Below are 57,671 nucleotides of genomic sequence, written 5' to 3'. Positions count from 1 at the left end.
TGCTGGTCAAGATAAAGAAGCAACAGCTAAAATGCGTGAATACTTCGTTGGAATTGAACCTTCATCTCCATCAATGGCTATATTAAAAGGGAAAGAAGTCGTTCACTTTATTCCACGTCACGATATTGAGGGCAATTCATTAGAAGCCATTAAAGATAATTTGCTGATTGCATTTGATAATGTAAAATAAGTGTTTGGAAAAATGCCTTGTGTATGCAACAAGGCATTTTTTAAGTAGAAATAGGAGCTATCTATATGTTTATTACTACAGCAGGAAGAACAGACAAGCAGTCCATTGAGCTTGCTCAGCAAGTAGGACGTGAACTCGATATTCCGTATGTTGCGCGTTGTAAGCGTTCTGTGAAAGCGGTACAAGAAGCCGAAAATGGAGCAGATTGTATCGTATATGGCAAAAACCGTATTGAATTACATCGTTTTGGAGAGCAAGCCCCCTTCTTTTTTCATCCTAATGTAGCGATGATCCGTATTAAAAGGCTTTTACAAGGAGAAAGTGACCCTTATCTTGTAGCGGGAAACATTACAGCTGGCAGCACCGTGTTAGATTGTACGCTCGGTCTTGGAGCCGATGCGATTGTCGCAAGTTTTGCTGTAGGAGATTGCGGTCGAGTTGTGGCATTAGAGGATAATCGTTTTCTTGCTTTTCTTGTGGCTCATGGGTTACACACATGGGAAGACGGTGAGAATTCAATCATTCAAGCGATGCGCCGAGTAGAAGTGAAGTGCATGCATCATTTTGAAGCGCTTAAGCAAATGGCCGATAATAGCTTTGATGTGGTATATTTTGATCCAATGTTTGAAGAAAGCATTCTTGAATCAGATGGTATTCGAACACTTACACATTTTGCGGTGACACATTCTTTAACAGAAGCGATTATAGAAGAAGCGAAGCGTGTTGCTCGGAACCGGGTCGTACTGAAAGATCACTTTCGCAGTTTACGATTTGAGCAATTTGGTTTTCAAGCATTGAAGCGGAAAACAGCGAAATTTCATTATGGTTTTCTCCAAGTGAATCAAGAGCCTGGGACCTTAGAATAATGAATGAGGTGCCAGGCTTTTATTTAAATAAAGAATTAATTTTTTCTTATGCGCATTTGAATTTTTGTATCATATTTTTTAAAAGCATTGCTATTTGTGGTGTTTCGTTTTTGCAGGACTTGGTTAAATTGAAGAAGTTTTTGGTTGAGTTTTTGTTGGAGAACTAGCTTTTCTTCCGGGTCATGGCAGCAAGCAATTAAATCTTCTATTTGCATTAATTCTTTTCGGTAGTTTTGCTCATCTTCCAACATCTTAGCATTTTTTAATAGACTATATGCCATTCGAAGGTCTTGAGGGATAGCTGATAAATCTTCTATGACAAGAGGTTTTCCCTTTCCGGGTAAATGGTCGAATTCTCCATTATTCATGGCTTGTTTAATCTTTTCTTCCGCTATAATATGAACGAAATCCATTTCTTACTTTCTCCTCTCGTATACAATTCATCTTCAGCAAGTATATCATTTGTTTTTGGGGAGGAGTAAGCACTTATCATAAGCAAAATGAAACAACCTATGCTTTATGGATATAGGGCACAGGTCGCATAGTGGTTGATTAATCAGTGAATGATAAATAAATAAAGTAGCCTAACGTTAGAATACAAAGGATGATTGCTAAGAAACTCCATTCCATCTCTTTCTCCTCCTTATGAAAAGTATCCTCTACATAGTTTAATTCGATGCGAACCATCTAATTCCTTTAATTTACATATTTGTGTTTGGATAGTTGCCTCTGTTATAGAACGTTTTGGATTTTTTGCTCACTTTGTGTGAAATCGTGATTTGGTATGCTTTTTAACATATCGGAATAGTTACACAATATGGTTAATACAGTAATTTTCGCTACTATTTATTCGTCATCTGCTATTTTTAGGAGTATACTGAAAGGAAGAAAGGCAGTGTTATGGAAAGGGGGATTTTGTTGGCAGGAACAAAATGGCTTCGTAAAAGTCTTGTCGTTTTAATTTCTATATTAACATTTGGTCTTGTGACTCCATCGAATTTAACATGGCTAGCAGAAGCGAATACGATTAAAGATGTTAAAGATGGAGCACTTGAAGAGAAGGAACTACCGTATATACCGATTGCTGATATAGAAGAAGATAGCTTTAATAGAGAGCAGCGTATCGCTGAATTGATAGAGAAGGCAGAAGCAAATGCTTATCAAAAATTTGGAGAAAAGATTCAACCAAAAATTAATGATGAATTTCAAGCGGTGATTTTACCGAAAATAGAAGAAGCAATTGTTGAAATCGCTAATCAGTTCCCTGATGAACAATTGCAGCAATTAACGATTAGTAAAAATCCGACTGGTGGCAGAAGCGAAAAGATTTTTCATATTTTGAATACAGAAAGTGGAGAAGATCTTATTCGTTTTCATGTTCGCCAAGATCGTATCCCATTAGAGGGGTATTGGTTTAATTTTCATTATCATACATATCATGATTCATTTATGACGCACTACGAATTAGGGTCTATTTATTGGGATACGAATACACCGCCTAAATGGGGAAGTGCCAAGGTAGTATCTTGATTATTTTAGTGTATATAAATGTAAAAAGTGATATACTAGTATAGAAAAATGTAAGGAATGGTTATGTTAATGGAGATTGTTGATTGTGCGTGTGAAACTGTCGTTTTACACGCCTTTCAGCTTTTTTAAAAGTTCTTCACGAGTCGTATAGCCTAACGAATAAATACTTGCTTAATCTAACTATTCATCAGTGAACGAATACAATATTCTCTGGTGAAGGTTTCTTTTTGTTTAGAGTAAAAGGAGCGTTTAACATGTCGGAATTGTTTCATAACATCATGAGCACTTATGCTTTATTCTTTGATGGACAAATGTGGGTGGAGGTTTTAACAGATCCTGTTAGCTGGGGATTAATTGGTACACTTGTGTTAATGGAAGGGTTGTTGTCTGCAGATAATGCGTTAGTATTAGCTGTGATGGTGCGTCATTTACCTGAAAAACAACGAAGAAAAGCTTTGTTTTATGGACTTCTTGGTGCGTATCTCTTCCGTTTCGTTGCGATTGGCATCGGTGTATTCTTAATTAAATTGTGGTGGGTGAAAGTACTAGGAGCGGCTTACTTAGCTTGGTTATCTTATAAATATTTCCGTGATAAAAGAAGAGAAACGGGTGAAGAGGAAGAGCAGGGCTTAAATCAAAATAGTATCCTTATCCACCTATTTGGTCCATTATGGGGAACAGTTGTAGCAGTTGAATTAATGGATATTGCTTTTTCAGTGGACAGTGTCATCGCGGCTTTTGGTGTAAGTGATAAAGTGTGGGTGCTGTTAATTGGCGGCATGCTTGGTGTATTGATGATGCGAGGTGTGGCAAGTGTGTTCTTAAAGCTCATTGATCGCATTCCCGAGCTTGAATCTGCTGCTTATGTATTGATTGCTTTCATTGCTGTTAAAATGCTTTTAACGGTATTTAATATTCACATTTCTCATACGTTGTTCTTTGTGATTATTTTCCTTATTTTTGCTGGAACAATTCTTATTCATTTTCGAAAAAACCAAAAATATACTCATTCGTAATGTAAAAAGCTGACAACTAGGTCAGCTTTTTTTGTCGAAATGATTGAGGCGTTTTAAAAGAAGAAAAAAAGTTATAAAAAAGAGGAAAAGAATAAAGAATAGTAGCCAAAGTGATGGAACAAGAGGAAATAATAAAATGCCTAGAAAAAGAGTGAACAAGCAAAGGTCGAATAATAAAAAAATTTGTAGAGAATAAATATTGAAAATTTCCTCAACCAGTTCTCGTTCTTCTTGTGTTATTGGTCGTCTGCCATAACGTCTCATAATGGATCACCTATATTTAATATATGTATCGACAGAAGAAATGTGCGTCATTCTATTGAAAGTAGTTTCCAAAATTTAGTTCCATAAGCTATGATTCTCATTATGTTATAATAGAATAATAACTTGTTTTTTGTAATCTATTATACATAGTGGGGAAGGAGTATAGTCTATGCGATTTAAATATTGGATTATGCTAATTATGATATGTATTGGATTGTTTTCTTTTTATACATTATCTCAGGCTAAAGAAGACGGGGTGAGCTGGGATGAATTATCGGAAAAACACCCTTTGAAGCAAGAAAAAATCTTCACAAATCATCAGAATTTGCAGCAGTTATTTTTATTTCCAGAAGGTTCATTTGATACAGGAGAGGCGCTCTCAATCGTTAAGTCAATTTATAGATTACCCCCCTCACTGTTAGATAAATTGGTAGATGAAGAAGTGAAAGTGAAATTGTTTAATGGCCGCTTAACGGAGAATCCTAGTGCAGCCTATTTAAAAGGAGTTCAACCAAGAGGATATAAGAATGAAGAGACAACGTGGGATGATGTGCCAGGAATGGGCGGTTCACATACGGTGTTTGTCAAAATTGGAGCAAGTGATCAAGGAAATGGACATGGCTCCGTGAATTTAGAGCTTCATGAGTTAGCGCATTCCATTGATAAAATTGTTTATAATGGTATTCGAGATGATATTGAATTTTTAGGTATTTGGAAAAAAGAAGTAGGTACACTATTTCCAAATCAAACGTATTTCAATGACTATCCCGAGGAATACTTTGCTGAAGCATTTGCCATGTATTATGTAAATTCGGAGCAACGTCATCGTTTGGAAGGATCAGCTCCACAAACTTATATGTATATTAAGCAATTAGATTAGTTTTTTGTTGAACAGCTTGTCAAAAGAATCTTATAATCGTGATGATTAGAAAGACAGATAACTATGAATAGCGCTTTAAATGAACAAGTATCTACTTTAAGAGAGAAAATAAAAAACTACCGTAGATTCTACAAAAGTTGAATTTTTTAGATATAATGTATAAGGTGAAAACATACTGAGGTGAAGTAAATTGACGAATGAGTTAGAAAAAACATACTTGGATTTTTTACAGTATATTTTAAATAACGGTGTGAAAAAAGAAGACCGTACAGGAACAGGAACAATTAGTGTATTTGGTTATCAAATGCGCTTTGACTTATCAAAAGGCTTTCCTTTATTTACAACGAAGCGTACCCCATTTCGTTTAATTGCAAGTGAGTTATTATGGTTTATTAAAGGGGATACAAATATCCGCTATTTGCTTCAAAATAATAATCATATTTGGGACGAGTGGGCATTTAAAAAATGGGTTGAATCAGACGAATATACAGGCCCAGATATGACAGACTTCGGCAATCGTTGTTTAGTGGATGAAGAATTTAATAAAGTATACCAAGAGGAAATGAACGCTTTTTGTGAACGTGTACTTGAAGATGATGCTTTTGCTGAAAAATATGGTGATCTTGGTAACGTGTACGGTAAGCAATGGCGTCGCTGGACAGACTCCGAAGGAAATAAAATTGATCAGTTACAAGATGTCATTAACCAAATTAAAAATAATCCCGATTCCCGTCGTATTATCGTAAATGCATGGAATCCAGAAGATGTCGTAAATGCAGGTGCAAAGGGAAGTAAAGCTGCTTTACCTCCATGTCACGCAATGTTTCAATTCTATGTAGCGAATGGAAAACTCTCTTGCCAGTTGTATCAGCGTAGCGGAGATTCTTTCCTAGGAATAAATTTTAATATACCGTCTTATGCTTTACTTACTCATTTGATTGCACATGAATGCGATTTAGAAGTAGGAGATTTTGTACACACAATTGGTGATGCTCATATTTACTTAAATCATATTGAACAAGTCAAAGAACAACTATCACGTGAATTGCGTGATTTACCAACATTAAAAATCAATTCAGAAAAGAAATCGATTTTTGATATTGAATTAGAAGATTTAACGATTGAAGGATATAATCCACATCCTTCTATTAAGGCACCAATTGCAGTCTAATATAAATGGAAACCTACATTATATTAAAGGAGAAGTAAGCGTATGATTTCATTAATTGTTGCGATGGATCAAAATTGGGTCATCGGAAAGGACAATCAATTGCCATGGTATTTGCCGGCTGATCTTCAATATTTTAAAAAAGTGACGATGGGAAAGCCGATTATTATGGGGCGTAAAACGTTTGAATCAATCGGCCGGGTGCTGCCTGGTCGTGAAAATATTATCGTTACACGTAATCAATCTTATACGAATTCGGATTGTACGATATTGCATACTATTGATGAGATTAAGCAATATGCTGATCAAAGTGAGCAAGAGGTTTTTGTTATTGGTGGAGCAGAGATTTTTAAAGAGATTTTACCTGTTACCGATCGAATATATATTACCGAAATTGAGGCGAGCTTTGAAGGGGATACGTATTTTCCGAGTTTAGATGAAAATGAGTGGACTACACGTTCATCTACACCAGGAATCGTTGACGAGAAAAATGTATACGCTCATCGCTTTGTTGTACTAGAAAGAAAATAAAACTGGAATAAAACTGGTGATTGTTGTTCGATCATCAGTTTTATTAAATTAACTATGTTATAGACTGCTGTTGACTGTCTGTTTATCTCATGTTAGATAGAGGTTTAATCCAATTACTAAATAAAGAATTTTTCGAAAAGTCAGTTACATCCTTTGGTGAAAGTGTTATAATTATTAGATTAAATATTGGATTATTAAAAGGGAAAGGATATGAGGAATTGTTATGAGTCAGACAGCATCTATGAAAAGGGGAATTCAATTGGAAGATATTCTAATTGCTTATCGAGATTTGAAAGAAATCGTTGCTCACACTCCTTTACAAAAAAATGCACGGTTATCTGAGAAATATAATTGTAATGTGTATTTAAAAAGAGAAGATTTACAGCATGTACGTTCCTTCAAATTACGCGGGGCTTACTATAAGATGAGTACATTAACAGAGGAAGAAACGCAAAATGGAGTCGTATGTGCAAGTGCTGGGAATCACGCACAAGGTGTAGCGTTTGCATGTAACCATTTAGGCATCAATGGAAAAATCTTCATGCCTGCTACTACTCCGAGACAAAAGGTCGATCAAGTTCAATTATTTGGGAGAGATAACATTGAAATTGTGTTAGTTGGAGATACGTTTGATGACTCGTTTGCTAATGCGATGATTTGTGCGAAGGATGAGGGGCGGACTTTTATCCATCCATTTGATGATGAACTGGTGATTGCAGGACAAGGGACAGCGGCCGTGGAAATTCTTAATGACTGTGATGAGAAAATTGATTATGTGTTTGCTGCAATTGGCGGCGGCGGATTAATGGCTGGTTTATCCACCTATTTCAAATCCGTTTCTCCAGAGACGAAATGTATTGGAGTTGAGCCATTAGGAGCCGCTTCGATGAAATATTCCTTTGAAAAGGAAGAGGTTACAGAGCTCGAGACGATTGATACGTTTGTTGATGGAGCTGCTGTGAAATGTGTTGGGCAAAAGACGTATGAAATTTGTCATGAGAATTTAGAAGACATTATTCCTGTACCAGAAGGGAAAATTTGTACGACCATTCTTGATTTATATAACGAGCATGCGATTGTTGCTGAGCCGGCCGGAGCGATTTCTGTAGCAGCGCTCGATTTATATAAAGATCAAATTAAAGGGAAAACAGTCGTTTGTATGATTAGCGGTGGAAATAATGATATCGGCAGAATGCAGGAAATTAAAGAGAAATCACTGTTATATGAAGGATTGTTATATTACTTCATCGTTAACTTCCCACAACGTGCTGGAGCTTTAAGAGAGTTTCTAGATGAAGTATTAGGGCCAAACGATGATATTAGCCGTTTTGAATATACGAAGAAGAATAATAAAGAAAGCGGCCCGGCATTAGTTGGTATCGAATTAAAATATAAAAACGACTATGCTGGATTGATTGATCGTATGAATAAAAAAGGCTTTACATTTGTGGAAGTGAATAAAGATAGCAATTTATTCCACCTTTTAATTTAGAAGCTGTTAACTAGTATTTATTAAACGGTTTTTAGCTCGTTTCATATGATTATCATTCACGTGAAATGGGCTGAAAAATAGATTTAATACAAGTTATTTTGAATAGTTATCATTTTTAAATGGAAATGGAGATTGCTTTTCTTTAAAACTAAAAAGTATTATAATGGCTATAAGTTGATGTCAACATTAAAGGGGATGTATCCATGCCGAATATTGGAGTACCTGGTTTAATCTTAATCATACTGTTAGCGTTAATAGTTTTTGGTCCTAAGAAGCTTCCTGAAATTGGGCGTGCGTTTGGACAAACGTTACGGGAATTTAAAAAATCAACGCGCGAATTAACGAGTGACGACTTCGAAGATCACGAGAAGAAAACGACTAAATAAACAGATGGATGAAGGCGTAAGATAGAGTTGTCTTGCGCCTTTTTGTTGACGAAACATTATTGGATTTTTCAAAAAAAGGCGTGATGGATGTTGGAAGATAAAGAACTCAATGTCATTGAACATCTTGATGAGTTGCGGAAACGATTAATTATTGTTGTCGTTAGTTTTTTTCTTTTTTTTATTATTGGCTTTATATTTGTTGAAGATGTTTATAAGTGGTTTGTGAAGGGGTTAGATGTTACCTTAATGGTGTTAGGACCGAGTGAGATTATTTGGATTTACTTCATGCTCGCATCAGTGATTGCTGTAGCAGCGACGATTCCAATTCTAGCATTGCAAATATGGCTCTTTGTTAAACCAGCTTTACGACCGCATGAAATAAAGGCAACATTAGCGTACATACCAGCTTTATTTATATTGTTTGTAGCGGGACTTGCCTTCGGATACTTTATTATTTTTCCGATGATTTATCAGTTCTTACTTGATTTAGGTGGAGACATGTTTTTAACGAACTTCACGGCTGAGAAGTATTTTAAGTTTGTTTTTCACATGACCATTCCTTTTGCTGTATTATTCGAGCTCCCTGTTGTCATTATGTTTTTAACCTCTATCGGAATTTTAAATCCTTATGTGCTTCATAAAATTAGAAAATATGCTTATTTTGTTCTTGTAGTCATTGCTGTTTGTATAACCCCTCCAGATTTTATGTCAGACTTCGTTGTGATTGTACCGTTGTTACTTCTATATGAAATTAGTATATCGCTGTCTAAAATTGTCTTTAAGCGGCGTCAAAAAAGGGAAGCAGCGGCTGAAGCAGAATATAGTCAGGGAGAAGATATGCAATAAAGTGAAACTTCCATCAGTGGGGGTTTTTCTTTATCCCCCACTGATGGTTAGTCACGTTCTACGGTCACTAAGATCTCCGCTTCGCTTCAATCAAGTGACCGTACGAACCTGATTGGTGAAAGCTTACCTTTGAAAATCGCAAAGGTAAGTTTCACTATATCTCACCAATCGGACCTTTACTACAAAAGTGAGGCGACTGTTCAGCCCCGACAAGCATAAGATGAAATGCGGCGTGGCGCAGTTTGCCACAGAGCATGACAGCTTATGACCTCGAGGGGCTAGGAGCCGCAACTAGATGAGGGCAGTTGTCCCCCACCTATCTTCTTTGTTTTCTCATAAGCTTGAGGTGGGGGTCTTACTGCCCGTTAAGTATGTCTATCAATTGATTGCCCCCCTAGATTTATAAGCGAGGAGACTGCCCTAATCAATCTTCCAACATTTTTAGTATCTTGGGGTGTACGGATTTAGAAGTGCTAAATTGATTTCTTCTACGTTTAAATACACAATATTTTATCCTTTTATTTATTTTGTGTATAATGAAGACAATCGGATAAAAAAGAGGATTGATAGTTTGTTGCTTAAATCCCTAGAGTTCAAAAATTATCTTGGACAAAAGGTGATGATTACGGATATATCAGTTTTATTACCTGACGATCCTAATTATTTTATGGTACATATCAGGTTAAAGGTTTTCACAGAGCAAGTTTTTAAGAAGAATGAAAGTATAGTAATATATTCCTTCAAACAGTATTTAGCAACCGTTCTTAAGTGGCCGGTTTATCGTAAGCTTTTCGCTGAGGATTTGATTAATAATGCTTAAACAAGGACTGTCTATTCACAGTCAGTGGTTTAGAAGAGCCTAAGTAAAGGTTCTTTTATAACTGGGGATGGACAGTCTTTACATGTGTTTTGTAATCGTTATCATAGAAAAAATGAATAGGCTTAATAGATAGAATCTACATGCTAGTGATTGATTTGAATGGTCTAGACAGAAATGTGAACTAGGATGTGTTTTAATGAAAAAAGTAAAAATAGTAACAGATTCAACAACAGATATGACATTAGAAGAATTAGAGAAGTATGATATTACAATGGTCCCGCTATCTATTTCTATTGATGGAGAAACGTTTTTAGATAAAGTGGAAATAGGATCCAATGAATTTCTAGCCCGGATGAGAAAATCAAAAGAATTACCAAAGAGTTCTCAGCCAGCTGTTGGTACATTTGCTCAAATATATGATGAATTAGGAGCAGATGGGAGTGAAATTATTTCGATCCATATGACTGGTGGTATGAGCGGGACAGTGCGTTCAGCGGAAAGTGCTGCAAGTATGACAGATGCGAAGGTAACGGTTATTGATTCGAAATTTATTTCAAAAGCGTTAAGTTTTCAGGTAATTGAAGCAGCAAAAATGGCTAAAGAGGGTAAATCAGTAGCAGAAATTATCGAACGTTTGGAGACGATTCGCAGTAATACGAGATTAACGATTAGTATTGATACGCTGGAAAACTTAATTAAAGGCGGACGAATTGGCAAGATGACAGGCTTAATTGGTTCTTTGTTAAATATTAAACCGATTGCTGTTTTAGAAGACGGTGTACTTCATCCGGTTTCAAAGGCAAGAAGTCATTCACAAATTGTTAAGTACGTTGTGAATCAATTTAAACAAGATATGGAAGGGAAACAACTAACAGGAATTGGGATTGCCCACGCAAATAATAGGGAGCTTGGCGATAAAATTGGAAAAGCAATTATGGAATTGACTGGGCTTCAGACTATTACGATGGACGACACAACTCCGGTCATTAGTACCCATGCTGGGGAAGGTGCATTAGCCATTATGTATTATTGGGATTGATTAGACAAGCTGAAAGGGCGGAGAAAAGATGGGGAGACAGCAACTATTTATTATGCTGGTCATAGTTTTGTTGACGTTATCAGCCTGTAGCTCTAATGAAATACCAAATGAACAGAACCGAGATATTCAGGATTTCAGTTTTACAACTCAAGAAGGAAAGAGTCTGGAGAAAAGTGATTTAAAAGGGAAAGTATGGATGGCTGATTTTATTTTTACATCGTGTGAGACGGTTTGTTTTCCGATGACATCCAATATGGTCAAGCTGCAGAAGATGCTCAAGGATGAGGGTATAAAGGATGTTGAATTCGTTTCTTTTTCCGTTGACCCAGAAGTAGATAAGCCAGATGTGTTAAAAAAGTACGCTGATCAATTCGGTGTAGATTATTCAAATTGGCATTTCTTGACGGGGTATCAACAAGATGAGATTATTCAATTTGCGAAGACAGGCTTTGGGACGTTAGCAGTAAAGCCAAAAGGTGAAGATCAAGTTATTCATGGCACCTCTTTTTATTTACTGAATCAAGAGGGGAAAATTGTTCAAGAGTATACAGGTCTTGAGGACATTCCGTTTGAAGATATTATACAGCATATTAAAATACTACAAAGTCGTTAAACAGGTCCACATGCGGACCTGTTTTTTTTTATGTTTAGAAGCATGTTTTGAAAAAGCCTAGTAAAAGCTAAAGTTATACAAAAATTTTCATTTTGAAACAAGGTTTTTTCTTTATAAAATCCCGTTTTTTTCATGATATAATATTTTAAAGGAAGGTGAGAGCGATGAAATATATCATCACCTGTCTTCTTATATGTCTATTCTTAATCAGTGGATGCAGTCAAAGTCAAACGGTCTCAACGCAACCTTTGGAACAGTACCAGCATCTGACGGAATTAAGTAAGAAGCAAGAGATTCCTTCACGGTTTTTCCCTGATCCGATTCAAATTGTGTCGGTAGGTGATTCATTAACACAAGGGGTTGGAGATAGCAAAGATAATGGAGGCTACTTACCCTATCTAAAAAAGAAGTTAGAAAAAGAGCCGACTATTACAGCTGTAGAGATGATCAATTATGGTGTACGAGGTAACCGAACGGATCAATTGTTGAAGCGATTGGATAAAAAAGAGATTCGTGAACATATTGAGCAGGCTGATTCCATTGTCGTAACGATTGGTGGGAATGATATTATGAAGGTATTTAAACAAAATTTCACCAATTTAGAAATGGAGCAGTTTGAAACCGCTAAAATCGGTTATGAAGATCGTTTGAGGAAAATTTTTGATAAAATACGGACGTATAATAAGTCAGCACAAATATATTTAGTTGGAGTGTATAACCCATATACGAAGATATTTGCAGATTTATATGAGCTTGATATGATTATTGCCGATTGGAATAATAGCGGTGAAAAAATTGTATCTAAGTATGATTCGGCTTACTTTATTTCGATAGAAGACATTTTTCAAAATACAACAGAAGATTTGCTCTATACGGAGGATTACTTTCATCCAAACGACCGCGGTTATGAATTAATTGCGACGAGAATATATAACAATATGGAAGTTGCCACATTGGGAAGAGAGACCCTAGAAGCAGCAAGCATTAGAGGGGATGAACCACAATAATGACAGGTGAGAAATGGAAAAAGTTATTTATTGTTTTATTAGCCTGTAATATCCTTGTCATTAGCTTTATGTTGATTTTAATTAATTGGCCCATTAAAGGTGAAGAGATTAGCAATAAGTCAAGTAAGGAAGAGGATATTCAATTTCAAGTACACACAACACGAGATGATTTGAATCAATTAATCAATCAATATTTAGATAAGGAAGGGCTAACTGGAGGATTTCATTATGAAGTATATTTAACCGATGAAGTTGAATTGTATGGAAAGATGCCTTTCTTTAATCGTGAAGTAGATTTGAAATTAACGTTTAAGCCGATTGCTCAAGAAAATGGCGATTTGGTTCTCAAGCAAGAGTCAATTTCTGTTGGTGAGATGAACCTTCCTGTATCCTATGTAATGAACTTTATTAATAAGCGTTATAAAACGCCTGATTGGGTTACCATTCAGCCGAAGGAGCAAAGGATTTATGTCTCGCTACAAGAAATGAAATTGAAAAGCGATGTACGTGTAAAGGCCAAAAAATTTGATTTAGAACACAATGACATTTCATTTTTATTGACAGTGCCTTCTGTTCAGCCATAACAAAAAACCGGGATATCCCGGTTTTTTGTTATGGTGAAACGATAGGTAGCTTGGAGTTTGCGGATAAAGAGAGTGTTGCTATGTTTCGTTTTCTAAGGTGTAAGAGAGAGGACTGCTAATTCAGTCGTTTCATTATTTGTATTTGTACTGACAATATAGAAAGATGTGGCTTGATTGACTAGAAAGTGAGTCTTTGGCAAGGAACGAATGAGCTCTTTTGTTCCAGTTGGTCGAATTTCAAGATTGACTTTGATAGGATAGACAGGTAAGTATGAGCTTGCGTGTTCGGGTGTAAGTTGATCGAAAACAATATCACCGTTTTTCACAGCAATATCTACTGCTTCGATATCAGAGGCTAGATGAACAAAGCGAAACGCTGCTTCACCATTAGGGACAGCTGGGGAATCTTTTAGCGTAACAAGTTTTACTTCTTTTGGTCTTTTAGCAATTGCCCCGGTATAATATTGATTGGCTTCTAGTTTTAGCTTTTGGCTAGCAATGGTGGAGGTTGTTGTTCCCTCAGGATATATATCAATTTGATACGTTCCGGCTGGCAAGGACAAATAGTCACTCGCGTTTTTGTAAGTGAAGTTTTGTAGAATCCGCATTTCATTTACATATACATCAACAGCAGGTATATTGGGAGAGACATGGAACAGTCGAAGGTGTGCAAACTTTTTCGTTTGTCTAACATGTATGAGTGATATTGCTTTTGTAATACTTTGCAAATGCTTATGATAATAATAATCATGAAGCGTTGGGTTGCTATATTTATAAAAGTGGGATAAGAGATCGTATTTCGTAGCTTTTTGTAAGTAATGATTGTGGGATTCATAGCTCATGCCAATCACCTCTTAGTTTTGCTCATCATGCTATTAGCATATGGCAAGATGCTCGGGCAGGTGTCTAGTTTCGAACTATAGGGGAATGTTTAAAGGATGGAGGACAATGAAATGGAAGAAAATTTGGAGAAGGCGGCGTTTGCAGGCGGCTGTTTTTGGTGTATGGTGAAGCCATTTGATGAGCAGCCAGGGATTGTTTCTGTCTTATCTGGGTATACCGGGGGCATAACGGAAAGTCCAACCTATCAAGAAGTATGTAGTGAAACGACAGGACATTATGAAGCTGTACAAATTACATATGATCCATCTGTTTTTCCGTATGAAAGACTAGTGGAACTGTTTTGGCAGCAAATTGATCCAACGGATGCAGGCGGTCAATTTTATGATCGTGGTTCATCATATCAGACAGCTATTTTTTATCATACTGAGGAACAACGGCGTATTGCACAAGCTTCAAAAGAGCGCTTGAATGAAAGCGGACGTTTCCCATTGCCGATTGTTACACCGATTTTGCCAGCAAAAGAATTTTATCCAGCGGAAGAATATCATCAGCATTATTATAAAAAGGAACCGCAAAGATATCAGGCTTATCAAATCGGATCTGGTCGTAAAGCATTTCAAGAGCGATATTGGAGGGATAAAAAATGAATCAAGAAGATTTGAAGAAAAGATTAACACCAATGCAGTATGAAGTGACACAAAATAATGGCACAGAACCGGCTTTTCATAATGAATATTGGAATGTAAAAGAAGAAGGATTGTATGTTGATATTGTCTCCGGAAAGCCATTGTTTACGTCAAAAGATAAATACGATTCTGGTTGCGGCTGGCCAAGCTTTACAAAACCAATTGAGGAAGAAGAAGTTGAGGAGAGGTTGGATACAAGCTACGGAATGCGCCGCGTAGAAGTACGTTCGAAAACGGCTGATTCTCATCTTGGACATGTGTTTCCTGATGGACCTGGACCAAGAGGTTTGAGATATTGTATTAATTCAGCAGCACTTAAATTTATTCCCGTTGCTGATTTAGAGAAAGAAGGGTACGGCTCTTATAAAAAGTATTTTGAGTGAGATAAAAGAGGGCATCGGTAAGGAAATTGACTATATTGCATAAAGAAAAGAAGGTCATCGTTCATGATCTTCTTTTCTTTATGCAGCGGACATGTTCAGCTATATTTTTAAACCAGTTTTGGTATCAGATTTGTAAAGAAAGTGTATCTGGAAGCTTAGTCGTTCTGTTACTTAAAGGGCGTTTTTTATTCGTTTTGTACAGGGGACTTTTTCAATCAGCGCAGGAAAATAAAAAAAATGGGCGTTTGCACAGACCGAGGCGGGCGATATTACATATTGTAAGGTGTACAGTGAATTCGAAAAAAGGATAGGAGTGAAATGTTTATGTACGGAGGATATGGATATGGTGGACACGGCGGCTGCGGTGGATACGGTTATGGTGGTGTTGGTTGTGGTTTTGGCGGCGGATTCGCGTTAATCGTCGTTTTATTTATTCTATTAATTATCATCGGAGCTTCATTTACTTGCTGCTAAGGTAAAACTAAAACCAGTCTTCACACGAAGGCTGGTTTTCTACTGTTTTTTTATTTTCCTATATGATTTGTTCAGATAAGCGCTTTCTGCTACAATAACGTAATGATGTGATTTACTAGGGAGGAAAAAGAAATGAAACCTTCACGTTTACAAGCTGGGGATGAAATTCGTGTGATAGCCCCTTCTCGCAGTCTAGCGATTGTGAAAGGAGATCAACGAAAGCTGGCTGAGGAACGATTAACAGAACTTGGATTTCGAGTTACATATGGAGATACAGCGCTCGTGCATGATGATTTTTTCTCCAATTCTATCGAAGACCGTGTGGCAGATTTACATGCGGCCTTTAAAGACCCGAATGTAAAAGGGATTTTTGCAGGAATCGGTGGCTATAATGCAAATCAATTGCTTAGGTATTTAGATTATGATTTAATTAAATCTAATCCAAAAGTGATTTGTGGGTATAGTGATATTACAGCAATCTTGCTTGCTATTTATGAGAAGACAGGTCTAACGACTTACGTGGGCCCTTATTTCTCTTCATTTGGCATGCGAGTGGGTCTTGATTATACGATGGATTATTTTAAAAAGGCAGTCATGGAAGACGGTGATTTCGAGTTAAAGCAAAGTGAAACATGGAGCGATGATTCTTGGCATCTCGAACAAGAAGATCGTAATTTTTATCCAAATCACGGCTACATGATCATTCAAGAAGGAGAAGCAGAAGGCTCCATAATCGGTGGGAACTTATGTACAATCAATCTTCTGCAAGGTACGGAATATATGCCATCATTAGAAAATCGTATTCTCTTTATTGAAGATGATGAGGAAAGCCATCCATTTAGCTTTGATCGCCATTTACAGTCCTTGCTGCATCAACCGGGCGCAGCAGGAATCAAAGGGATTATTATTGGGCGTTTTCAAAAAGAATCCGGTATGACGGATTATGCGCTTCATGAAATCATTGCAACGAAACAAGAATTAAAGGGTATTCCGGTAATTGCTAATGCGAACTTTGGACATACTACTCCGTTTGCTACGATTCCAATCGGGGCTAAAGTCTCATTATCTGTTAAAAATGGTTCTGCAATTGTAAAAGTATTTGCTTAAATAGTAGGAATAATTAGGTAATGAAAAGCTTACTGTCCTATTGTTAGGTTTTTCTGCTATAATACAAAGAGATTTTAAATTAGAAAAGGTGATTATGTGTTATTAACAGTTCCTGCGTCGAAACGTTTAGAAAAAGCTTTGGCGGAATACAATAAAAAAGGTCGAGTGACTCATACTTGTTTCGTATGTCAACAAGATACTTCTAATGGTGATGAAACAAATATGAATTATTACAAATTAGGTACGAAAAACGTTTGCTTATCATGCCTTCCAAAAGTGTTGCGTCATTCATCTTTAAAAGAGTATGAATATGTACATACAGCTGTCATTGATCAACCTACTTTTTATAAAAAAGTATTGGCTGTTTTAAAAGATGAGCAGTTTTTAAGTACTGTTCGTGAAAACAAATTGACTGAAGAATAATTGCTATATAAAGACTGTTTTAAACTTTATAATGGTGAACCTACTTCATGAATATGCAAAGCGGCTTGTAGCTTGCTTATTTCATTATTGTCGATAATGAAATAAGATGGGCTACAAGCCGTTTTTTGTTTGCAAGAACAACTCTGTGTTCCAAGCAAGTTTATTACATTCATAAGCAAACTGATATTTTTCTGTAAAAATTCTCATAAAGTGGAATTTACCATTCTGAATTTATATTATATAGCAAGTTATAACGGTTTATAAAAACCTATTAAAATTATTTTGAAATTATGGAAAACCGCCTTTCAATGTTATAATATTACAATAATTAACAAAAAGGTGGTTTTTATTTTGGACAGACAACTATGTTTAGGTGAAGTTGCTAAATATTTAGGCATTGCTCAAACAACCGTAATCAAATGTCATACACTTCCATCTAGTCATAGATATTTTGATGAAGAGAATCTATTAGATTTTTTTAAATAGGTTTTGTTAAACAACGTCGTATAACAGAGCCTAATCATTAAAACAGAAAGGAGAGAGCGGGGATTAGAAATTACGTATTGAACATAGTCATTCTTTGTTTATTAGTTATTTTTTTGCCAGGGGTAGGTAGTATCTCATCAGGATTTGCAGAAGAGAAAGTGTATAAAATTGCAGCGGAACCAAAACTGCCTCCTTTCTCATATATCAATGAAGATGGAGTACTAACGGGAATGAGCATTGATTTAATGGGGGAAATAGCGGAACAGCATGGGCTTTCTTTTGAATATATTCCTATGAATATAGAAGATGCTGAAAAAGCTCTAGAGGAAGGCAAGGTTGATGCGATTGCAGGTATGGTGTACAGGCCTGATAAAGATTGGAAATTTGATTTTTCTACTTCCTATTTTACAATGTCTGACTCTATTGTAATTTCGAAAGAAAGGAAAAATCAAATTAAAGGGATTGAAGATTTAGGAAATCGTCAAGTTGTAGTAGAGGGTCATACATCTATGTATGAAAACATTCTAAATATGAGAACCACTAATGTATTATTGGAGGACAATCAGTATACAGCTCTTCAGAGTTTGATTGAGGGAAGAGCTGATATTTTTATAGGAAATAAGTGGACAGCAACTGCTTATTTGAAGGAATTAGGAAAAGAAGAGTCCTTTATTATTCTGGATGATGTCATGAATAGTTCAGATTATGCTGTAGTTGTACAAGAGGGAAATGATTCTTTGTTACTTGCCTTTAACCAAAGTATTACTATGCTAGAGGCAAAAGGAGAGCTTAATAAGCTTATTAATAAATGGACGGTGCCAAAGGATTTAACGGAAATTGCTAGGCTAGAAACCTTTATTTATTTGTTAATGAGCGTGTTGATTATTGTAGCTCTTGTTCTATTCATCATTTATATGTGGAATCAGAGATTGAAAGCAGCTGTACATATACAAACGAGTAAGCTTCGTCAACTCAATGAACACTTACAAGAAACACAACAAATTATAGCTGATAGTAACGCCTTTAAAGACTTAATTTTAAATAATATTGATACAGGTATTGTGACCTTTAATGTTGACTTAACGATTACGAGTTGTAATGCAAGCGCTTTACATATGTTAAACCTATCGCATGATACACCTTTTGGTCTTCAAAACCCACCGCTTCTAAAACAGTTATTTGATCATTATCATTCAAAAGAATCAGGTGTTCAGGTATTTGAATGGAATGAGCAAGGTCAAAAAAAAGTGATCTATTATCGCATACTGCAAATATATAATTCTCAGGAACAACAGACAGGTTATTTATTGTCCATGAATGATGAAACGGAAAAGAAGAATCTAGAACAAAAATTGTTCACACAAGAAAAACTGCATGCACTTGGTCAGCTTGTTGCTGGAGTTGCTCATGAAATTCGCAACCCTTTAACGTCGATTAAAATGTTTATTGATATGCTTCCAAGTAAATATCACCTCCCTGAATTTAGAAGGTTAATAACGGAACATGTACCTTCTGAAGTAAATCGATTAAATACAATCGTAACGGATCTGGTTGAATACGCACGTCCACGGCCTTCTAATAAACAGAAGTATACGCTAAAGGAAATGGCTTCTTTATTATCATTTATTCAAGTTACGATGGATAAAAATCAAATTAGTCTTGAGAAAAAGGTGGAAGATAATTTAGTTTTTTATATCGATCCACAACAAATTCGTCAAGTCATGATTAATTTACTATTAAATGCAGTGGATGCTGTAGCAGAGAAAGAGGAAAAGAAGATTACGATTACCGTGAAAAAGATAAATGAGGAAATCGGCAGCGTGATGATTTCCGATACAGGAAAAGGAATGAGCTCAGAAGAATTACATCATATTTTAGAACCTTTTTATACGAGCAAAGAAAAGGGCGTAGGCTTAGGATTAACTTTAACTTACAATCTTATAAAAGAGAATAAAGGAGAACTGCATATCGCGAGCCAGCCGAATAAAGGATCGACATTTACTATATTGTTACCGCTGTATCAAAAGGAGGCCTCCTAAATGAAACCTACTGTACTTATTATTGATGATGAATTGGCTATATGCGATTCACTTCGATTTGCATTAGAAGATGATTATTATATTCAAACGACAACGAATCCACAAGAAGGCTTAGCGAAAGTTCAACAAGATATGATTGATATTGTTCTATTAGATCTTCGGATAGGCAGTATAAATGGGTTGGACATTTTGAAAGAAATTAAGCAACAAGCACCGTCTACTACAGTGATTATGATGACTGCCTATGCTTCGATTGAATCTTCGATTGAGGCGATTAAACAAGGAGCCTATTACTATATCGAAAAGCCTATTAATATAGAGGAACTTTATTTATTACTGAGCAGGGCTGTTGAATATAAGCAGCTATCTAATAAGGTAGAAACGTTGCATGAAGAGTTGGAACAGCGGCGCGGTTATAATCAATTTTTGGGTAAGAGTAAAGCGATGCAACATGTTTTTTCAATCATTGATCGTATAAAAGATATTGATTCGAGCGTACTTATTTTAGGAGAAAGCGGCACAGGAAAAGAGCTTGTTGCTAGAAGTATTCATAATACAGGGAAGCGTAAAAACGGTCCACTTGAAATTGTCAATTGTGGTGCGATTCCTGAAGCGCTGCTTGAATCAGAATTGTTTGGATATGAAAAAGGCGCATTTACGGGAGCTACACAACGAAAAGAAGGAAAATGGGTAGCGGCAAATGGAGGAACGCTTTTTTTAGATGAAATTAGTGAGATGCCGCTTCCGCTTCAAGTGAAATTATTACGTGTTCTTCAAGAGCGCGAACTGACCCCCTTAGGTTCTAATAAAAAAATTGCATTGGATGTACGAATTGTAAGTGCAGCTAATAAAAATTTAGAACAGATGGTGCAGGAAGGAAAATTTCGTGAAGATTTATATTTTCGTCTTAATGTTATTCCTTTATCTATTCCACCTTTACGTGAAAGAAAGGAAGACCTATCATTACTGATTGAGCACTTTTTGGAAAAATATTGTCTGGAAATGAATCGTGCAAAGAAAACATTTTCTAGAGCGGCTTATCAATTATTGCTAGAGTATGGGTATCCCGGAAATGTACGAGAGCTTGGAAATATTATCGAATATTCGGTTGCTTTATCGATAAATGATGAAATCACGGAAATGGAGCTACCGCTTTCTGTTCAAACACAACGTTCTGCGTTTGCTACACCGTCTAATCGTGACAATCAATTACAACTTCCCATTGGTATGACGATGAAGGAAGTAGAGAAAGAAGTGATTGCTGCAACGCTTCAGCATTGTGGAGGGCATCGACAAAAAACAGCGCAAGTTCTTCAAATTTCCGAAAGAAGCTTACGAGATAAAATTAATGCTTATAATCTTAAGGAGAAAAAGTAGCTAACAGGAAAAATTTGCCTATAAATCGGCAAATTTTTCCTGTTTTTATTTTGGTATATGCTTAATTATGTTGAAAACGTATACAATGGCGTTATTTTAAAGTTGGCACAAGTCTTGCATTAATAATAGTTAAACAAAAGCTGTTATTTTAAAAAGGAGGTACAGTTTATGCAGGCCACCCAAAATGATGTACAAATTAAAGGAGCTTTTAAACAGTTCGGATCAAGTGTTGTGCTAAATGGAATCGATTTAGAGGTAAAACAGGGTGAATTACTGACACTTTTAGGACCTTCTGGTTGTGGAAAAACAACGACTTTAAATTTAATCGCAGGATTTCTTGAAGCCGATGCCGGTGAGGTGTTTATTAAAGGAAAAAATGTAACAAAAGTGCCGCCTTACAAACGTGATTTAGGAATGGTTTTTCAAACGTATTCTCTTTTTCCTCATATGACTGTTTATGAAAATCTTAGCTTCGGTTTAAAGCTGCGTAAAGTTCCAAAGGCAGATCAAGAAGCAAAGATTTCTCGTGCGCTGAAGCTTGTGAAAATGTTGGGGTTAGAACATCGTTATCCGCGTGAATTATCAGGTGGACAACGTCAACGTGTAGCTATTGCCCGTGCACTGGTGGTTGAGCCTGAATTGTTATTGTTAGATGAGCCTCTGTCTAACTTAGATGCGAAATTACGCCACGAATTACGTGTAGAGATAAAGCGTTTACAAAAAGAAATCGGTGTCACGACCATCTTTGTTACACATGATCAAGAGGAAGCGCTTTCGATGTCTGATCGAGTAGTTGTAATGAATGGCGGGAAAATAGAGCAAATTAGCTCTCCAACCGATATTTATAATCATCCAAATACAGAGTTTGTCTTCAATTTTATTGGAAAAGCAAATTCTTTTGAAGGGAAAGTGACAGACGTAGATCGTCAACGAATCACTGTACAGATGGGTCAAGATATTACACATGTTGATGTGAAAAATATAATGGGTATCGATCGTGCATGTGCTGTTGGGGATGAAGTAAAATTATATATTCGACCAGAAAAGATTCATATCGTTTCAAAAGAAGAAGTGGGACAAGCCTTCATCGAACTTCATAAAGCGAAAGTAACACAAATTAACTACTTGGGCACGTCGTGGGAAGTTGATGTGAATATGTTGGGAAAATCAATTCAAATTTTGACATCTGATTACAATTCTACATGGCAAGTAGGAAGTGAGGTGTATGTTGGATGGAACCCATCAGAAATTATGTTAATGAAGAAGTAAAAAATCAGCCACCTATTGCGGATGTACCAAAAAGAGTGAAAAAGAGAAAGAAAAAGAAAACTTGGATGCCAGGTCTTCTTCTTCTTACCCCTATCCTATTGTTTGTCTTTGGTTTCTTTATTGTTCCAATGCTGTATATTTTATATTTGAGTTTTATTGTAACGGATGATATGGGAGCTACAGACGCTGTGTATAGTTTTCAAAATTATATTCAATTCTTTACGGATAGCTATTATTTATCTTCTTTATGGATAACGGTGAAAATCAGTTTATATACAGTAGGACTTTGTTTATTCCTTGCTTATCCAGTAGCATTAACAATGGCGAAAAGTTCACCGCGTGTGCGTGGTTATATTGCTTTATTAATAGCTTCTCCTTTGTTAGTAAGTATTGTTGTACGTAATTTTGGTTGGTATTTGTTATTACTGCCAAATGGAACGATTAATCAATTACTGATTGACCTTGGACTCATTACTGCGCCGCTTGAGCTCCTGTTTTCTGAGATAGGTGTTATCATTGGTTTATCTAATGCGTATTTACCATTTATGATTTTAGCCATTGCGACAAGTTTATATAATATTGATCCATCTTTAGAGAAGGCGAGTGCCATTCTTGGAGCAAGCCCATTACGTAACTTCTTTTCTGTTACACTTCCATTAAGCTTGCCGGGAATCGTTTCCGGTTGTGTATTAGTATTTAGCTTGTCAATGAGTTCTTATGTGACGCCGGCTCTTATGGGAGGCGCTAATGTTCCAATGATGCCAGTTGTTGCCTATGATCAAATTAATAATTTACTTCGATGGACGTTTGGTTCAGCCATTTCGTATGTGTTATTAGCAACAACATTGATTACGGTTATTGCAGTTACACGTGGTTTTGAATTAAGTAAGTTTAAGGAGGTATTCCGATAATGAAGTATTTAGGGAAAATTCGTTTAGGAGTGGCTGTCATCAGTATTATTTATATACTTATTCCACTCATTGTTATTATCCCAGCCTCCTTTACAAGTGCGAACTATCCAAGCTTTCCAGCACAAGGATTTTCGTTTCAGTGGTACACGATGCTTTTAGATCGTCCAGAGTTTATCGAAGCATTATGGAATAGTGTGAAATTTGCCGTATTAGCTGCTTTTTTCTCTGTTTTATTCGGAACATTGGGTGCACTAGCTCTTGCGAAGTATGATATTCCAGGAAAATCGTATATTACATCCATTTTGACTGCACCACTAAGTGTGCCGCAGTTAGTGTTAGGGATTGCTTTGCTGATTTACTTTACACCGATGATGTTATCTGGTACATCAACAGGCTTTCTAATCGCCCATACTGTCATTTGTATTCCGTATGTGATTCGCCTTGTTCTAACAGGATTGAGCGGGTTTGATTACAATCTTGAACGGGCGGCTGCCATTCTAGGGGCGGGCCCTGCTACGGTATTTTGGAAAGTAACGCTGCCATTAATTCGCCCAGCTATTATCTCAGGTGGACTATTTGCTTTTTTAACATCATTTGATAATGTAACAATCTCTCTATTTATGGTTTCATCTGATATGCGTACACTTCCGATTGAAATTTTCTCTCAGATGCAAGATTCCTATAATCCATTGGTGGCATCAGTTTCTAGTGTCGTTATCTTTATCTCTGTGATTTTGATTGTGATTTTAGAAAAATTACAAGGAGTAGGAAAAGCATTTGGCGGTTCTCATTAATTTTGTGATGAGAAGGCATGTATTAGTTTAGGTGAAAATGGCGAATGAACAGCGCTGTTTCATATAGCTCCAATCATAAAAAAGACAGGATGTTCAAAATGAATATGAAAATCAGGAGGATTATTAAACATGAAAAAAATAATGAGCTTATGTATTGTTCTGCTGCTACTTGCAATGACTGCTTGTTCACCTAGTGCACCGAAATCTAATCAAGCAAGTACATCTAGCAAGGAGAGCAATAAACAGATCACGATAGCAGGAAATGGCGGGAAAATTGAAAAAGTCATTCGTGAGGAAATTGCTCCTAAGTTTGAAGCAGAAACAGGGATTAAAGTGAATTATCTGGCAGGTTTATCAGGTGAAATTTTATCTAAACTAGAATTACAGAAAAACGCTCCAAAGATTGATATTGCGTTATTTGTGCCACTTGATGTATACCGTGCTAATGAAAAAGGTTTGATTGATTCAGTTGATGAAACAAGTGTTCCTAATCTGAAAAATTTAGATTCTAAATATGTAGCATTTGAGAATCTGACTACTCCGGTATTTGGACTTGTTATTGCTCCTGCTTATAATACGAAGACGTTTGAACAGAATGGAATCAAACCAATTGAATCATGGAATGATTTAGCTCGAGCTGATTATAAAGGAAAAACAGCTTTTGCTGATATTTCAAATGACTGGGGCTTTAATAGTTTATATTCGCTTGCTTTAGCAAACGGAGGTAACGAGGATAATCTTGAACCAGGATTAAAAAAGGCAAAGGAACTAGCTGGATATTCGGCTACTTTTTATAAAAATTCAACACAAATGATGCCAGCTTTACAGCAGGGAGCGGCTGATGTGACAGTAATGGGAAGTTATGTAACGGCTGATTTGGCTGTGAATTCAGGTGTGCCGTTAAAAATGGTTGTACCAAAAGAAGGCGTATATATGAATGCATTTAATGCAGGATTGGTGAAGAACACACCTAATAAAGAAGCTGCCATCGAATTTATTAACTACTTAATTAGTGAAGAAGCTCAAAAAGCGACTGCTGATCAAGGATTCTATCCAGTTGTTCAAGGAATAAGTATTCCAGAAAAATATGAAGAAGTAATAGGATTAAAAGATACTGATAAAATATATACATTTGATATTAAGAAGCTAGCAGAATCTCGTGCTGAATGGACGGATCGTTGGTCTAAGGAAGTCACACCACAGTTAGGAACATTAGTGAAAAAGTAGAGTTATAGAAATCTGTTAATTTTCGGCTCATTTCAGTATAACTGAAATGAGCCGAAAATCGTTTTATCCCACTCTTAACGGGCAGTAAGACCCCCACCTCAAGATTCAGAGTGAACAAGGAAGATAGATAGGTGGGGGACAACTGCCCTCATCTAGTTGCGGCTCCTAGCCCCTCAAGGTCATAAGCTGTAATGCTCTGTGGCAAACTGCGCCACACCGCATTTCATCTTATGCTTGTCGGGGCTGAACAGTCGCCTCGCTTTTGTAGTAAAGGTCCGATTGGTGAGATACAGTGAAACTTACCTTTGCGATTTTCAAAGGTAAGCTTTCACCAATCAGGTTCGTACGGTCACTTGATTGAAGCGAAGCGGAAATCTTAGTGACCGTAGAACGTGACTAACCATCAGTGGGGGATGAAGAAAAACCCCCACTGATGGAAGTTTCACTTTATCAACCATATCTATATCTATTTTTAAAATCTTAAACCTTCCACTTTTTTGTAAGATTTAAAGAGACTGTTCATATACTGTACAGTAACCAATCATTCTCTAAGCGGGGGTGAAGTGTGTGAAACAGTCTTCCTTAATTAAGCCTGTCCTTGGCGGTGTTTATCCAATGATTAGTCATGGAAAGGGTATTTTTTTGTATGATCAAACAGGCAAGGATTATTTAGATGCTTCTTCAGGTGCAGTAACTGCGAATATCGGTCACGGCGTACAAGAAATTAATGAGGCGATGATGAAGCAAGCGAGCGAGGTTTCTTATGTGTATCGTTCGCAGTTTACGAGTGAAGCGGCTGAGCAGTTGGCAGATAAAATTGCCTCGTTAACAAAAGGGGATTTACAATACAGTTTTTTTGTCAATAGTGGCTCTGAGGCAACGGAAACGGCTTTAAAAATTGCGATTCAATATTGGCAGGAGCAAAATAAACCGCAAAAACAAAAAATTATTTCGAGATGGATGAGCTATCACGGTATTACGCTAGGTGCGTTATCGATGTCTGGTCATCCTATTCGTCGTGAACGCTTTTCGACGTTATTAGAATCTTATCCAACCATATCTCCTCCATATTATTATCGTTGTCCATACAATGTTGATAATTATACGTATGGTCAAATGTGCGCCAATGAATTAGAGACGGCTATACGCCGCATTGGAGCTGATCAAATTGCTGCTTTTATTGCTGAACCGATTATCGGTGCAGCTGGTGCGGCCATTGTGCCGCCGGATGGCTATTGGGAGAGATTAAAACAGATTTGCGTAGAACATGATATTTTATTTATTGCAGATGAAGTGATGACAGGCTTTGGTCGGACAGGAAAAATGCTTGCGTCTGAACATTGGGGAGTGGAGCCGGATATTGTGACATTTGGAAAGGGGATGAGCGGTGGATACACACCGATTGCTGCTACGGTAATGACGGATAAAGTAATGGAGCCGATTATGACAGGCTCAAAATTGATTATTGGCGGTCATACATTGAGTGCGAATCCCCTTTCTTGTGCGGTCTCTTTGGCAGTACTTAATTATGTAGAAAAGCATAATCTTGCAGATCGGACAGCTGAAACAGGCGCTTATTTAATGAAGCAGATACAGGCACGACAAGAACGCTTTTCCTTCATTGGGGATGTTCGAGGGAAGGGACTGTTAATCGGAATAGAATTTGTTCAAAATCAACAAACGAAGGAGCCGTTGCCTAAACATATAGATGCGACAAACGAAATAATTAAGCTTGGTATGCAGCATGGAATTATTGTTTATCCAGCTGCTGCAGGATTAGACGGGGTCACAGGAGCAGCCATTATTATTGCTCCACCATTAACGATTTCACTTGGAGAATGCGATGAGTTGTTATCTCGATTGGATCAAGTATTTTATGCTTTTCGAGCGAAATTAGCAAGGGAATGAGGGGCAACTGTCTTTTTTTTTCATGATAATCTCGAAATCCATTGTATAATTGATGTATAATATAGTGGAATAAATCAGTCTTCATCTTTAATACGTATTGTAATGCAACAATATGGAACCATAACGAACTCTTGCTCGTTATCTTAAAAAGGGTTGAAGAAGCAGTTTATTTTATGATATATAATCGTATTTAGATTCAAAGTTGAAAGAGAGTGGGACATTATGGGTCGTAAGTGGAACAATATTAAAGAAAAAAAAGCGTCAAAAGATGCTAATACAAGTCGGATTTATGCAAAATTTGGCCGTGAAATTTATGTAGCTGCGAAGCAAGGTGAACCAGATCCAGAATCAAATGGTGCTTTAAAAGTTGTACTTGAACGTGCAAAAACGTATAACGTACCAAAAACGATTATCGAACGTGCAATTGAAAAAGCAAAAGGCGGTTCAGATGAAACATATGACGAGCTTCGTTATGAAGGTTTCGGGCCAAACGGATCAATGGTTATCGTGGATGCATTAACAAATAACGTAAACCGAACTGCATCAGACGTACGTGCTGCATTCGGTAAAAATGGCGGAAACATGGGTGTAAGTGGTTCTGTTGCCTATATGTTTGATAGCACAGCTGTTTTCGGTATTGAGGGAAAAACAGCAGATGAGACACTTGAATTATTAATGGAAGCCGATGTAGATGTACGTGATATTATAGAAGAAGAGGAATCAGTCATTGTTTACGCTGAACCTGATCAGTTCCATGCTGTACAAGAAGCATTTAAAAATGTTGGCATCACTGAATTTACAGTAGCTGAATTAACAATGCTGGCACAAAATGACGTAACACTTGACGCGGATGCACAAGCACAATTTGAAAAAATGATTGACGCATTAGAAGATTTAGAAGATGTGCAGCAAGTGTACCATAACGTAGATTTAGGAGAATAATCAGTCGTATCAAGCGTTTGAGGGCGATTATGAAACCTAGAAAGTTTAATGAATGGTGATATATTTACAAAAACAACTGTAAAATACAGTGACAAACGTTTAGCTCACTTTTGTATGAGAAATTCATATTAAAGGTGGGTTTTTTTGTGTTTTTGGAAGACATAGATAAGGAATTTCTATATCTACATGTAGAGCTTTTCCAGGTACACGTTGAAAACATCCTCCTTATTAAAAATTCAAGTCGATTATCCATATATATTAGACAAGTTTTGGGTATGAATTAAAATTTTTGATACATTTCTTTTTAACAGGATTATTGACTTGATTGAGAAAATTGAAACCGAAGAGACTATTCAGCTATCATAAGCAGTTTAGTTATACAAAATCCCTATTTCGTATAAATTTTCCAACAAAGGGAAAAAGATAAAGGTAATTATTCTAAGGAGGTTTTCATTTTGGCAGAGAACAAAGACATGAATGCTTCACATGAACAAGACGTGAATCGTGAGACGCTGACAACGCGCCAAGGCCATCCTGTGATGGATAATCAAAACATCCGTACCATTGGTGATCGCGGTCCAGCTACGCTTGAAAATTACCATTTCATTGAAAAGATTTCCCACTTTGATCGTGAAGAGATACCAGAGCGTGTAGTACACGCACGAGGGACGGGCGCATTTGGATATTTTGAAACATACGGAAAGGTCGGAGATGAACCAGTAGAGAAGTATACTCGCGCAAAAGTATTTTCGGGTGTCGGGAAGAAAACGCCGCTAATGGTTCGCTTTTCTACAGTAGCTGGAGCGAAAGATTCGCCAGAAACAGCACGAGATCCGCGCGGCTTTGCGGTAAAAATGTATACGGAAGATGGCAACTGGGATCTAGTTGGGAATAACTTGAAAATTTTCTTTATCCGTGATGCGATGAAGTTCCCTGATATGATTCATGCGTTTAAAGCGGATCCGGCTTCGAACGTGTCAAATCCTCAGCGGATGTTTGACTTCGTTTCCCGTACACCTGAGGCAACGCATATGATTACATTCTTATTCTCGCCATGGGGGATTCCTGCGACATACCGCCACATGCAGGGTTCTGGTGTAAACACCTATAAATGGGTAAATGAAAAAGGCGAGGCTGTGTTGGTGAAGTATCACTGGGAGCCGAAGCAAGGGATTCGTAACTTAACACAAGAAGAGGCAAACGAGATTCAAGCGAAGAACGTCGGTCATGCGACACAAGATTTATATGAAGCAATTGAGCAAGGAGATTATCCAGAATGGGAGCTCTTTGTGCAGATTATGGAGGATGACTATCATCCGGAACTCGATTTTGATCCGCTCGATGATACGAAACTTTGGCCAGAGGATAAGTTTCCATGGTTGACGGTGGGGCGGATGGTCCTTGATCGAAATCCAGTCGATTTTCATGCGGAGATTGAACAAGCTGCCTTCGGTACAGGGGTTCTTGTCGATGGAATGGACTTCTCAGATGATAAAATGCTGCAAGGCCGTACATTCTCTTATTCCGATACGCAGCGATATCGTATAGGTGCGAACTATCTAAAATTGCCTTCAAACGCACCGAAAGTACCTGTTCGCACGAATCAACATCGCGGCCAAATGGATATCCGTGACCCAAAAGAATCTGGAGAAAATCCACATATTAACTATGAGCCATCGATGCTCGGCGGGTATCAAGAAGCAAGTAAAGAAAAACGTGCACCGCATCAACCGGTGTATAATGCGGCAGCAATGAGTGCACCAATTGATCGTCCTAACAACTATGGTCAGGCGGGTCACACGTATCGCAGCTTTGAGGATTGGGAGCGTGATGAACTGATTAAAAACCTATCCGAAGCACTTGCCGTATGTGACAAACGAATTCAAGATGCCATGATTGAGCATTTTACACAAGCCGATGAAGACTATGGTCGCCGTGTAAAGGATGGTATCGCAGAGAAAATGAAAGAATTGAGGAAGGAAAACAAAGTTCCAGGCCGAGAAGCAGGCAGCTCGAAATTTGGTCAAGGTTCATTAGCTGCGAACGAAGCAACAGAGGATGCTGTAAAGAAAAGCCACGAAGCGGATCCCTATTAATTATGAAGAAAAGGTTGTCCAGAAAATTAGTGAAAACTAATTGACTGGCAACCTTTTTATTTTTGCTCATTTCCTTCCCTTTCTACAAACGAGCGTTGAGCTTAGTGTAGATTTTGTCTGTATCGCTTATCTTAATCTACTACCTTCTTTCAACTCCCAAGTCCTTAGCTAATGCGTGAAGTGGGAGTCTTCTGTCGGGAAATGCTAAACATCTAAACAGTAAGTACTTATATTAAATCTTATAACAATGATTGAGCGGGCCATTTCCTTTTCCAAGATTCAGCTGATCCTGAAGAGCTCCAGTTAAATAATCTTTCGCATACTGAATACTCATGTTGACATCGTGTCCATCTGCTAAGTTACAAGCAATGGCGGAGGAAAGAGTACAACCTGTTCCGTGTGTATTAGGATTTTCAATTTTAACACCTGTAAACCAGGTGAACTGGCCATTACTATACAGTAAGTCATCGGCACTATCTAGGAGATGGCCGCCTTTAATAAGGATATTTCCTTGATAATGTTTGGCTATTTGAATAGCGGCTTTTTGCATATCCTCTTTTGTTTCAATCCTCATCCCGCCGCATAAACATTCGGCTTCGGGAATATTTGGTGTAATCAGAGTTGCAAGCGGGAGAAGCTTTGTAATAAGAACATCCATTGCATCCTTACTTAATAATGGGCTGCCGCTTGTTGAAATCATGACAGGATCGACAACAATATGCTTCGGTTTGTATTCTTTTAGTTTTTCGACAATCACTTCAATAATGTGCGGGGAAGACACCATACCTATTTTCACACTGTCTGGAAAGATATCGTTCATAATGCTGTCTAGTTGTTGTCCTACAAACTCAGGTGTTGCCTCTAGTACACTATCTACTCCTGTTGTGTTTTGAGCAGTAAGCGCTGTAATAGCAGTCATCGCGTACATTTTGTGAGCGGTAATCGTTTTAATATCAGCTTGAATGCCTGCTCCGCCGCTGCTATCGGAACCAGCAATACTTAATACTTTTTTCATTATCCATCCCTCTAATCTAGTTATTTTCGTGATTGACTATTTGCTTTGAGAGAGCAAGCAGTTCCTGACTTGCTTTTTTGATATCTTGTTTAGCAAAAATCGCTGAAACAACAGCAACTCCATCAATACCGCTGCCGCTTAGTTGTAAAATGTTTTTTTCATTAATTCCACCAATTGCAACGACAGGAATGGAAACACTTTGACAAATAGCCTCTAAAGTACGCAAGGGTAGTGCAGTAGCATCGAGTTTCGTTGAAGTCGTAAAAACAGCACCTACACCTACATAATCTGCTCCACCTTTTTCAGCTAGACGGGCTTGTTCAACGGTTTGAACCGATACACCAAGTATTTTGTCACCACCAATCATATTTCTTGCTGTTGATAGATCCATATCGTCTTGTCCAATGTGAATCCCATCAGCAGCGCATGCAATGGCGACTTCTACATTATCATTGATGACAAATGGAACGTTATAAGCCTCTGTTATTTTTTTTATCTGCTGTGCTTCTTTTAAAAAGTCCTCATAAGGTAGATTCTTTTCACGTAACTGAATAAATGTTGCCCCGCCCTGAATCGTTTGTTCTACTTGTTCAGCTAAAGACTGTTCTCCAAGCCAAGCTCTATCTGTTACGGCATACAAAAGCATAGATTGTTTATCTACTTTCAATTTTCATGCCCTCCTTTAATAGAGAAGAATCAAGTTTACTTACATAATCAATGAAGTGCGTTCTAAAGCTTGAAGTGCCTCCACCTGTAGCTATTGTTTTTTGATAAGCAAGTTCGCCGCTAAGTCCCATTACACAGACAGCTGCGGCTGTGCTATCTATTAGTTGCTCTGGATTGGCTCCACAATAAGCACCGATTACAGCAGAGAGCATACAACCTGATCCGGTGATTTTCGACATCATTGGGTGCCCATTTTTAATGATGTACGCTTTTTCGTGGTGAACAACTAGGTCGGTAGCGCCTGTTGTAGCAATAACAGCACCTGTTCCAATGCTTAAATCTTTTGTAAGTTGAATAATTTCATTTATATTTTCATCTTCAATACTTTCAGCCGCATCGACACCTTTTGTTAATCCACTTCCTGCGTAAATCGTTTTAATTTCAGAAATATTGCCTCTAATAACGGAAAACTTCACTTCTTCTAGTAGTTTAAACGTCATATTTGTTCTTAGTTTAGAAGCACCAGCACCGACAGGGTCTAAAATAACAGGAAGACCGAGTTCATTTGCTTTTTTCCCTGCTTTAATCATCGAGAGAATGGTTCGTGCATTGAGCGTACCAATATTAAGGACGAGACTGCTGCAAATACTCGTAATTTCCTCTACTTCGGTTAAATCATCTGCCATAATAGGAGATCCGCCGCAGGCCAAGACAATATTAGCCACATCGTTGACCGTTACATAATTGGTAATATTATGTACTAAAGGTGTTTGCATAGCTACATTTTCTAAAATATTTTCAAACATATAGATACTCCTCCGTTGGTTGATTTATCTACTAACTAATTGAAATGAAAAAATGCGATATACCAAAAAGGTGCATCGCATTCATAGACTACCATTTATGACATTCGATTCCCTACGTTGGCATTATCCAAATCAGGTTAAAGGGTTAAAGCTACATTTCGCTTACTCTCAGCCCACATGTGCAAGCTCCCCTACTATTTACATTCTATCTATTATTTTAGCATATTTCTTGATATAGAGTATTCTTCTTTTAATAAATTAAGTTTTTCTCTATGCATCTTTTCTGAAAGATGTGTGAGCCCAAATTACGTTATCAATAATATTGTTTAATAAAGTGAGGGGGTTCCTTCATTGTCATTGATGGTTAGTTGACTAATCGAATCTTTACTACAAAAGCGAGGCGACTGTTCAGTTTAGACAAGTATTTCATCTTATGACCTCGAGGGGCTAGCAGTCGTAGCTAGATGAGGGCAGTCGTCCCCCGCCTATCTTGTTTGTTTTCCATACGCTTGAGGTGGGGGTCTTACTGCCCGTTAAGTGTGAGGGAAAAAATCTGTTAAAGTATTAGGATTTTTTCAGTAGTAGGCTCATATTCTAATAGGGGTGATGTGATGGTAGAAAATACGTTCGGGAAAATCTGTACATATAATCAAGTTAAGCCGTTATTTAAAGATAATCAATCCATTTTATTCGGTGGATTTGGCGGGGTCGGCACGCCGCCAGGGCTAGTAAATTTGATTTTAGAAACAAACGTTCAAAACTTACTTCTTATCGGCAATGATGCAGGATTTCCGAATATAGGAATAGGAAAAATTGTTACGGCAAAAAGGGCACGCAAAATGATAGTATCTCATATTGGCTCGAATCCAAACGCCGGTGCATTTATGCAGAATGGTGAACTAGAGATTGAGTTTTCGCCACAAGGCACGCTTGTTGAACGAATTAGAGCAGGGGGGATGGGGCTTGGCGGGGTGTTAACAGATATCGGATTAGATGCAGAATTTGTTAATCAAGGGAAACAAGTAGTAGCACTAGATAACAAGAAGTATCTTGTTGAACCCGCATTAACGGCTGAAATTGCAATTGTGTATGCGAAACGATGTGACCCGTATGGCAATTTAGTGTTTGATAAAAGTGCCCGCAATACGAATCCTCTTATTGCAATGGCAGGAGCCATCACGATTGTTGAAGTGGATGAAATTGTACCGCTGGGTGCTTTAAATCCAGATCATATTGTGACTCCGGGGGCATTTGTTGATTATATCGTTCCATCGAAAGGAGTGGATTGGAAATGGGCATGGGAGACGGTATTCGACAAACATTAGCCAAACGTGCTGCTGAGGAAATTTCTGATGGTATGCTTGTCAATTTAGGGATTGGCATTCCATCACTCGTTCCAGATTATTTGCCCAAAAGTCATAACGTCATGTTTCATGCAGAGAATGGAATTGTTGGAATCAGCCATTCCCCACCGTATGAAGAGGCGGATGAGCATTTATGTAACGCTGGAGGTTATCCGATTACGGTGAAAAGCGGGGCATCTTATTGTGATAGTGCTGTTGCATTTGGAATGATTCGACGTGGACTTGTTGATGTAACGATTTTAGGGGCGCTACAAGTAAGTGAGGCAGGTGATTTAGCGAATTGGATTGTTCCGGGGAAAAGGGTTCCAGGGATGGGGGGCGCAATGGAACTCGCAGCAAAAGCGAACAAAGTGATTGTATTGATGAATCATACGGATAAAAACGGTCAATCGAAATTACTTAAAACATGCACGTTACCGTTAACAGCAAAACGATGTGTCCATATGGTCATTACCGATTTAGGTGTTTTTTCGGTAAGGGAAACAGGATTAATCTTAACTGATTTGTATGAACCATATACGGTAGAGGAAGTACGAAAGCGAACAGAAGCCTCATTTGATGTTGCCGAACAGCTCCGTATCCTACAAAAATAAGGAGTGTGATGTAAATGGCCTATCAGCAGCAAATCTCAACGTGGTTACAAGAGCATCGAAAAAATGGGATTCAACTATTACAAAAGCTTGTTCAAGAGCCTAGTAAACGTTATCAGGAAGAAGGTGCCCAAGCCATCGTTGTTGAAAAATGCCGTGAATTGGGCTTAGCTATAGATTTATGGGAAATTGGTGATGAAACGTTACGCAGTCATCGCCATTTTTATTGTGATCGTCATAATTTTCAAGGAAATCCAAATCTTGTTGCTGTTAAGAAAGGCAGAGGCGGCGGCAAATCTCTGATTTTAAATGGTCATATTGATGTTGTTCCAGAAGGAGATCATGCGCGTTGGGATGATGATCCGTATAGCGGGATTTTAAGAGAAAACAAAGTATACGGGCGAGGAACGACTGATATGAAAGGCGGAAATGTTGCTTTATTATTAGCTATTGAGGCAATTACGGCTTTAGATATTCCGTTAAAGGGTGATCTTATATTTCAAAGTGTGATTGAAGAAGAAAGTGGAGGGGCTGGGACATTAGCAGCGATTTTACGAGGGTATAAGGCAGATGGAGCCATTATCCCAGAGCCTACCAATTTAAAGTTATTTCCTGTTCAACAAGGATCGATGTGGTTTCGACTCATTGTGAAAGGAAAGTCTGCCCATGGCGGTACAAGATATGAAGGAGAGAGTTCGATCGATCTTATGACGAATGTTTTACATGAGATTAAAAAGCTAGAGAATGAACGCAATCAGCAATGGAAGCAGCATCCTCTTTATCAAAAAATACCGATTCCGATTCCCATTAATATTGGAAAAATGGAAAGTGGGAATTGGCCATCTTCGGTTCCAGAGACAGCTATTGTCGAAGGACGATTTGGTATTGCCCCAACGGAAACGATGGAGGCAGCGAAAGACTCACTGGAGACGATGATTGAAAGGCTCAATCAAACAGATTCTTGGTTTCGCACAAAGCCAATAGAAATCGAATGGTTTGGAGCGAGGTGGCTTCCGGGAAGCATGGACCTAGAGCATGCCCTTTTAAAAACGGTTGCTGACGCTTTTAAGAACGTGCAAGGAGTGGAGCCGATTGTTGAAGCATCACCATGGGGAACCGATGGCGGGTATTTATCAACAGTAGGAAACATTCCGACGCTAGTGTTCGGACCAGGAGAAACGAAGCTGGCGCATGATACGAATGAATATATTGAAGTCGATAAAATGATGGCCGCCGCTGAAATTATTGCGCTCACCATTCTAGAGTGGTGCGAAGTTGCAGAAAATGTGTAATGATATAGCAGAGGTTATGAGAATTTGATTCTTTAGTGAAAGAGAAGCTTTTGATAGGAAAAGAGGAAACAATCATGAATCTAGATATATTCGAAAAAAAAATCCAGAAACGAGGCTATTCCATTACTTTGACAATGGATTGGTTTAATAAGCGGGTGCGTGTAGAAGACTACCTTGGTCATTTCGCTAGCTGTGTAGAGGAAGCCCTTCTTGCAGTAGCTGAGATTTCTGCCGAAAAACTGATTTTTAAGATACGTAAGGAAAATATAATCGACTTAATGATGCAGGGTTTTGTATATGAAGCAATGATTGATAAGTTTTATCTGGGCAGCGATTGTCATTTTCTTGTGAAATACTTTTCCGCTGAGAGAAGAGCGAATGAACATTGGATAAAAGAAGATGAAATCATTCAAAATGTAGCTGCGTTACCAAAGCATGTCACATTATCAAGCCCTCCGCGAGAATATGAAGTACGGAAGGCGATAGTAACAGATGCAACGAAGCTTGCTGAGCTGTATCGGGCGGTATTCGAAGTGTATCCAACGCCGATGAATGATCCGGAATATATTCAAAAATGTATAAAAGGCGATACAGTTTTTTATGTGTATACGTATGAAGGGAAAATTATAAGTGCTGCTTCGGCTGAAATAAACCGTTTTTATCATAATGCGGAAATTACCGACTGTGCGACATTGCCCGAACATCGGCAGTTTGGCTTGATGAAGCATTTGATTGTCAAATTAGAAGAGGAGTTACTTGCCCAGGAAATATATTGCGTATATTCGATTGCTAGAGCGCTTTCATTTGGGATGAATGCTGCGCTTCATCAACAAGGCTATGAATACCGCGGGCGCCTTGCGAATAACTGTTATATTTTTGACAAGCTGGAGGACATGAATATGTGGGTAAAGTCCAGTGTTTGAGTGCTGAAATATCGGCAGCTTTTTGACAAGTTTTCAGCATTTCTTCATATATATCTAGTAAGAACGTATGAAGGAGGGGGACCTTGTCAGCATCTTATTCAGAAAAAATTTTAGAAGCCATTTTGGCAAGTATTGATGAAGGTATTCATGTAATTGATTTAGAAGGGAACACCATTTTTTATAATGAAGTCGCTGCAGCGAATGATGGAATGAAAGTTTCTGAAGTACTGAACGTTCCATTACTGCAAGCCTTTCCATCGTTAACGGAAAAATCCTCTACGTTACTTCAGGTGATTCAAACAGGAAAACCAATTTATCACAAAGAGCAGTCTTATATGAATATTCATGGTAAAAAAATTGAAACGGTTAGTTCGACATTACCTATTTATGTCGATGATATGCTTATTGGTGCCGTTGAAATTGCGAAAGACTATTCAAGTTTAAAGGAGCTGTCGCAGCGCTTAATAGATATTCAAGCATCAGGAAAGCCCAAGAAAGCACAAGCGAATAGTACGGTATATACATTTTCTGATTTATTAACGAATAATCCTGATTTTCAACAAATTATTTCGCAAGGGAAAAAAGCGGCACAATCTTCCTCATCCATATTGGTGTATGGCGAAAGCGGGGTTGGGAAGGAGCTGTTTGTTCAAAGCATTCATCATGCTTCGCCTCGAAGAACGTCACCATTTATCGCACAAAATTGTGCTGCACTCCCGGAATCGCTGCTGGAATCTTTATTATTCGGCACAGCGAAAGGAAGCTATACAGGAGCTGTTGAACGACAAGGTTTATTTGAATTAGCGAATGGAGGAACGTTATTTTTAGATGAGCTTCAGTCGATGCCAATCGAATTACAAGCTAAGCTATTGCGCGTATTAGAAGATGGGGTCGTTCGGAGAATTGGCGGTACCAAAAGCACAGTTGTGGATGTACGTGTAATTGCGGCCATGAATGTTCCACCAAAGAAGGCCATTGAAGCGAGTCAGCTGCGACCGGATTTATATTACCGCCTAAATATATTAAGCTATGAACTACCGCCATTAAGAAAGCGCCCGGAAGATATTGTTCTTCTTGGTGAGCACTTTATCGAGGAGTTTAATCGAAAGCTCCGTCGCCATATTGAAGGAATAAGCAATGACGTACTTAATCTGTTATTGCACTATCACTGGCCTGGAAATGTACGCGAGTTAAAGCATGCAATTGAATATATGATTAATACAGCTGAGACGAAAGAGCTAACGATTGCAGATGTCCCGCTCTTTTTACAAAATCATTCCCCTGAAGCGGCGAAGTTACTTCCATTGCGAGAAGCGTTAAAGGAAACGGAGTCAAAGCTCATTACAGAAGCGTTGCTGCAAACGAATGGGAATGTGCTGCAAGCATCCAAGCTTCTCAACGTGCCTCGTCAAACGCTTCAATATAAAATACAAAAATATAGGAATGTTTCTGAACCCAGATCAAAATGATTCTGGGTTTTTTGGTCATTTGGGCATGCTTCTTGCATTTACTATCAGTATCAACACTTCGGGGGGAATGAGCATGCTACATGACTTATATAAGCCAAAGCGTCATTGGAAGGATATTGAACTATGGAAAGATGTCACTGACGAGCAATGGAATAACTGGCTCTGGCAGTTAACGAATACAATTAGAACCGTTGATGATTTAAAGAAGGTCGTTCATTTGACACCGGATGAGGAAGAGGGGGTACGGATTTCGACAAAGACGATTCCGCTTAATATTACGCCATATTATGCATCTTTAATGAATCCTGACGATTCGCGTTGTCCAATTCGCATGCAATCCGTGCCGATTTCAGCAGAAATGCATAAAACAAAATATGATATGGAAGATCCGCTTCATGAAGATGAAGATTCGCCTGTAGCGGGACTGACTCATCGTTATCCAGATCGCGTATTGTTTTTAGTAACGAATCAATGTTCAATGTATTGCCGCTATTGCACAAGAAGGCGTTTCTCCGGCCAAATTGGGATGGGAGTGCCGAAGAAGCAGTTAGATGCGGCGATTCAATATATCCGTGACACACCGGCTGTTCGCGATGTTCTTTTATCAGGTGGAGATGGACTGCTTATTAATGACACAATCCTTGAATACATTTTGAAAAATTTGCGCGATATTCCTCACGTTGAAATTATTCGTATCGGTACGCGTGCTCCAGTTGTTTTTCCACAACGAATTACAGAGAATTTATGTAATATTTTAAAGAAATATCATCCTGTTTGGTTGAATACTCATTTTAATACGTCAATTGAAATTACGGAGGAATCGAAGCTAGCCTGTGAAATGCTGGCAAATGCTGGAGTACCGGTTGGCAATCAAGCCGTTATTTTAGCAGGCATTAATGACAGTGTGGCGATTATGAAAAAGTTGATGCATGATTTAGTGAAAATCCGCGTTCGCCCTTACTATATTTATCAATGTGATTTATCAGAAGGAATCGGCCATTTCCGTGCACCGATTTCTAAAGGTATTGAAATTATCGAAGGATTGCGCGGGCACACTTCCGGTTATGCAGTTCCAACCTTTGTTGTAGACGCTCCAGGAGGTGGCGGGAAAATTACTTTACAACCGAATTACATTCTCTCTCAATCTCCTACCAAAACGGTTCTACGTAATTTTGAAGGAGTCATCACGACGTACCCAGAGCCAGAGAATTATACCCCAGGTCTTGCTGATGATTATTTTAAAGGCGTTTATCCAAATGCAGAGGAGAAGCGTTCGGATATTGGCATCTCAGGATTGATGAATGATACCGAATTTAACTTAGTTCCAAAAGGATTAAAACGTCTGGATCGTCGTGAAGCATACGAAACAAATCCAACACATACGTCCCTCAAAGACCAACGCGAAAAACGCGACCAATTAAAAGAAAAGAAATTCCAAGCACAGCAAAAAAAGAACAAAGGGGAGAAGTAAATGGAAACTTGCCCTTGGTGTGAGGAAGGCACTCTTTCCTCTGTCGCCGATACAGTCTACTGGGAATTGCCGGATGGAACACGAGCGGTCGAAATTACGGAAACACCGTCCGTTCTTTGCGACCACTGTCAGGCGTTGTTCCAAAGCGATGAAACGGTAAAGGAAATTGAAGATCAATTGTTTTTAATTGATACGAAGCAGTTAGGGAAGCAGACGAAGTATGAAGACTTATTGAAGATGAAGAGGTTGTTGAAGCGGAATTATTTTGATTTTAGTGAGTGAATTTATAGATTTTAAAAGAAGAGCATCTATTTGTCCTGTATACACAAGACAAATAGATGCTTTATTTTATTTATAATAAAGTAATGCAATTTACTGTTTTGTTGATACATAAATTTTTATTTCTTCCATTACACCTTTAATCAAATTCAGGGTTTATTACCTATGGGCTTTTTGGAGAAATGGGTAAAAATCATCGCATTGGTAATTTTTTCACATGGTATAATTTATAGGGATTTTCATGATTGTTCTCTATTTTATTTTTAGGTTAATAAGAAGGGGGGACAAATATATGTCTTTAGCTTATTACTATCAACTTTTAGGTGAAAAGCAGCATCAACTTCAGAGACTTCAGACTTGTAATAGTCAGTTGCAGGAATGCCAACAAGAATTTATTTATTATGAAAGAACGATTACAAAACCTGAACTCTCTAGAGAAACTTGGCAAGGAATGTTAGCAGCCAAGTTTGATACTATCCGAATGGAAGGGATGCTTGCTAGATACCGTGATATGGAAAATCAACAATTCAGTGCAGCTTTTACGGTATTAAGTGACAAAATGCAAATCATAGAAAATGAAATAAGTGCTATCAAACAGATTATTGCAACCCTAGAAGCAGAGCTCGCTGCTGAACGGACAAAAAGTAAATAAAGTAATAGTCTTTTTTGACTTCGTATATGTACAATAAGTTTTTCTAGAAACCTTCAAGTAATGGGGAGAGGTGTCTTTTATGAGTAATGAAATTAAAATCAAGCAAGATGAGATAGCACAAGCAATTTCTAAGCTGGAGTCCTCTACAAATGCTCTTCATACTTCTTTTTCTTCCTCAATCGGTGGCAATAACGTTCTAACAGCAGTCCTGAAATGGAACGACCTAAATCAGGCTTTAGAACAAGTGGTAGAATCCTATAAAGGCTTATTACGGCAAAACGGAGAAGCAACTCGTCAATCTGTTCAGTTTATGGCGGATTCAGACAAGCAGCTTTCATCTCATAAGATAATGAGATAAGAAATAATCAGGAATCTTACTTTAAGTGAGGTAGATATAATGAAGGTATTAGATGTTGCTGACTTACAGATTGGGTTGGATCAAACGCTCGAATCATTGAAAAGGCAACAAAATGAAATGTCTGAGGTTGAAGCGGCGATTCAAGGATTTATTGAACTAGAAGATTCCTTTAAAGGGAAAGGAGGCGAAGCGATACGGGGATTTTATGAAGAAGTACATGTGCCATTTATCTCTTATTATCAGAGCTTTTTAGAAGACTATCAGAGCAGGCTTCAGATTATGAAGGCTGAATTATTCAATGTAGAACCAGCGATTAACGGGGTAATTGTAGAACCATTTTTAACAGGAGAGCTTCAACATAGATTACAACATGTGGCCGACCAAACGGCTACGCTTACAGACGAAGCCAATAGCATCATTTTTTCTGTACAAGACATTGTTTCAGTACCGCACTTAAATGACTCCGAATTTCTTTAAGAGGTCAATATCGCAAAAAAACATATACATGATACAGTAGATGAATTGAATCAATTTGATTACAATCAATGTATAGCACTAGAGCAATTATATGATAACGTTTTGAACATGCAGCAATACATAAAAAGCATCGAATCTCTTTTTCGAAGCGGCGAACTACAAGTAGCGAATTACAAAAGCGGCACCTTAGGTCAGTATAAAATCGATAAGCTGATTAAGAAGGAAGAGATCCAAGAAAATATCGAAGAGAAAGTAGAAACCAATAGCTGTTCAAGAGAAGAATTAGAAGAAATCGAGAAAAAGAGAATCGAAGAACTGCAAAAGCAGCTTGGCAACGTATCCACCCCAGAGGAATACTTGAAAATTGCCAACGAAATAGGGTTGGAAAACCTTGACCCTACCCAGCAACAAATCGTTATCGAATTAGAAACCGCCAAGCAAAACGGAGAAGTAGTAAAAGGAATCGGAAAAGGCCTCTATGAAGTGGGAAAAGATTTGGTGACAGGGATATATGATTTTGTCACTCATCCAAAAGAAACAATAGAAAGTGTAGTTCACGCGGTAACTCATCCAAAGGAGACGTACAACTATTTATCCAAAGCGATATCCGACTCGTATGAACGAGATATGGTGAATGGTGATGCCTATTCCCGAGCATATTGGGTGACATATGCAGTAGGAACCGTGGCGACTTCCCTGATAGGTACAAAGGGAGTGGGCTCGGTAACGAAGACAGGAATTGCATCAACAAAAGCCACTGTCAAAACAGGTGTAGATAAGACCAAGACCGTGATAAAAGAAACCCCTTTCTCTAGATTATTACCGTATGCCCCACACCACCAAATGGCATTAGCGGGTGTAAATCATGTGCCGTATAATACGGTGAATAGTGTAGGGTTGAGAGATCAGTTACTCTCTATGGCAAAAGTGGAGACAAAGGGTACGGGTAACACTGTAAGCGATTATCTTGATGATATAGTCGAGGCTGGTAGTGTCAATGTCACTAAGATGAACAAGCTTAAAAATGCTATTCAAAATAATACATTCAGTGTAGATGAGCTTTCTGAAATTAGTAAAAAAATGTCCGAATTAGGCATTACTAAAGAATATGATGAAGTGTTAATTAAAATAGATTTTGGTAAGTATCTTAGAGGACTAATAGGTGCCCCACCTACTGCTATGATAGATCCACATGCACATCATATTCTATTTAAAAAAGGTCTTGGCCAAAAGCAACAAGAACTTGTTCGAGAAGGACAAGCAATATTAAAAAAATATGGAATAGAACCGATAATTGGTGAAGAAAATCTTGTTTGGGCACCAAATAGAATTGCAGGCCAACACAGTATAGAACGTCTTCAACATATTGTTGATAAGTTGAAAGAAGTAGATAGTTTTGGTGGAACTCGAGAAAAAATTGTTGAAATGCTTAAGCTACTAGGAGAAGAAGCAGCATCGATGAAATGAAGATATTTTAGGAGGATTCTATGGATAATAAGGAAAAGGCAATAAAAATCTATGATTTAATTAAGAATGGTGATATAGAACAAGCGAAAGAGATAATTATTACTGATAATAGTTTGCTTGATTTTGTAACACCATTTGGAACATGGCTACATGTTGCAGCTAGAGGTGGTAAACTTGATATGATAAAATTTCTAGTTGAATCTGGTATGGATATTAACATAAATGAAGGTGTACCAAAGTCAGCGCCTATTGCACATGCAGCTAGTGAGGGTGAGTTTAGTATTGTAGAGTACTTATTTGATAATGGTGCAATATTAGATGTTAGTGACCCAAATAGAAATCCACTATTCTCGGCGATTTATGGTGGGCACCTTGATATTGTAAAGTATCTTGTTCAGAATGGGATTGATATTACGGTTAAGTATACAGGGGATACAATGAAAGATATGGGAGCTTATGAATTTGCTGTTGAAAGAGGGCAAATAGAAATTGCTGAATATTTAAAACAGAAGATGGATGAAAAAGAATAAAAAGTGTTACAGGGAATAAGTCGAAAAATTACGAAATTAAACAGGCTCGTTGGTTTAAAGCTAGAAATAGTAATGAAATATTTTATCTAGCTAACTATAAAGCACCTGATTGCCTATTAGGTAACAGGTGTTTTTTGTTTTTTATGAGATATTTATAGCTTTGGATAACATGAATGATGCTTTACTGAAATTCATAGCTCATGAAGGTGGTACCATCATGGAGTATTGTTTTAATACATAGTTAGTATGTAGAGTACAATAATTAGGTGAGATGACATTTTATTGAGCGATAACTATAATGACATGGAATGGACATAAAACTAGTCAAGACATATAAAAGAGGTCATATTGCTACTATAATGCAATAAAACTTATAAATTTAAAGAAACATAGAAAATATATGAACTTAAAGCACTTGTCTATTACAGGTGACAAGTGTTTTTTTGCAATTTAGCATAAACAAATTGAAAAATGTGATTATTTAATTAGTGTAATAAGTGTTAAATTTTACATCTGTGAAGTTAGGGTAGGGTGCTCAAGCCGCATAGGTGAAAAAACAAAGGGCTGGAACAACACACTTATTTTGGATTTGATCATGGTTAAAAAACTTTCAATCTATTCTACAAAAAAGCGAGATGGGGATCTACGGTTTAGTCTCGGCTAACGGACTAAGCTAAGATACTACATGGACTAAAAGAAAATGGAGAAAGTTTTAGGAATGATCCAGTATTAAAAGCCCAATACGACAATTTTCGATTAAGGTATTGGAAATGGAGAGCAAAGCAATTTGAAATAGAAAATAAATGAGGTGATACAATGGGCTTTGTGACGGTTGAGAAATTTATTAAGAAATATGAGGAGGATGATGATTTCACTGGTGGTATAAGCGAAGAAAAAATTAACGACATTGAGGAGCAACTTCATGTATTGCTACCTGAGAGTTACAAGTGGTTTTTAAGAAAATACGGATCAGGCGGTATATTTGGTATAAATATTCTAGGTCATGGTTTAGTAAGTGCAACAGTAGTAGAAACCACTAATGATTATAAAAAGTATTATGGATTAGAAGATGGAATTGTAGTAATCATTCATGTAGATGCCTTTGCATATTGTTTAGATACAAATAAGATGAATAACGGCGAATGTCCAGTTATATCATGGGATATGGATAGCGGTAGCTATGATTCCCAAGAAGCTAATAATTTTTTAGAATTCCTTTGGGAGTATTTAAATGAAAAAAAGGAAAACTGGGAAGAAGATGAAGAAGATTGGTGAAACGAGGTAACCTGCCGAGGAGTTCAATCCTTTTGGTGGGTTGTTTTTTTGGGGGGTATTATGATGGGGTGCCAATTACTCGCAGTCATAAAAGAGTAATACACAGATAAAAGCAAAGATTTAGTTTAAACTTAACTGGACTAAAAGGGATAATGAGTATTTGATTAAAGGGGAAGTTCCTAGCCAATATATTAAGGTTTCGCCTAAGGAGTGAGAATTTTGAAACTATACTTTTTAAACGAGTTTTTAGGAGATATACGCAATATTAGTGTTGAAGGAATGTGGATTAATGCTCGGATTACCCCTTCGAAAAATATAGAAAAATTTAACGATTTTTTTGCAGCGATTGTTGATGAGGAAAATGATTTTGAAGAAACTAATTATAACGAAGAATGGTTAGATGATAGCAATTGGTATATTATTGATAATGAAAATAGGAAAAAGGGTATATACATACCTGCAGTTTATCCTGATAAAGAAATTAACTGGAGGTGGAGATGATTTATAGATAGACAGCATGAATTATATTTAGAGATTATAAAAAACCTTGAGTGGCTATACGCCTTTCAAGGTTTTCATTTTTTGTGGGCTACCTAGTGCCGAATGAATCACTGTTTATTTACAGAATAGAGATAACGCTTTTAATCTTTATATGATGTTTTAACAGATTTTTTAGTACGTACAACATTTTTTAACTGAAGAATAAAAAGAAGTATTAGTAATTAATTACATTTAGTTAACTATAAAGCACTTGATTGTCAAATAGACAACAAGTGTTTTTTTGTGAGTAATTTATACTTTGGACGACATAAAAAGTGCTTCGTGAAATTCATAACTCATGATGGTTGTACCATCAAGGCATATTGTTTTAATACAGTGTCTGTGAGAAAAGCATGATAAATAGGCGAGATGACATTTTATATGGGAAGAGGGCTTATGACATGGCATAGATAACAAACAAATGAAATCCTATAAACTCGTGGCGCCTTCCATATTGGGCACAAAAGGCGTTGGCTCTGTAACGAAGACAGGAATGGTGTCAACAAAAGCCACTGTCAAAACAGGTGTAGATAAGACCGAGACCGTGATAAAAGAAACCCTTTTCTCTAGATTATTGCCATATGCCCCACACCACCAAATGACATTAGCGGGTGTAAATCATGTGCCGTATAATACAGTGAATAGTATAGGGTTGAGAGATCAGTTACTGTCTATGGCAAAAGTGGAGACAGGGGTTAGTGGTAAGGATACGGGTAACACTGTAAGCGATTATCTTGATGATATTGTGGAAGCTCTTGAAGAATTAGGTGAATTAGCGAGTAGAAGATAATTGAAGTTAAGGAGGATATGGTTTGGATAAAAAGAGTGTAAACAAAGCAATAAGGAATGCAATTAAACTTGGTGATATTAAAGAGGTAAAACAATTAATAGGTAGTGATAAAGAAATTTTGGACACAATGACTGCATTTGGTACATGGTTACATGTAGCTGCAAAGAAAGGATGTTTTGAAATAGTTCAGTATTTAATTGATGAAGGTATAGATATTGATGCTAGAGGTGGTACATTTGATGCTTCTGCATTAAATTTGGCAGCAGGAGCGGGGCATTTGGAGATAGTAAAGTATTTAATAGAGGCTGGCGCAGAATTAGATGTGAGTTTAGCAAAAAGGAATCCATTATTTGGAGCGATTTATGGTGGTCATAAAGAAGTAGTGGAGTTTCTAGTTGAAAAAGGTATAGATATTTCAATCAGATATACTGGAGAGAGTATTAAGGATATGGATGCATATGAATATGCTAGAGAATTTGGACAAACAGAAATTGCTGAATATCTAAAGATGAAGATGGATAAAAAGAATAAGTAAGAGAGATTGATATTGTTTTTACTAATTATGAATGACACATAAAGCATATGTGAAGTGTACAATTTGTCAATTCAAACGGTGTTCATGGAGGTTTAGGCCCAACTAAAGCATATAATGAATTGTTAGCATTAATAGATACTTCTAGTGACTATAATATATTTGTGAGACGACTTAATAATTGGGCTAATTATAGACTAGAGGGTGGGGTTTCATCTTTACCGGAGGGTCTTAGATTAAAGTAGGAGGATACTATAGTGGAAAAACAAGGATGGGTTTCTATTTGGTTAGGTAATATTAAAGAAGAGGACTCTATAGGAGAGTATGTAGATTTAACGTATGATGAGGATGGCGAGTCTGTACCTTCCAAATTTTTCATCGATTTTAATATTGATATGGATGAAACAGATGAGGATACTATAGAAAAAGCGGTCTATAAGAATAGTAGTAGTGATATTTCCACATTATTAGATGGGTGTTCGTATGAAGAAATTATAATCCCAAAAATTAAGAAAAGTATTGACTTAAAAAAATCATATAATGCAGTAATTCTGATATATAACTTTGAGTATAACAATGAAATTACCTCAACTGATGCTTTTGACTTTATTACTTCTACAAATTATGAGTAAGAAAACAATTACAAGCATGGAGAATTGAATGAAAATAATAGAAGTCCAGTTTACTATTATGATATTCAAATTGCGACTTCTCTTGAAGAATTTTTAAGAAAGATAGAAGAAAATGATAAATATTATTTGGAGTTACTAGCTGATTAAAGAACGATAATAAAACTCATACCTTTGTTTTTTTTATGAGATATTTATGTTTTGGATAACTTGTATCTAAAAATATATATTCCTTAAGTTGGGATATTTTTTATAAGGATATTAATCAAAACAGAAGAAGATAAGTTACCGGCCTTTGTAGAGTGATTCAAAACTGAACAGTACAAAAGAGCCTTTGAACTAAAGGAGAGAAATAGAATGGTTCGAATTATAAGGGATTTAATAGGTGTACTAGGGTTAATGTGTTTATTTGGCTTTATTCTAATGTTGTTTAATGGAAGGTATTCAGATACTACCGATATGTTTATTTGCGCTTTAGTCATTCTGTTCATAGCATTCCTATTAACAAGGTATATCGAGAAAAGAGCTTATAATATACATCAAAAGGATTATGAGATTGTCATTATTTCAAATGAATGGATGGATTCTAATCAATTTGATGGCGAACAAGAGTCGAATGTGCAGCCTTTTGAAAACGAAGTGATTACATTTTTTGATACAGGGAAAGTATCAGCGACCTTTGCATACACTCTTGCAGATTGGAACGAGAGGAAAGAAGTAGTTCATATTTCTCAAGATCCAACATTCTTAGTGATTTCAGGTAATGGGAGTGCCAGTACGAAGAAGGCTATGCGACAACCATTTGTTGTCACATCCAATTCAGCGGAAGTTTTGCAATTTCTAGAAAGTCATAAATAACCATTTGGATATACTTCCTTTTTCCATACTGGTTACGCCCTTTTTAGAGTACTAGTATCAGTGTGTTCAAGTTTGGAAGATTACTTATAGTTACTCTGAAGTTTTTGCGCCAGAACCGTCTTAATATGGTAAAATTTAATATATTTATAATTTTAGGGGATATATGTTAATAGAACCTATAGAATGTTCTATTAAAAGAAACCTTAACCTTAATTGAAAAACAAGCCATTCAAAATGTATTGGCGGTTACATATGAAAAAAATAGAAATATGCAAAGCAATCGTCTTAGAAGGAAAAGACCTAGGGAGGAAAGTAAAAAAATGATTAACAATATTGCCATTATTGGTTCGGGTGTAATGGGGAGCAGCATTGCCCAATCTTTTGCAGCTAGTGGTTATTCTGTCACGATAAATGATTTAAATGAAGAGTTGTTACAAAAATCAAAAAATCGGATTTCGGAAAATTTGTCACTGACTGTGGAAGAAGTAGGACTAGATGAGGAACAAAAGCAATCTGATTTAGCGAATATTTACTATACTACAGATTTAGAAGAAGCTGTTAAGGAAGCTGATTTTATCATTGAAGCTATTCCGGAAGTCATTGAGTGGAAGTGGGAGCTTTATGAAAAATTGGAACGAATAATGAATGCGGATGCCATCGTGGCTTCCAATACATCCACGTTTCCAATCTCACGTTTAATGGAAAAGGCTTCTTTTCCAGATCGGATGATAATTACGCATTTCTTTAATCCTGGCCATTTAGTCCCGTTAGTTGAAATTGTGAAGCATCCTCAAACAAAAGAGACGGTTGTTGATGCGACACTGGATCTTATTCGCAGGATTGGGAAATCGCCAATTCTTCTAAAGAAAGAAATTCCTGGATTTATTGCTAATCGTTTGCAGACAGCCTTAATGCGCGAAGCATTTTATTTGTTAAAAGAAGATGTAGCCAGTGCACGGGATATTGATACAGCAATAACGGCTGGACCAGGGTTTCGTTGGGCGTTTACAGGGCCGATTGAAATTGCAGACTTTGGCGGACTGGATACGTGGCAGCGAGTGTTTGAAAATGTAGCTCCTGATTTAGATCAAAGTGTGGAAGCCCCTGAAATCATTCGAGAGTTGGTTGAGCAAGGAAAGCTAGGAACAAAATCAGGGGAAGGCATTTATCAATATGACGATATGCTCGTTTCCCAAAAGCTTAATGAAAGAGACCGCAATTTTATTAAACTGGGAAAAATGAAAGCTTGAAGTCATTCTACAACCGACTAGAGCATAAAGTTTAAAAGAAATGATAAAGTGAAACTTCCATCAGTGGGGTCTTATTGCTTGTTAAGAGTTGGATAAATCTGATGGCGTGTATGAATTGAAAAGAAAATATATTTCTTGTTGCAAAAGACCTGTCTCAATAAAATTTCAAGACAGGTCTTTCTGTACGTTATGGAATATTTTTTATAACAGAATGTAAAAGTATTGACAATACGAATTGATGTATGTTAAATTTATCTCAGGTTAGAGATAATTGATTTCATAATAATTTATTTAAAAATGATGGAATGTACAGCTTTTAAATTTTTTTAAATATATATCTCAGTTTCGAGATAAAACAAATGGGAGGAATTTTAAAATGGCAAAATGGACAGTAGACCAATCACACTCAAGCGTAGGGTTTGAAGTAAAACATATGATGGTATCAAAAGTAAAAGGACAATTCGATTCTTATACAGCAGACGTAGAAGCTGCAGATTTAGCAGATTTAACTACAGCTTCAATTGCATTCAAATTTGACGTTGCAAGCATCAACACACGCAGCGAAGATCGTGATAACCACTTAAAATCAGCAGACTTTTTTGATGTAGAAACATATCCAACAATTGATTTTAAATCAACAAACATTACAAAAGCTGGAGATGATTACAAAGTAACTGGTGACTTAACTATTAAAGGTGTAACAAAACCAGTAACTTTTGATGTTGAATTTGGTGGTAAAGGTACGAACCCATGGGGTGTAGAAGTGTACGGATTTGAAGCAACAGCTAAAATTAACCGTGAAGAGTTCGATCTTACTTGGAATGCAGCACTTGAAACAGGTGGCGTACTTGTAGGGAAAGACATTAGAATCAAAGTTGAATTAGAAATCAACCCAGCAGCATAATTTTAGGCTATAAAATATTATGCTAATAATAAACCAATTCGTACATTTTTCATTAGTGTCCGAATTGGTTTATTAAAACAAATTGGTTACAGAACAACAAGAAGTTAATTTTTATGTATATATCTTGAATTCGAGATATTTGTAAAACGGAGGAATAAAGATGAACGAATTAAAAGGACTTCATCACGTAACAGCAATTACAAGCAGTGCAGAAAGGATTTATGAATTTTTTACTTATGTATTAGGTATGCGTTTAGTAAAGAAAACGGTGAACCAAGATGATATCAAAACATATCACTTATATTTCACAGATGATGTTGGTAGTCCAGGAACAGATATGACATTCTTCGATTTTCCTGGCATTCCGAAAGGGGTACATGGCACGAACGAAATTTCAAAAACGTCTTTCCGTGTACCAACTGATGCAGCATTAGATTATTGGGTAAAACGTTTTGATAAATACGAAGTAAAACATACAGGCATTAAAGAGCAATTTGGTAAGAAGACATTATCTTTTGTTGATTTTGATGATCAACAGTATCAACTCATTTCAGATGAACATAATCAAGGTGTCGCTTCTGGAACACCATGGCAAAAAGGACCGATTCCGTTAGAATATGCGATTACAGGGTTAGGACCAATTTTCGTTCGTACCTCTTATTATGATTATTTTAAAGAAGTGCTGGAGAAAGTGTTCTTCATGAGAGAAGTTGCCGGGGAAGGTTCCTTCCACTTATTTGAGATGGGTGAAGGCGGAAACGGTGCACAAGTAATCGTCGAATATAATACAATTCTTCCGCAAGCTCGACAAGGCTTTGGTACAGTTCATCATACAGCATTCCGAGTGGATGAACGTACAGATTTAGATGCATGGCAACAACGTTTACATGAATTCCAATTACGAAACTCAGGTTATGTAGAGCGTTATTATTTTGGATCTTTATATACAAATGTTGCCCCTTCCATCTTATTTGAATTGGCAACGGATGGTCCTGGATTTATGGAGGATGAACGATACGAAACACTTGGTGAAAAATTATCTTTACCGCCATTCTTTGAACCAAAACGTGAACAAATCGAAAAAATAGTGAGACCAATTGATACTGTACGAAGTACGCTGACGATTGAAAAAGAATACTTGTAAGGGGGTGAAACAATAAAATGGGATTTTTAAATAAATTATTTGGAGCTGGACAAAAGGAGGAAGAAACAATGACAAAATTAAACATTGGTATTATTTTAGGATCTACACGTGAAGGGCGCGTAAGTCCACAAGTTGGTGCATGGGTAAAAGAATTAGCAGACAAACGCGGTGACGCAAACTACACAATTATCGATATCGCAGATTACAAATTACCATTACTAGGTGAAGAAGGCGGAGATACTTCAGGCGCAGCAGCATGGTCTGAAATTATCGCAGCTCAAGACGGCTTCGTATTTATCGTTCAAGAATATAACCACTCAATTACAGGGGCACTTAAAAATGCATTAGATTATTTACGTGAAGAGTGGAACAACAAAGCGGCTGGCATTGTATCTTACGGTTCGGTAGGCGGTGCTCGTGCGGCAGAACACTTACGTGGTATTTTAGGTGAATTGTTAGTTGCAGATGTTCGCGTACATCCAGCATTATCTTTATTCACTGATTTTGAAAACGGTACTGACTTTAAACCAAAAGCAGTTCAAGAAGATTCAGTAAATCAAATGTTAGATCAATTAATTCCTTGGTCAAAAGCATTATTTACAATTCGCTAATTATACAGAAGTAAATCACTGCAAATTACAACATGTGCCATGCACATGTTGTAATTAAAAAATGAATATGAAGTTTGAGCAAATCGTTATCAAGCAAATGGAAGCAAGTTACTTTCAGTAGGTCGATTAATTTTTCAAAAGGATTCAAAAGATGTAGCAAATGTTGCTTAGCAATGAATATAGACTTCAAATGACGAAGATAATAGGTCGTGTATTGAAATGGGCTTTTAGGAGGAATAATTATTATGACGAAAGATTTTTACACTGCATTGAAAGAAAGACGTTCTTACTATGGAATCAATAAAGAGATACAAGTATCTGATGAAAGAATCAAAGAAATTGTTGAATTTGCTGTAAAATATACTCCATCTGCTTTCAACTCCCAAACTGCACGTCTTGTTGTATTAACAGGAGAAGCGCATGATAAATTATGGGACATTACAACTGAAACGTTAAGAAAAGTAGTCGGAGAAGCCGATTTCACAGCTACTCAGCAAAAAATGGATTCCTTTAAAGCTGGATACGGAACAGTATTATTCTTTGAAGATGAAGCAGTAGTTAAATCTCTTCAAGAACAATTCGCTACATACGCTGACAATTTCCCAATCTGGTCAAACCAAGCATCAGGTATGCACCAATTAGTTGTATGGACAGCATTGGAAGCAGAAGGATTAGGAGCTTCTTTACAACATTATAATCCGCTAATTGATGAAGAAGTGAAAAAGGAATGGAATATCCCTGGGGAATATAAATTAATTGCCCAAATGCCATTTGGTAATCCAACTTCTCCAGCGGGTGAAAAAGAATTCCAACCGCTTGAAGATCGTGTTAAATTCTATAAATAATATGAACAGGAAGAGAAATGCCTAATAATCTCCCCCTTAGATGTAAAAGTCTCGTGAGGATTTCAAGGTCGCTGAAAAACTGACGGTTATTTTTCATTTCAATAAAATAACTCATCAAAAAAGATGACTCATATTCGTTTTTGAATATTGAGTCATCTTTTTATCTGGTATAATTTAGAACACCCTGGGTTTCTTAACTTAATTGTTAAACAGTATTGCTAGTAGGTTATTTTACGGCGCTGGCAAAAGTTCAATATGTATAAAAAATGGCGGGAAATCAACATTAGTTTTTCGCCATTCTTTTCTTTGTTCATGCATGATTATATAAACTTTGATGGATGAGATAAGGGTTGTTTTCAAGGATATGATTGAATTATTTTAATCATATAAATTATGTGTGTATGATATAGGAACGATGATTATCAGTAGACACTTCATCTAAAGTAAAGTCGCATTTCTTCTATAACTCATCGTTTTGCTCTGTGCTATTATTTTTGAGACATAGAAGAATAAATTCCGTAAATAGCTTTTGCTTCTGCAATAAATCTTCTGTTCCTTCATTCACGCACCAGTTGAAAATAACTCCCCTTATTGTTACTAAGACAAATTCAAATAGTTCATTAGCTGATTTATCTGTGCGGAATTCTGAACTTTTTTGACCAGCTTCAATAATATTAAGAAGGTTTTTCATTAAAGGTCGATCTTCCATTTGGAATAATCTGTTATCAGAGCGGAATATATGTTTGAGTATGTTATATCCTGTAGTATTAGCACTGTACTCGAAATATGATGTAATATAGGTTTCCAATTTCGTCGTATAGTTGTGGAATTTTTTTCCGCTTAGTGATTCGTTGTAATGTTTATCTGCTTGGCTATAGATTTCTAATAATATATCATCTTTTCCTTTGTAATGATGATAGAAAGCTCCAATGGAGACATCTGCACTCTTACAAATATCAGAAATAGAAACGTTTTCATATTCTTTTTCTGAAATGAGCTTGTATGCAGTTTGAAAAATACGTGATTTAGTTTCAACTGCTTTAATGTCACGACTTGTTAATTTTGATTTAGACATTTTATTCTCCTCATGTCATTTAATTTCTATGTATTTTAATGTAACTGCTATGTAATAACTTATTTTGAGAAACATTTATAAGGCTATTATCATGTATTTTACTATTTAGTAAAACGATTGTAAAAGGACTGAAATTCTTGTTACAGACAAATGTACCAACACAATCCTGTAAGCATCAATTATAGACAGTAAAACCGTTTAGGGAATCAAGTCGTATAACTGATTTTAAATAAACCAAAGAATGCTTGATTCTAACTTAAAGCGGAATCGGGTATTTTTATTGGACAAGTGTTGAGAATGGTTATTTAAGAGAGGGACGCTAACAAACCCAAGTAATATCCCTAGTTTTAAAGAGTAGGATTTAAATCTACTTCGAAAACTTTTTATTTAAATAGTCTATTTATTAGCGAAAATATGTATGGAATACAATTGATTGTAATAATAAGTGAATCCTTTGTTTATATCCCAATTATACCAAAAAAAGGTTGACAGTTAAATGAAAACGCTTTAAATTATATTTAACAGAACGTATTCGGTGAATTGATTCTGTTGAAAATATTGTTGTATTGGTGAATGATCAAAACAGAAGGAGATTATAATCATGGTACAAAATCGTACAGTAATTGTTACCGGTGCAGCACAGGGCATTGGATATGCAATCGCAGAATCCTTTATTAACAATGGAGATTTTGTTGCTATCTTTGATTTAAATGAAGAAGCAGCTAAAAGCGGGGCTGAAAGATTAGGAAATGCAAAGGGCTATAAAGTAAACGTAGCAGACGAAGAAAGCGTAAAAATGGCTATTGAACAAGTCATTGCTGAACGTGGAACGGTCGACGTATTAGTTAACAATGCAGGAGTTCAACATATTTCTCCAATCGAAGACTTTCCGGTAGAAAAATGGGATCTTTTAATAGACGTTATGTTGAAAGGAACATTCTTAACAACAAAATACGTGATTCCTGCAATGAAAAAACAAAATAAAGGTCGTATTATCAATATTTCTTCGGCTCACGGCAGAATGCCTGATGCTTATAAATCTGCCTATTGTGCAGCGAAATATGGACAAGTTGGTTTCACTCAGGTGACAGCATTAGAAACTGCTAAATTTGGTATTACTTGCAATGCGATTATGCCTGGACCAGTACGTACAGAATTAATCGAAAAACAATTGCCAAAACTTGCAGAACAAGATGGAACTACTGTAGAAGAAGCTCTAAATCATCACATCCTAGGCAAACAATGGATGAAACGTCTTCTTGAACCTTCAGAAATAGGCGCTATAGCTGTATTCTTAGCTTCAGATGGCGCGGCAGCCATCACTGGTGAAGGAATCGGTGTTACAGGCGGTAGCTAAAAACATAAAACAGTTTTTTTAGACATAAAAGTCCGAATATTAAAAAAATAACTAATAAAAAGGCGGGATTATAATGGAAAAATTAATTATTACGGTAGCTACAACAGGAGATTTTGCAACGAAGGATCACACTCCTTATTTACCAACGACACCACAGGAAATTGCTGATTCTATTTATGAATCATGGCAAGCAGGTGCAGCGATTGCTCATATTCATGTTCGTGACGAAGACGGAATTCCGACTTTAGATTTAGATAAGTATCGTGAAGTAAGAAGACTATTAGAAGAAAAGAATTGTGATATTATTATCAACTTTACAACTGCTGGTGGAGAACTGAAAGATGTAACAAAAAGATTTCCAGTTGTTGAATTGCAACCTGAGATTGCTTCCTATGATGCAGGGTCTTTCAATATCGGACCAAATGTATTTATCCATACGCCTGCCATGCTAGAGCAATTAGCAGAGAAAATGTTGGAAAACAATGTGAAACCAGAACTTGAAGTGTTCGATGTTGGGATGATTCATAATGCCTTACGCGTCGCTAAAAAAGGACTAATTAAACCGCCTTACTTTTTCCAATTTGTATTAGGGGCACAAGGTGGAATTCCTGCTACACCTGAAACTCTAATGTTTATGAGAGATAGTATTCCAGAAGACGCTATCTGGTCGGCTATTGGAGCGAGTAAAGATCAGCTAATGATTAACACCATGACTATTCTACTTGGCGGACATGTTCGTGTAGGTATGGAAGATGCTGTGTATTTCCGCAAGGGGGAATTAGCAAAAACTAACGCTCAATTTGTAAAGAGAATTGTAGAATTAGCTGAAACACTAGGTCGCGAAGTGGCAACACCTGATGAGGCTAGAGAGATTCTAGGGTTAAAAGTAAAGAAGCCTGCAAATTCTTAAGGGATCACACTTGTTCTTGATTACGCCGTGTGCAAGTTTTGTTTAGGAAGAATGATAAGGGGGATTTCCATAAGATGAATTCAATAAGTCAATCCATTGAGCGTACAACAATTAAAAAGACAATGACACGCATACTACCATTTGTCTTGATATGTTATATCATTGCGTATTTAGACCGTGTGAATTTAGGGTTTGCTGCTTTAGAAATGAACGCAGACCTGGCACTATCCGCAGAAGTTTTTGGTTTATTGTCAGGTATTTTCTTTATTGGCTATTTCTTATTTGAAATACCAAGTAATTTGATTATGCACAAAGTCGGAGCGAAAGTCTGGATTGCCCGAATTATGATTACATGGGGTCTTATCACGATTCTCACAGCATTTGTGCAATCGGCTACACATTTGTATATTGTCCGTTTTTTAATGGGAATTGCTGAGGCAGGCTTCTTCCCAGGGATTATTTTATATTTTACTTATTGGTTCCGAAGCCAAGAAAGAGGGCGTGCTTCTGCAATTCTTACGTTGGCTTTACCAATTGGTACTATTATAGGGGCCCCCCTTTCAACTTGGATTATGGACAATATTGCATGGAATGGGATGGCGGGTTGGAGATGGATGTTTATTCTTGAAGGAATTCCGGCCATTATTTTGGGGGTTATCGTATTATTTTACTTAACGAATCGTCCGAAAGATGCTAAATGGTTAACAGATGAAGAAAAAAATTGGCTGGAAAATGAACTAGATAGAGAAAGACGTCAAAGCCTTGCGGTAAATAAAGCAACGAAATTAGACATGATTAAAGATTCAAAGGTATGGAAGTTAGCGTTTATTTACTTTGCGCATTATACATCGATGTACGGCCTTGGCTTTTGGCTTCCTAGCATCGTTAAATCATTTGCTGCTAGTTCTAGTAATATGGAAATTGGTTGGTTGACCATTATACCGGCACTAGTTGGGATTCCTTCTATGTTACTCTTCGCATGGAGTTCAGACAAAAGAAAGGAACATCGGAAACATTTGATTGGAAGTCTTCTTATTGCAGGAGTGTGTTTTATCCTGTCTGGTTTTGCAGATAGTGCAACGATGACCATTACCTTGATTGCCTTTGCGGCCATTGGACTGTACGGGTTTATAGGCACCTTTTTCTCCTTTATGACGCTATTTTTTACAGAATCGACTGCACCAGCCGGTATCGCAATGGTTAATGCATTTGCGAGTTTGGGGGGCTTTGTTGGCCCAATGATCTTTGGACAGTTAGCTATTTCAACCGGGATGTTCACGCTTGGTACGTTAATTATTCTTGGTGGTGCGGTTATTCTAACGTTGAAGAAAAAAGGATTAAGTGTTGTAAGTGAAAAAGAGGCTGAGGTAAAAACTATTTCTTAAATAATAGTTA

At 37.1% G+C, this 57,671-nt stretch carries 60 protein-coding genes, 3 pseudogenes and 1 riboswitch (1 of these 64 only partly in view); of the genes and pseudogenes, 57 read left to right on the top strand and 6 right to left on the bottom strand.

What is annotated here, in order from left to right:
- Positions 1 to 190, top strand: the 3' portion of a protein-coding gene (locus BAOM_RS15535; RefSeq protein WP_127761059.1) for a BrxA/BrxB family bacilliredoxin. Its footprint begins 245 nt before the window's first position; 190 of the gene's 435 nt are visible here — the last part of the coding sequence; its start codon lies beyond the left edge, outside the window; its stop codon occupies positions 188 to 190.
- A gap of 65 nt (positions 191 to 255) precedes the next feature.
- Positions 256 to 1,056 (top strand): class I SAM-dependent methyltransferase, encoded by an 801-nt coding sequence (locus tag BAOM_RS15530; RefSeq protein WP_127761058.1) that lies wholly within the window; start codon positions 256 to 258, stop codon positions 1,054 to 1,056.
- A 35-nt stretch (positions 1,057 to 1,091) separates the two neighbouring features.
- Here BAOM_RS15530 and BAOM_RS15525 read toward each other — a convergent pair whose 3' ends face one another.
- Entirely contained in the window at positions 1,092 to 1,469 is a 378-nt protein-coding gene (locus tag BAOM_RS15525) for a DnaJ family domain-containing protein (RefSeq protein WP_127761057.1), read from the bottom strand.
- A 505-nt stretch (positions 1,470 to 1,974) separates the two neighbouring features.
- Here BAOM_RS15525 and BAOM_RS15520 point away from each other — a divergent pair.
- From BAOM_RS15520 to BAOM_RS15460, 13 genes are all read left to right on the top strand, one after another.
- Entirely contained in the window at positions 1,975 to 2,586 is a 612-nt protein-coding gene (locus tag BAOM_RS15520; RefSeq protein WP_252282534.1) for a YpjP family protein, read from the top strand.
- Between the two features lie 254 nt (positions 2,587 to 2,840).
- A complete protein-coding gene (locus BAOM_RS15515) occupies positions 2,841 to 3,602 on the top strand; it encodes a TerC family protein (RefSeq protein ID WP_127761055.1) in 762 nt (253 codons plus the stop codon).
- Positions 3,603 to 4,035: 433 nt separating this feature from the next.
- The gene (locus tag BAOM_RS15510) at positions 4,036 to 4,746 is read left to right on the top strand and encodes an anthrax toxin lethal factor-related metalloendopeptidase (protein ID WP_127761054.1); all 711 of its coding nucleotides are present in this window, start codon (positions 4,036 to 4,038) and stop codon (positions 4,744 to 4,746) included.
- Between the two features lie 190 nt (positions 4,747 to 4,936).
- Entirely contained in the window at positions 4,937 to 5,917 is a 981-nt protein-coding gene (locus BAOM_RS15505) for a thymidylate synthase (protein ID WP_127761053.1), read from the top strand.
- 42 nt (positions 5,918 to 5,959) lie between these two features.
- On the top strand, positions 5,960 to 6,445 hold the full coding sequence (locus tag BAOM_RS15500; protein WP_127761052.1) for a dihydrofolate reductase: 486 nt from the start codon (positions 5,960 to 5,962) through the stop codon (positions 6,443 to 6,445).
- Between the two features lie 223 nt (positions 6,446 to 6,668).
- On the top strand, positions 6,669 to 7,937 hold the full coding sequence (gene ilvA, locus BAOM_RS15495; protein WP_127761051.1) for a threonine ammonia-lyase IlvA: 1,269 nt from the start codon (positions 6,669 to 6,671) through the stop codon (positions 7,935 to 7,937).
- Between the two features lie 203 nt (positions 7,938 to 8,140).
- A complete protein-coding gene (locus BAOM_RS15490; protein WP_119115224.1) occupies positions 8,141 to 8,323 on the top strand; it encodes a twin-arginine translocase TatA/TatE family subunit in 183 nt (60 codons plus the stop codon).
- 90 nt (positions 8,324 to 8,413) lie between these two features.
- Positions 8,414 to 9,169: a twin-arginine translocase subunit TatC gene (tatC, locus tag BAOM_RS15485; RefSeq protein WP_127762591.1), complete on the top strand. Its 756-nt coding sequence runs from the start codon at positions 8,414 to 8,416 to the stop codon at positions 9,167 to 9,169.
- Positions 9,170 to 9,623: 454 nt separating this feature from the next.
- The gene (locus tag BAOM_RS15480) at positions 9,624 to 9,989 is read left to right on the top strand and encodes a DUF2535 family protein (RefSeq protein WP_306821271.1); all 366 of its coding nucleotides are present in this window, start codon (positions 9,624 to 9,626) and stop codon (positions 9,987 to 9,989) included.
- A gap of 196 nt (positions 9,990 to 10,185) precedes the next feature.
- The gene (locus BAOM_RS15475; RefSeq protein WP_127761050.1) at positions 10,186 to 11,028 is read left to right on the top strand and encodes a DegV family protein; all 843 of its coding nucleotides are present in this window, start codon (positions 10,186 to 10,188) and stop codon (positions 11,026 to 11,028) included.
- Between the two features lie 28 nt (positions 11,029 to 11,056).
- The gene (locus BAOM_RS15470) at positions 11,057 to 11,641 is read left to right on the top strand and encodes an SCO family protein (protein WP_180319787.1); all 585 of its coding nucleotides are present in this window, start codon (positions 11,057 to 11,059) and stop codon (positions 11,639 to 11,641) included.
- Positions 11,642 to 11,805: 164 nt separating this feature from the next.
- The gene (locus BAOM_RS15465; protein ID WP_127761049.1) at positions 11,806 to 12,648 is read left to right on the top strand and encodes an SGNH/GDSL hydrolase family protein; all 843 of its coding nucleotides are present in this window, start codon (positions 11,806 to 11,808) and stop codon (positions 12,646 to 12,648) included.
- Positions 12,648 to 13,232, top strand: coding sequence for a YpmS family protein (locus BAOM_RS15460; RefSeq protein ID WP_127761048.1), 585 nt, complete (start codon positions 12,648 to 12,650; stop codon positions 13,230 to 13,232). The genes BAOM_RS15465 and BAOM_RS15460 overlap by 1 nt, the downstream gene beginning before the upstream one ends.
- A gap of 92 nt (positions 13,233 to 13,324) precedes the next feature.
- Here BAOM_RS15460 and BAOM_RS15455 read toward each other — a convergent pair whose 3' ends face one another.
- Positions 13,325 to 14,074 carry a DUF4397 domain-containing protein gene (locus BAOM_RS15455; RefSeq protein WP_127761047.1) on the bottom strand — a complete coding sequence of 250 codons (750 nt, stop codon included), beginning with the start codon at positions 14,072 to 14,074 and terminating at the stop codon, positions 13,325 to 13,327.
- A gap of 111 nt (positions 14,075 to 14,185) precedes the next feature.
- Between BAOM_RS15455 and msrA the strand changes: the two genes are divergently transcribed.
- The 15 genes from msrA to BAOM_RS15385 all read left to right on the top strand — a co-directional run bounded on the left by msrA (position 14,186) and on the right by BAOM_RS15385 (position 30,197).
- A complete protein-coding gene (gene msrA, locus BAOM_RS15450; protein WP_127761046.1) occupies positions 14,186 to 14,722 on the top strand; it encodes a peptide-methionine (S)-S-oxide reductase MsrA in 537 nt (178 codons plus the stop codon).
- Entirely contained in the window at positions 14,719 to 15,144 is a 426-nt protein-coding gene (gene msrB / locus BAOM_RS15445) for a peptide-methionine (R)-S-oxide reductase MsrB (protein ID WP_127761045.1), read from the top strand. The genes msrA and msrB overlap by 4 nt, the downstream gene beginning before the upstream one ends.
- 318 nt (positions 15,145 to 15,462) lie before the next feature.
- Positions 15,463 to 15,618, top strand: a complete 156-nt coding sequence (locus BAOM_RS15440) for a YjcZ family sporulation protein (RefSeq protein ID WP_164853256.1) — start codon at positions 15,463 to 15,465, stop codon at positions 15,616 to 15,618.
- 132 nt (positions 15,619 to 15,750) lie between these two features.
- Positions 15,751 to 16,725, top strand: a complete 975-nt coding sequence (locus BAOM_RS15435; protein ID WP_127761043.1) for a S66 family peptidase — start codon at positions 15,751 to 15,753, stop codon at positions 16,723 to 16,725.
- 96 nt (positions 16,726 to 16,821) lie between these two features.
- Complete coding sequence (locus tag BAOM_RS15430; RefSeq protein ID WP_127761042.1) at positions 16,822 to 17,148, top strand: hypothetical protein; 327 nt, start codon at positions 16,822 to 16,824, stop codon at positions 17,146 to 17,148.
- Positions 17,149 to 17,499: 351 nt separating this feature from the next.
- Entirely contained in the window at positions 17,500 to 17,634 is a 135-nt protein-coding gene (locus BAOM_RS25200; RefSeq protein ID WP_257467377.1) for a MerR family transcriptional regulator, read from the top strand.
- A gap of 77 nt (positions 17,635 to 17,711) precedes the next feature.
- A complete protein-coding gene (locus tag BAOM_RS15425) occupies positions 17,712 to 19,673 on the top strand; it encodes a transporter substrate-binding domain-containing protein (protein ID WP_127761041.1) in 1,962 nt (653 codons plus the stop codon).
- A complete protein-coding gene (locus BAOM_RS15420; protein WP_127761040.1) occupies positions 19,674 to 21,050 on the top strand; it encodes a sigma-54-dependent transcriptional regulator in 1,377 nt (458 codons plus the stop codon).
- A gap of 168 nt (positions 21,051 to 21,218) precedes the next feature.
- Positions 21,219 to 22,319: an ABC transporter ATP-binding protein gene (locus BAOM_RS15415; RefSeq protein ID WP_127761039.1), complete on the top strand. Its 1,101-nt coding sequence runs from the start codon at positions 21,219 to 21,221 to the stop codon at positions 22,317 to 22,319.
- Positions 22,283 to 23,230, top strand: coding sequence for an ABC transporter permease (locus BAOM_RS15410; RefSeq protein WP_127761038.1), 948 nt, complete (start codon positions 22,283 to 22,285; stop codon positions 23,228 to 23,230). The genes BAOM_RS15415 and BAOM_RS15410 overlap by 37 nt, the downstream gene beginning before the upstream one ends.
- A complete protein-coding gene (locus BAOM_RS15405) occupies positions 23,230 to 24,024 on the top strand; it encodes an ABC transporter permease (RefSeq protein ID WP_119115208.1) in 795 nt (264 codons plus the stop codon). The genes BAOM_RS15410 and BAOM_RS15405 overlap by 1 nt, the downstream gene beginning before the upstream one ends.
- Before the next feature lie 129 nt (positions 24,025 to 24,153).
- Positions 24,154 to 25,251: a polyamine ABC transporter substrate-binding protein gene (locus BAOM_RS15400; RefSeq protein WP_127761037.1), complete on the top strand. Its 1,098-nt coding sequence runs from the start codon at positions 24,154 to 24,156 to the stop codon at positions 25,249 to 25,251.
- A gap of 567 nt (positions 25,252 to 25,818) precedes the next feature.
- Entirely contained in the window at positions 25,819 to 27,159 is a 1,341-nt protein-coding gene (locus tag BAOM_RS15395; protein WP_127761036.1) for an aspartate aminotransferase family protein, read from the top strand.
- A 222-nt stretch (positions 27,160 to 27,381) separates the two neighbouring features.
- On the top strand, positions 27,382 to 28,101 hold the full coding sequence (locus tag BAOM_RS15390) for a YebC/PmpR family DNA-binding transcriptional regulator (RefSeq protein WP_127761035.1): 720 nt from the start codon (positions 27,382 to 27,384) through the stop codon (positions 28,099 to 28,101).
- A 455-nt stretch (positions 28,102 to 28,556) separates the two neighbouring features.
- Positions 28,557 to 30,197, top strand: a complete 1,641-nt coding sequence (locus BAOM_RS15385) for a catalase (protein WP_127761034.1) — start codon at positions 28,557 to 28,559, stop codon at positions 30,195 to 30,197.
- Between the two features lie 232 nt (positions 30,198 to 30,429).
- Here BAOM_RS15385 and thiD read toward each other — a convergent pair whose 3' ends face one another.
- The 3 genes from thiD to thiM are packed head-to-tail and all read right to left on the bottom strand — an operon-like array spanning position 30,430 to position 32,684.
- Complete coding sequence (gene thiD / locus BAOM_RS15380; RefSeq protein WP_127761033.1) at positions 30,430 to 31,212, bottom strand: bifunctional hydroxymethylpyrimidine kinase/phosphomethylpyrimidine kinase; 783 nt, start codon at positions 31,210 to 31,212, stop codon at positions 30,430 to 30,432.
- Between the two features lie 16 nt (positions 31,213 to 31,228).
- Positions 31,229 to 31,879 carry a thiamine phosphate synthase gene (thiE, locus tag BAOM_RS15375; RefSeq protein WP_127761032.1) on the bottom strand — a complete coding sequence of 217 codons (651 nt, stop codon included), beginning with the start codon at positions 31,877 to 31,879 and terminating at the stop codon, positions 31,229 to 31,231.
- Positions 31,866 to 32,684, bottom strand: a complete 819-nt coding sequence (gene thiM, locus BAOM_RS15370) for a hydroxyethylthiazole kinase (RefSeq protein ID WP_127761031.1) — start codon at positions 32,682 to 32,684, stop codon at positions 31,866 to 31,868. Before thiM ends, thiE begins: the two co-directional genes overlap by 14 nt.
- A 92-nt stretch (positions 32,685 to 32,776) precedes the next feature.
- Positions 32,777 to 32,887, bottom strand: a riboswitch (TPP riboswitch).
- Between the two features lie 408 nt (positions 32,888 to 33,295).
- On the opposite strand from thiM, the gene BAOM_RS15365 reads away from it, so the two are divergent.
- The 24 genes and pseudogenes from BAOM_RS15365 to BAOM_RS15245 all read left to right on the top strand — a co-directional run bounded on the left by BAOM_RS15365 (position 33,296) and on the right by BAOM_RS15245 (position 52,934).
- Positions 33,296 to 34,009: a CoA transferase subunit A gene (locus BAOM_RS15365; protein WP_127761030.1), complete on the top strand. Its 714-nt coding sequence runs from the start codon at positions 33,296 to 33,298 to the stop codon at positions 34,007 to 34,009.
- A complete protein-coding gene (locus BAOM_RS15360) occupies positions 33,976 to 34,641 on the top strand; it encodes a 3-oxoacid CoA-transferase subunit B (RefSeq protein ID WP_127761029.1) in 666 nt (221 codons plus the stop codon). Before BAOM_RS15365 ends, BAOM_RS15360 begins: the two co-directional genes overlap by 34 nt.
- 14 nt (positions 34,642 to 34,655) lie before the next feature.
- Positions 34,656 to 35,930 (top strand): peptidase, encoded by a 1,275-nt coding sequence (locus BAOM_RS15355; protein WP_127761028.1) that lies wholly within the window; start codon positions 34,656 to 34,658, stop codon positions 35,928 to 35,930.
- 74 nt (positions 35,931 to 36,004) lie between these two features.
- A complete protein-coding gene (ablB, locus tag BAOM_RS15350) occupies positions 36,005 to 36,853 on the top strand; it encodes a putative beta-lysine N-acetyltransferase (protein WP_127761027.1) in 849 nt (282 codons plus the stop codon).
- An 83-nt stretch (positions 36,854 to 36,936) separates the two neighbouring features.
- On the top strand, positions 36,937 to 38,322 hold the full coding sequence (locus BAOM_RS15345) for a sigma-54 interaction domain-containing protein (RefSeq protein WP_127761026.1): 1,386 nt from the start codon (positions 36,937 to 36,939) through the stop codon (positions 38,320 to 38,322).
- Positions 38,323 to 38,395: 73 nt separating this feature from the next.
- A complete protein-coding gene (ablA, locus tag BAOM_RS15340) occupies positions 38,396 to 39,793 on the top strand; it encodes a lysine 2,3-aminomutase (RefSeq protein ID WP_127761025.1) in 1,398 nt (465 codons plus the stop codon).
- Positions 39,794 to 40,075, top strand: a complete 282-nt coding sequence (locus BAOM_RS15335) for a YokU family protein (protein ID WP_127761024.1) — start codon at positions 39,794 to 39,796, stop codon at positions 40,073 to 40,075. It abuts the gene before it with no gap.
- Between the two features lie 289 nt (positions 40,076 to 40,364).
- Entirely contained in the window at positions 40,365 to 40,724 is a 360-nt protein-coding gene (locus BAOM_RS15330; protein ID WP_127761023.1) for a DUF5082 domain-containing protein, read from the top strand.
- Positions 40,725 to 40,803: 79 nt separating this feature from the next.
- On the top strand, positions 40,804 to 41,082 hold the full coding sequence (locus tag BAOM_RS15325; RefSeq protein WP_127761022.1) for a YwqI/YxiC family protein: 279 nt from the start codon (positions 40,804 to 40,806) through the stop codon (positions 41,080 to 41,082).
- 39 nt (positions 41,083 to 41,121) lie between these two features.
- Positions 41,122 to 43,026: pseudogene (locus BAOM_RS25195) on the top strand (T7SS effector LXG polymorphic toxin).
- A 20-nt stretch (positions 43,027 to 43,046) separates the two neighbouring features.
- Positions 43,047 to 43,556, top strand: coding sequence for an ankyrin repeat domain-containing protein (locus BAOM_RS15310; RefSeq protein ID WP_127761020.1), 510 nt, complete (start codon positions 43,047 to 43,049; stop codon positions 43,554 to 43,556).
- Positions 43,557 to 44,234: 678 nt separating this feature from the next.
- A pseudogene (locus tag BAOM_RS15305) lies at positions 44,235 to 44,363 on the top strand (HNH/ENDO VII family nuclease); the annotation flags it as partial.
- A 9-nt stretch (positions 44,364 to 44,372) separates the two neighbouring features.
- A complete protein-coding gene (locus tag BAOM_RS15300; RefSeq protein ID WP_127761019.1) occupies positions 44,373 to 44,831 on the top strand; it encodes an SMI1/KNR4 family protein in 459 nt (152 codons plus the stop codon).
- Positions 44,832 to 45,050: 219 nt separating this feature from the next.
- On the top strand, positions 45,051 to 45,332 hold the full coding sequence (locus BAOM_RS15295) for a hypothetical protein (protein WP_127761018.1): 282 nt from the start codon (positions 45,051 to 45,053) through the stop codon (positions 45,330 to 45,332).
- A gap of 460 nt (positions 45,333 to 45,792) precedes the next feature.
- Complete coding sequence (locus tag BAOM_RS15290) at positions 45,793 to 46,161, top strand: hypothetical protein (RefSeq protein WP_127761017.1); 369 nt, start codon at positions 45,793 to 45,795, stop codon at positions 46,159 to 46,161.
- Positions 46,162 to 46,183: 22 nt separating this feature from the next.
- Positions 46,184 to 46,696: an ankyrin repeat domain-containing protein gene (locus BAOM_RS15285; protein WP_127761016.1), complete on the top strand. Its 513-nt coding sequence runs from the start codon at positions 46,184 to 46,186 to the stop codon at positions 46,694 to 46,696.
- Positions 46,697 to 46,950: 254 nt separating this feature from the next.
- Positions 46,951 to 47,325 carry an immunity 22 family protein gene (locus BAOM_RS15275; protein ID WP_127761015.1) on the top strand — a complete coding sequence of 125 codons (375 nt, stop codon included), beginning with the start codon at positions 46,951 to 46,953 and terminating at the stop codon, positions 47,323 to 47,325.
- Positions 47,326 to 47,346: 21 nt separating this feature from the next.
- Positions 47,347 to 47,472 (top strand): annotated as a pseudogene (locus BAOM_RS25185) (hypothetical protein); the annotation flags it as partial.
- A 207-nt stretch (positions 47,473 to 47,679) separates the two neighbouring features.
- On the top strand, positions 47,680 to 48,180 hold the full coding sequence (locus BAOM_RS15270; RefSeq protein WP_127761014.1) for a hypothetical protein: 501 nt from the start codon (positions 47,680 to 47,682) through the stop codon (positions 48,178 to 48,180).
- A gap of 320 nt (positions 48,181 to 48,500) precedes the next feature.
- The gene (locus tag BAOM_RS15265; protein ID WP_127761013.1) at positions 48,501 to 49,430 is read left to right on the top strand and encodes a 3-hydroxyacyl-CoA dehydrogenase family protein; all 930 of its coding nucleotides are present in this window, start codon (positions 48,501 to 48,503) and stop codon (positions 49,428 to 49,430) included.
- 376 nt (positions 49,431 to 49,806) lie between these two features.
- Positions 49,807 to 50,334, top strand: coding sequence for a YceI family protein (locus BAOM_RS15260; protein WP_127761012.1), 528 nt, complete (start codon positions 49,807 to 49,809; stop codon positions 50,332 to 50,334).
- 160 nt (positions 50,335 to 50,494) lie between these two features.
- A complete protein-coding gene (locus BAOM_RS15255; protein ID WP_127761011.1) occupies positions 50,495 to 51,478 on the top strand; it encodes a ring-cleaving dioxygenase in 984 nt (327 codons plus the stop codon).
- A 17-nt stretch (positions 51,479 to 51,495) separates the two neighbouring features.
- Positions 51,496 to 52,089: an NADPH-dependent FMN reductase gene (locus BAOM_RS15250; protein ID WP_127761010.1), complete on the top strand. Its 594-nt coding sequence runs from the start codon at positions 51,496 to 51,498 to the stop codon at positions 52,087 to 52,089.
- A gap of 245 nt (positions 52,090 to 52,334) precedes the next feature.
- Positions 52,335 to 52,934, top strand: a complete 600-nt coding sequence (locus tag BAOM_RS15245) for a nitroreductase family protein (RefSeq protein WP_127761009.1) — start codon at positions 52,335 to 52,337, stop codon at positions 52,932 to 52,934.
- Between the two features lie 460 nt (positions 52,935 to 53,394).
- Here the strand turns inward: BAOM_RS15245 and BAOM_RS15240 are convergent, their stop codons facing one another.
- Positions 53,395 to 54,009: a TetR/AcrR family transcriptional regulator gene (locus BAOM_RS15240; RefSeq protein ID WP_127761008.1), complete on the bottom strand. Its 615-nt coding sequence runs from the start codon at positions 54,007 to 54,009 to the stop codon at positions 53,395 to 53,397.
- Positions 54,010 to 54,610: 601 nt separating this feature from the next.
- Here BAOM_RS15240 and BAOM_RS15235 point away from each other — a divergent pair.
- The 3 genes from BAOM_RS15235 to BAOM_RS15225 all read left to right on the top strand — a co-directional run bounded on the left by BAOM_RS15235 (position 54,611) and on the right by BAOM_RS15225 (position 57,661).
- Positions 54,611 to 55,366 (top strand): 3-hydroxybutyrate dehydrogenase, encoded by a 756-nt coding sequence (locus tag BAOM_RS15235; protein WP_180319786.1) that lies wholly within the window; start codon positions 54,611 to 54,613, stop codon positions 55,364 to 55,366.
- 73 nt (positions 55,367 to 55,439) lie between these two features.
- Complete coding sequence (locus BAOM_RS15230; RefSeq protein WP_127761006.1) at positions 55,440 to 56,276, top strand: beta-keto acid cleavage family enzyme; 837 nt, start codon at positions 55,440 to 55,442, stop codon at positions 56,274 to 56,276.
- A 74-nt stretch (positions 56,277 to 56,350) separates the two neighbouring features.
- A complete protein-coding gene (locus BAOM_RS15225; RefSeq protein WP_127761005.1) occupies positions 56,351 to 57,661 on the top strand; it encodes an MFS transporter in 1,311 nt (436 codons plus the stop codon).
- The last annotated feature ends 10 nt before the right edge of the window (positions 57,662 to 57,671 follow it).

It is taken from the genome of Peribacillus asahii (assembly GCF_004006295.1).
GTDB classification, from domain to species: domain Bacteria; phylum Bacillota; class Bacilli; order Bacillales; family DSM-1321; genus Peribacillus; species Peribacillus asahii_A.
The sequence above is the reverse complement of the archived record's forward strand: the minus strand, read 5'-3'. Positions and strand labels throughout refer to the sequence as shown.

What these genes read in the sequence shown, in the direction of transcription:
- BAOM_RS15530 (WP_127761058.1), top strand. Translation starts at nt 256, where the DNA reads ATGTTTATTACTACAGCAGGAAGAACAGACAAGCAGTCCATTGAGCTT.
- BAOM_RS15525 (WP_127761057.1), bottom strand. Translation starts at nt 1,469, where the DNA reads ATGGATTTCGTTCATATTATAGCGGAAGAAAAGATTAAACAAGCCATG.
- BAOM_RS15515 (WP_127761055.1), top strand. Translation starts at nt 2,841, where the DNA reads ATGTCGGAATTGTTTCATAACATCATGAGCACTTATGCTTTATTCTTT.
- BAOM_RS15510 (WP_127761054.1), top strand. Translation starts at nt 4,036, where the DNA reads ATGCGATTTAAATATTGGATTATGCTAATTATGATATGTATTGGATTG.
- BAOM_RS15500 (WP_127761052.1), top strand. Translation starts at nt 5,960, where the DNA reads ATGATTTCATTAATTGTTGCGATGGATCAAAATTGGGTCATCGGAAAG.
- ilvA (WP_127761051.1), top strand. Translation starts at nt 6,669, where the DNA reads ATGAGTCAGACAGCATCTATGAAAAGGGGAATTCAATTGGAAGATATT.
- BAOM_RS15490 (WP_119115224.1), top strand. Translation starts at nt 8,141, where the DNA reads ATGCCGAATATTGGAGTACCTGGTTTAATCTTAATCATACTGTTAGCG.
- BAOM_RS15475 (WP_127761050.1), top strand. Translation starts at nt 10,186, where the DNA reads ATGAAAAAAGTAAAAATAGTAACAGATTCAACAACAGATATGACATTA.
- BAOM_RS15470 (WP_180319787.1), top strand. Translation starts at nt 11,057, where the DNA reads ATGGGGAGACAGCAACTATTTATTATGCTGGTCATAGTTTTGTTGACG.
- BAOM_RS15465 (WP_127761049.1), top strand. Translation starts at nt 11,806, where the DNA reads ATGAAATATATCATCACCTGTCTTCTTATATGTCTATTCTTAATCAGT.
- BAOM_RS15460 (WP_127761048.1), top strand. Translation starts at nt 12,648, where the DNA reads ATGACAGGTGAGAAATGGAAAAAGTTATTTATTGTTTTATTAGCCTGT.
- BAOM_RS15455 (WP_127761047.1), bottom strand. Translation starts at nt 14,074, where the DNA reads ATGAGCTATGAATCCCACAATCATTACTTACAAAAAGCTACGAAATAC.
- msrA (WP_127761046.1), top strand. Translation starts at nt 14,186, where the DNA reads ATGGAAGAAAATTTGGAGAAGGCGGCGTTTGCAGGCGGCTGTTTTTGG.
- msrB (WP_127761045.1), top strand. Translation starts at nt 14,719, where the DNA reads ATGAATCAAGAAGATTTGAAGAAAAGATTAACACCAATGCAGTATGAA.
- BAOM_RS15440 (WP_164853256.1), top strand. Translation starts at nt 15,463, where the DNA reads ATGTTTATGTACGGAGGATATGGATATGGTGGACACGGCGGCTGCGGT.
- BAOM_RS15435 (WP_127761043.1), top strand. Translation starts at nt 15,751, where the DNA reads ATGAAACCTTCACGTTTACAAGCTGGGGATGAAATTCGTGTGATAGCC.
- BAOM_RS15420 (WP_127761040.1), top strand. Translation starts at nt 19,674, where the DNA reads ATGAAACCTACTGTACTTATTATTGATGATGAATTGGCTATATGCGAT.
- BAOM_RS15415 (WP_127761039.1), top strand. Translation starts at nt 21,219, where the DNA reads ATGCAGGCCACCCAAAATGATGTACAAATTAAAGGAGCTTTTAAACAG.
- BAOM_RS15410 (WP_127761038.1), top strand. Translation starts at nt 22,283, where the DNA reads ATGGAACCCATCAGAAATTATGTTAATGAAGAAGTAAAAAATCAGCCA.
- BAOM_RS15405 (WP_119115208.1), top strand. Translation starts at nt 23,230, where the DNA reads ATGAAGTATTTAGGGAAAATTCGTTTAGGAGTGGCTGTCATCAGTATT.
- BAOM_RS15400 (WP_127761037.1), top strand. Translation starts at nt 24,154, where the DNA reads ATGAAAAAAATAATGAGCTTATGTATTGTTCTGCTGCTACTTGCAATG.
- BAOM_RS15390 (WP_127761035.1), top strand. Translation starts at nt 27,382, where the DNA reads ATGGGTCGTAAGTGGAACAATATTAAAGAAAAAAAAGCGTCAAAAGAT.
- thiD (WP_127761033.1), bottom strand. Translation starts at nt 31,212, where the DNA reads ATGAAAAAAGTATTAAGTATTGCTGGTTCCGATAGCAGCGGCGGAGCA.
- thiM (WP_127761031.1), bottom strand. Translation starts at nt 32,684, where the DNA reads ATGTTTGAAAATATTTTAGAAAATGTAGCTATGCAAACACCTTTAGTA.
- BAOM_RS15365 (WP_127761030.1), top strand. Translation starts at nt 33,296, where the DNA reads ATGGTAGAAAATACGTTCGGGAAAATCTGTACATATAATCAAGTTAAG.
- BAOM_RS15360 (WP_127761029.1), top strand. Translation starts at nt 33,976, where the DNA reads ATGGGCATGGGAGACGGTATTCGACAAACATTAGCCAAACGTGCTGCT.
- BAOM_RS15355 (WP_127761028.1), top strand. Translation starts at nt 34,656, where the DNA reads ATGGCCTATCAGCAGCAAATCTCAACGTGGTTACAAGAGCATCGAAAA.
- ablB (WP_127761027.1), top strand. Translation starts at nt 36,005, where the DNA reads ATGAATCTAGATATATTCGAAAAAAAAATCCAGAAACGAGGCTATTCC.
- ablA (WP_127761025.1), top strand. Translation starts at nt 38,396, where the DNA reads ATGCTACATGACTTATATAAGCCAAAGCGTCATTGGAAGGATATTGAA.
- BAOM_RS15335 (WP_127761024.1), top strand. Translation starts at nt 39,794, where the DNA reads ATGGAAACTTGCCCTTGGTGTGAGGAAGGCACTCTTTCCTCTGTCGCC.
- BAOM_RS15330 (WP_127761023.1), top strand. Translation starts at nt 40,365, where the DNA reads ATGTCTTTAGCTTATTACTATCAACTTTTAGGTGAAAAGCAGCATCAA.
- BAOM_RS15325 (WP_127761022.1), top strand. Translation starts at nt 40,804, where the DNA reads ATGAGTAATGAAATTAAAATCAAGCAAGATGAGATAGCACAAGCAATT.
- BAOM_RS15310 (WP_127761020.1), top strand. Translation starts at nt 43,047, where the DNA reads ATGGATAATAAGGAAAAGGCAATAAAAATCTATGATTTAATTAAGAAT.
- BAOM_RS15300 (WP_127761019.1), top strand. Translation starts at nt 44,373, where the DNA reads ATGGGCTTTGTGACGGTTGAGAAATTTATTAAGAAATATGAGGAGGAT.
- BAOM_RS15290 (WP_127761017.1), top strand. Translation starts at nt 45,793, where the DNA reads ATGAAATCCTATAAACTCGTGGCGCCTTCCATATTGGGCACAAAAGGC.
- BAOM_RS15270 (WP_127761014.1), top strand. Translation starts at nt 47,680, where the DNA reads ATGGTTCGAATTATAAGGGATTTAATAGGTGTACTAGGGTTAATGTGT.
- BAOM_RS15265 (WP_127761013.1), top strand. Translation starts at nt 48,501, where the DNA reads ATGATTAACAATATTGCCATTATTGGTTCGGGTGTAATGGGGAGCAGC.
- BAOM_RS15260 (WP_127761012.1), top strand. Translation starts at nt 49,807, where the DNA reads ATGGCAAAATGGACAGTAGACCAATCACACTCAAGCGTAGGGTTTGAA.
- BAOM_RS15255 (WP_127761011.1), top strand. Translation starts at nt 50,495, where the DNA reads ATGAACGAATTAAAAGGACTTCATCACGTAACAGCAATTACAAGCAGT.
- BAOM_RS15250 (WP_127761010.1), top strand. Translation starts at nt 51,496, where the DNA reads ATGGGATTTTTAAATAAATTATTTGGAGCTGGACAAAAGGAGGAAGAA.
- BAOM_RS15245 (WP_127761009.1), top strand. Translation starts at nt 52,335, where the DNA reads ATGACGAAAGATTTTTACACTGCATTGAAAGAAAGACGTTCTTACTAT.
- BAOM_RS15240 (WP_127761008.1), bottom strand. Translation starts at nt 54,009, where the DNA reads ATGTCTAAATCAAAATTAACAAGTCGTGACATTAAAGCAGTTGAAACT.
- BAOM_RS15235 (WP_180319786.1), top strand. Translation starts at nt 54,611, where the DNA reads ATGGTACAAAATCGTACAGTAATTGTTACCGGTGCAGCACAGGGCATT.
- BAOM_RS15230 (WP_127761006.1), top strand. Translation starts at nt 55,440, where the DNA reads ATGGAAAAATTAATTATTACGGTAGCTACAACAGGAGATTTTGCAACG.
- BAOM_RS15225 (WP_127761005.1), top strand. Translation starts at nt 56,351, where the DNA reads ATGAATTCAATAAGTCAATCCATTGAGCGTACAACAATTAAAAAGACA.